Below are 56,866 nucleotides of genomic sequence, written 5' to 3'. Positions count from 1 at the left end.
GAGTGCCTCGCCTGGGGCAAGGCAAACGACCCGGCGAACTATCCCGACTTGATGTACAAGTTCGACGACAAATTTGTGCATACTGCACCCGTCGGTCAGTTCAAGAAGGGCGCCTCGCCCTTTGGCGTCGAGGACATGAGCGGCAACGTCTTCGAATGGGTGGCCGACGTCTTCGAGCGGTATCCCGAGAAGGTCGAAGGCGTCCCGCTCGACGAGCAACAAGATCCGACCGGTCCCAATTTCGAAAAGGGCAGAGAGCGCGTTATGCGAGGCGGCGCGTGGAACGCGTACGTCCTGTCGTGGCTGCGCCCGACGTTCCGCTTCAAGAATCCCCCCTGGTACCGGACGCACGGCGTCGGCTTCCGCTGCGCATGGCGACCGTGACGTGAGCGTCGTCGTGTTCGACACGCGGCGCCGGCTCCCCACGGGCATGCGCTTGGTTTGCGGGATCGCCGTCCTCGGCAGCGTTATAGCCCTTGGATGCGGTCGCAAGGACTCGGCGCCAGCGGCGACGCTCGCGACGTCGAGCTCGCCTCCGCCGGCTGTCGATGCGGGCTCGCAGGGCGACTGGGCGCCGGCCTCGACGCTTGACCCCGAGGAGCTCGGGCGCCTCGCCCTTCGCGAAGGCAGCGCGGGCCTCGTGCGAGGCGCCACAAACGATGCGCGGCGACGTATCGCCGTTCTCGCGATGGCTTACGCGGGCGACCTTGAAGGCTTGCCCCTGCTCGCCGACGCGGCGGGCGGCCGTGATGCTGCGTTGGCAAAGGAAGCCCTCGAGGTTGCCGCCGCGCTGGCCGCCGAGCCGCGGCGGCCACTTGCAGCAGAAGATGCGCTCGAAGTTCGCGAGGGATGCGACAAGCTGCGCGCCCTCGCGCAGGACGGAAAGGCCGCCCAGGCGCTGCGCCTGGGGGCGCTCCGCGTGCTTCGGCAACTCGAGGACCGCGGTTGCGCCAAGGACCTCCCCGTCGTCCCGTAGTGCATCGTTCTCGTGAATCGCTTTGCCGTCGGCGGGGCGAGGGCCACAATGAGACCGTGAGGCGCGCCGCGTTGTTATTCGGACTCATCGCGGCGTGCGGCGGCGGCCCTGCGACCAAGCCCCCGCCCGTGGTCGCGGCGCCACCGACGGCCATCGTTGTCGCGGCTCCCCCGAAAGAGCCGCCGCGCGCGATCTTCGGCGCGCCACGCATTGGCGACTGCCCACCCAGCGACGACGGCGTGGCGCGCCTTACCCTGCTCCATGTCAACGACATGCAGGCGCACTACAGCGACCGCATCGATGGCCGGAGCCGCTACGCACGTCTCGCCGGCGCGATTCGTGACGTGCGCGCCACGACCCCCGCGACGCTCGTGCTCGACGCCGGCGACGACTACGAGAAGGGCTCGCTCCTCGATCTCCGCACGGCCGGCGAGGCGACGCGCCGCGTCCTCCACGCCATGCCCATTGATGCGCGTGTCCTGGGCAACCATGACTTTGCCTACGGGCCGGCGTTGGTCCGTGACGACGTGCGAAAGAGCCCTCACCCGGTGCTCTTGGCCAACGTGCGCGACCCCGAGGACGCGAAGCTTTTTCAGCCTTACGCGGCCTTCGAGGTCGGCTGCGTGAAGGTTGGCGTCTTCGGCCTCGTGACGCGCCCCTACGGTTCCGACGACGAGCAGTTCGACGGCCCCTACGGACCCTTCATCGTCGACCCGCGCGTCGTGGCCGCCGCCAAGCGAACGGTGCGGCAACATCGTGCGGAGGTCGACGTGATGATCGCGCTCACGCACCTCGGCAAGGGCACCGACACGTTCCTCGCTCGCGAAGTCGCGGGTGTCGATCTCGTCGTCGGCGGCCACTCGGAGGACGCCGTGTCTCGTCCCATCCGGATCGCGCGGCTCGACGGGACCGAGGCTCACGTCCTACAGGCCGGCCGCTTCGCGGAGAACCTGGGTCGGGCGAGCCTCTCGTACGATCGCGCCTCGAAGCGTGTCGCCTTCGAGCGCTACGCGCTCGTCCCCGTTGATGCTGCGATGCCCGTCGACGAGGTCGTGGATGAGCTCGTAAAGGGGCTTGAGGCGCAGGCATTGCCGCCGCTCTTTGAGCCCTTCGCGCGCACGTCGCGGGAGCTAGGCACCGACGAGCTCGCGCGCCTCACCTTTGAAGCGGTGCGGCGCGAGGCCCAGGCCGACGCGCTGCTCGTGGGCAAAGATGCCTTCTGGGGCAAGCTCCCGGAAGGCCCGATCACGAGGCAGGCGCTTTACCAGCGTGTCCCCGTTCAGAAGCAACCCGTCGCGACCGCCGGCTTCACGTCCCTCTGGGTGGTGGAGCTGTCGGCCGAGGCCTATCGCCGCCTGCGAACCCGTCTTCGTCGCGCTTCGCCCTACGCCTGGCTCGAGGCGCCCGGCCCGACGCCGCCCATCGTGCGGCTGGCGCTCGACAAGCGTCTCTTGGAGCATCCCGCGCTGCTCACGCGCCCCGCGATGACCTGGGCCGAGGCGCGTCCCATTGGCGAGCTCATCGACGTCCTCGAGCGGTTTGGCGTGGCCCAGTCGGCTCGCGGCGAAGCGTTCGACGCTCCGCTTTGATGCACCGCCCGCCCCGCGGGCCGCGCCAGGACAGCGCGGCGCGCGGCCCTTGACGCTCCGGCGGCTGAATTCGTGGGCCGAGCGCGCTGGCATCGCTCTTGAATGAGCAGAGGGAATGAACCACCAAACGAGGGGCACCGAGCCCACCATGTCCGTTCGATTTTGGGGTGTGCGAGGCAGCATCGCTTCTCCCGGTCCCGACACCGCCACCGTCGGCGGCAACACGAGCTGCGTGGAGGTGACTTGCGGCGATCGCCGCATCGTCCTCGACGCGGGGACGGGCCTTCGGCGTCTCGGCGAACAGCTCATGAAGGGCGGCGGGCCGGAGGGCCTCGAGCTGGACCTCCTTCTCTCGCACTGCCACTGGGATCACATCCAGGGACTCCCGTTCTTCGTGCCCGCGTACCTCCCGAGCACCAAGCTTCGAATTCACGGCGCGACGAGCGGCGGCGTCTCCGTGGCCGCCGCCCTCGCGCACCAGATGATCGCCCCCGTCTTTCCCGTGCGCCTCGACGAACTCTCGGCTCGCATGGAGTTTCACGAGGCCCGGCCCGGTCGTCCCTTCGCCTTGGGTGACGCGGTCGTGCGCGCCGCCCGCGGCAACCACCCCGGCGGCGTGCTCGCCTACCGCATCGACTACGCCGGCTCGTCCGTCGTCTACGCCACCGACACCGAGCACTACGCGTGCGTCGACCCAGCGCTGCGCGCCCTCGCCGACGGCGCCGACGTGCTCATCTACGATGCGCAATACACGCCCGAGGAATACCGCGGCGAGCCGGGGCGCTCGAAGGTCGGTTGGGGCCACTCCACCTACGTAGCCGCTGCCGAGCTTGCCAAGGCGTCGGGCGTCGGTCGCCTCGTGCTCTTTCACCACGATCCGCAGCGAAACGACGCTGGCGTCGCGGCGGTCGAAGGGCGCGCGCGGCAGCTCTTTGCACGCACCGTCGCCGCCCGCGAGGGCCTAGCGCTGGATTTGTCGCCGGGCGCTGCGGGAGGAGAGCGTGCCGCTTGAGCGCGGGTGACGAATGTCGATGAACGCGGCTACCCTGGTGTCTGCCGCCGGCCTCGGCCCCAGCCTCATGTCCTCGCGCCTATCGCTCCTCGTCGATCTGTCCACCATGCTCTCGCGCGAGGTGGAGCTCGACACGTTGCTCGATGTGGCCTGTCAGCGCCTCGCGGAGGCGTTGCACGCGGACCGCACGACCATCTGGCTGGTCGACGCCGAACGGGGCGACCTCTTCACGCGCGTCGCGATGTTGCCCGAGGTGCCGGAGCTGCGGCTGCCGATGGGACGAGGCATCGCCGGCTTCGCCGCGGAGCGCGGCGCGGTCGTTCGCGTCGACGACGCTGCGAACGATCCGCGCTTCGACAAGGCTGCCGACCGCGCCACCGGGTACACGACGCGCTCGATGTTGGTCGCGCCCATCCGCGATCGCGGTGGCGGGCCGGTGCGCGGCGTGATCCAGGCGCTGAACCGCGACGACGGGCCGTTCTCCGAGGAAGACGAACGTTACGTCGAGGCGCTCGCCGATCAGCTGGGGCGGGCCCTCGCGCTCACGACGCTGAGGCCCGAAGAGCCGCTCGACCCGGGCGTCACGCGGCGAGGACCCTTCAACCGCATCGTTGGGCAGAGCGCGCCGCTCGCCGCCGTCTATGAGCGCGTGAACCGCGCCGCGCAGACCGATGCGACGGTCCTCTTGCGCGGCGAGACGGGGACCGGCAAGGGCATCTTCGCCCGGGCCATTCACGTCAACTCGGCGCGTCAGTCGGGCCCCTTCGTGACCGTCGACTGCACGACCCTCCCGGCGCAGCTCGTGGAGAGCGAGCTCTTCGGGCACGAGCGAGGCGCCTTCACCGGCGCCGACCGGCGCGTGCCGGGCAAAGTGGAGATGGCCGAAGGCGGAACGCTCTTCTTGGACGAGATCGGCGATCTGCCGCTCGACGTGCAAGGCAAGCTGCTCCGGTTCCTTCAGGAGCGCGCCTTCGAGCGCGTCGGCGGCCGGATGACGATGCGCGCGAACGTGCGCGTCGTTTGCGCGACGCACCGCGACCTGGAAGCCGCCGTTCAGACTCGGCACTTTCGCGAAGATCTCTACTATCGAATCCGCGTCGTCGAGATCGAGCTGCCGCCGCTGCGAACGCGCGGCGAGGGGGAGCTCCTGGCGCTGGCTCGGCACTTCGTCGACATGTACGGGAACCGCTACGGCCGCCCTGACATGCGCCTCGGCGACGACGCACGCGCGACGCTCGCGAAACACGACTGGCCGGGAAACGTTCGCGAGCTCGAGCACTGGATCGAGAGCGCCGTCGTGCTCGCCAAGAGCGGCGTCATCGGGGCCGACGACCTGCCGGTGCGCCGCACCGTGGCGGCAGAGGTCGCGAAGCCGCAAGCTCTGCCCACGCCGCTCCCAGCGGTCCCGCCGGCCGGCCTCCCGCCGGCCGCCGCCGTGGTCATTGAGGCGGAGCTCTCGCTCGACGACGCCGTGAGGCGCTACGCGGAGGCGGCCGTGGAGCGGGCCGGCGGAAACAAGGCGGAGGCGGCCCGCCGCCTGCGCATCGGCCGAAACACGCTCAGCCGCATTCTCAAGGGCGGCGGCTTGGAGTAGCGTGCCGGCGCGATGAACGCTCCCGTCACCCGCGCCGAAGTCCGCGCGCTCCACGATCTCCCGCTCCTCGAACTCCTCGACAAGGCTCGCGCGGTGCACCTGTTGCACCACGCGTCGTCGGAGGTTCAGCTCTGCACGCTGCTCAGCGTCAAGACGGGCGGTTGCCCAGAAGACTGCTCCTATTGCCCACAGTCGAGTCACTACGACACCGGCCTCGACAAGGAGCGCATGCTCGACGTCGCCGACGTCCTCGACAAGGCGAGGCGCGCGAAGGAGCTTGGGTCCTCACGCTTCTGCATGGGAGCGGCCTGGCGGGAGGTGAAAGACGGCCCGGCCTTCGATCGCGTCGTCGAGATGGTCCGCGGCGTGAAGGGCATCGGCCTCGAGGCGTGCGTGACGCTCGGAATGCTCACCGATGAGCAGGCCCTGCGGCTCAAAGAGGCTGGCCTCGACGCCTACAACCACAACATCGACACAAGCCGCGAGCACTACAAGTCGATCATCAAGACGCGCACCATCGACGATCGCTTGAAGACGCTAGGTGCCGTGCGCAACGCGGGCATCACCGTCTGCTCCGGCGGCATCATCGGCATGGGCGAGAGCATCGACGACCGCTGCGACATGCTCTTGACCTTGGCCAACCTCACCCCTCCGCCCGAAAGTGTCCCCATCAACGCGCTCGTCCGCGTGCCGGGGACGCCGCTCGCGGACATGCCGCCCATCGATCCGCTCGAGCTCGTCCGCATGATCGCCGTCGCGCGCATCTTGATGCCGAAGTCGCGCGTTCGGCTCTCGGCGGGCCGCACCGAGCTCTCGCGCGAGGCTCAGTTCTTGTGCATGCTCGCGGGAGCCAACTCGATCTTCTACGGCGAGAAGCTGCTCACGACGCCGAATCCGGCGGAAGACGAAGACTTGGCGCTGCTCCGAGACACGGGCATCGCCACCGCCGCCGTGTCTTGACCGGTCGTTGGCGCCCCTCGGCGCCAGACGTCAGCGCGCCGCGTGGGCGCCTCGCGAGAGGAGCGTCAGCGTGAAGGTCCGCACCTGTCGACCGCCGCGGTAGATGTTGGCGCGCGCGAGCCGCGAGACGCGCCGATCGGGAAACGCCTTGGCGACATCGATCGGGTACCGAGTGTCGGTCACCAGCAGCACGTGCTCGGCCTTTCGCCAGACGCCGCGCGGAAGCCACCCATCGAAATCGTCCTTCAGCGGCGAATCGCAGCCGACCCGAAAGCCGCCGCGCAAGCGCGCATGGAGCTGCGCGCACAGCGTCCAGTGCGGCGCGACGACCACCAGATCGCTGCCGGGTTGCTCCATGGCGAGCTCTCGCAAGGTGCGTTCGGCCTCGTCCCATCCGAAGAGCTCGTTGGCGATGTCGTGCCGCGCGTCACGCGGCCTCGCGAAGGCGAAGGCGTCGGGCAAGAGCACCCAGGCGTGCACGAGTAGCGTCATCGCGAGGCCGAGCCCAACGCTGCCCGGGACGAGCCACCGCGGCCCTCTCGGCTTTGTCGCGGGCTCGCCGCTTTCGCGGGCGGCGGCGATGGGCAACGCCAAGAGTGCCGGCGCAAACCAGTGCGGTTCGGCGACACCGCTCCACAACGAGAGCGCGGCGAGCACGAGGGCTGCCGTGAGCGATGTGGCGAGCAGCAGCGTGTCGACGCCGTCGCGGCCGGGCGCGCGGCGCTGAGCTAGCCGCCAAGCGGCGAGCCCCGCGAGCGCGACCGCTAGGGGCCCCACGTAGGCGAGTTGCCCGCCAAGAAACGTCGCCACGTGACGTAGCGAAAAGCCAGCGCCTGCCTGCGAGTCGATGAGGCGGTGCGTCAGCATGGGGTAGTGCGCGCGCTTCATGAGCGGCCACGGGCCAAAAAACCAAGGCGCCGAGGGCGAGACCGGCCCATGGCCAAGCGCGACGGCGATGCGGCGCGAGGGCGGGCGAGAGCAGCGCGCCCACGTAACCGATCAGCAAGAGGAGGCCCGTCACCTTCGCCGTGGCGGCGACGCCAGCGAGGATGCCGGCAGCGCTCCACAAAATCTGCGTGACCACCTCGTCGGGCTTTCGCTTCACGGCCAAGAGCGCGCACGTGAGCGAGGCGAGCCAAAGGGGAGCCAGGAGCGTGTCGGGCGAGAGGGCGAAGAGGCCGATGGCGAGCTCGGGCACCGTCGCCGCCACAAGCGCCGCGCCAGCAGCGCGACCTTTGGTGGCGCCAGCGGCACGCGCCGCCGCGAAGAAGAGCCATGGCACCACCGACGCGAGGATGATGGTGGCGCCGTGGGCTCGCTGGGGCGTTGGCGCCGAACCGCCGCCCAAGAGTGAGGCGACCGCACCGACGAGCCCCGGGTGATCGAGGTAAGCCGCCGCCGGGTGCAGCGCGTAGCTGGCGTAGAGCGCCTCCGAGTCGCCAAAGCCAACGGTGCGGGCCGCGGCGAGGCGCAGGCCAAAGAGCCCGACCGTCACGAGGACCAACGCGCGCAGCGGCAGCGAGCGCTCGTCGCTCAACGGAGAAGCTCGCGGAGCATCGCGGCGACCTCATGTGACGGACGGTGCTGCCCGGCGAAGAGCGCACGAATCTCCGCCGCCGCGGCCGCGGGCGCGGCGGGGCGATCGAGCAGCTCCGTCATCGCGCGAGCGACGTTGTGCGTCGTGACCTCTCGTTGAAGGAGCTCGGGGAACGCGGCGCGCGCCAAGAGCACGTTGGGGAGGCCGACGTAGGGCGTCTGCATGAGGAGGCGCGCGATGCCCTCCGTTACAAGCCCCGTCCGGTACACAATCACCGGGAGGGCACCGGCGAAGGCGGCTTCGAGCGACGCCGTGCCGGATGCGCACAACGAGACGTCGAAGGCCGAGAGGATTTCCCGGGCCGTCCCGTCGGGGGCGATGGGATACACCGGAACGCGCGCTCGGCGGGCGAGTTCGAGCACCTCGGCGCGCGCCGGCCCCGCGAGGCTTGGCGCTAGGAGCACCCGCGCGTCGAGGCTCGCTCGCTCCCGCCGAATCTTCTCATAGGCGGCGAGCATGGGTTTCAAGTGACGCTCGCACTCGTGGGGCCGCGAACCCGGCATCATGGCCACGGCCGGCGCACTCGGGGTTAGATCGAGGAGACGCCGCGCGGTGCTTCGATCCTGAGCGAAGGTCTCGGTCAACGGGTGACCCACGTAGGTGGCGTCGACGCCGTGGCTCCGCCATAGGCTCTCCTCGAAGGGAAGGATCACGGCGAGCTTGTCGACGGACTCGCGCAGCGCTTCGGCCCTCGAGGGCCGCCAAGCCCATATTTGCGGCGCGATGTAGAACAGAACCTTCGTGCCCCGTTTCTTGAGCTTGGCGGCCAGCCGAAGGTTGAACTCCGAGTAGTTGACGAGGAGCGCGGCCCGCGGTCTATGCACCTTCGTCGCCGCCGTAACGGCGCGGTACGCCTGCGCGACGGGCCCCGCCCGCGCGACGACGTCGCCAATGCCAAGGGCCGTCAAGCTGCGGAGATCGAACGTGAGCTCGGCACCGGCGCCCGCGAGGGCGAGGCCGCCCATCCCGAAGGCGCGCACACCCGTGAGCTCGGCGAGGACGCTCGCAGCCGCGCGGTCGCCGGACGCCTCGCCGGCCACCACCAAGAGGTCTCGCGCCTCGCCAGGGCCGGGGAATACGCGTCGCCAAAGCGACGAGGGGCGCGCTTGAACCTCAGCCTCGTGGGACTCGGAGACCTTCACGCGAACCGCGCATCTTCGGTCGCCCGCTCGCCGGTGGCGGTCACCGTGACGTCGTGTTCACCGGTGCGACGGGCGAGCGTCATCGCTTGACGTGGATGCGGCGCCAGGCGCTCCGAATGCTCTCGCGCGCCTCGTCTACGCTCTTGTCCTCCAAGACCTCGCGGGCCAGCGCCTTTTGAACCATGGGCACCTTGGCGCGCGGGGGATAGAGCATGCCCAGCGCGGCGCTTGAGACGAGCTTCTTCCTCTTGTCCGACTCCGTCACGATGGGGAAAATCCCCTGGGCGCGTGCCGTCACGATGTAAACGCCGCTGGCCTGCGCCGCCTTGTCGCCGATGATGTCCTCGCGGAGGAACGCGAGGGAAGGGCGACCGACGCGAAGTACCGGCTCGCCGTCGACGTGCTGGGCAATCTCTCCAACGACTCCGCCGCGCGTGACGACCCAAACCTCGCGGCCCGAGGTCGCGTCGCCGGCGATGCCGTCGTCGATCTGCACTCGCGTGTAGGTGATGATCGAACGACCTTCCCACACGCTGCGCTGTTCGATGGGGACGATGACAGCGACGGCCTTGGAGCGCTCCACCAGCTCGTCGAACTGAACGGCGATGGACACCGAGGCGCTGGCCTGACCGCTAACAGAAACGGCAGCGCCCAAGGCGACGGTGCCGAGCGCGGCGCGAAGCGCAAGGGCCCAAGCTCGCGCGCGGATGCCGGCGCCGGCGTTAGAGACGAAACGGTTCATCGAGGAGACCTCCGGCGTCGAGCGAGCGTCAGCGTGGCGAGCGCCACCAGGAAGAAGTTGAGCGGCGAACTCTTGGCGCCCGAGGCCGAGCACCCGCCGGGGTCACAGACCGACGAGAAGCCATTGAGCGGCGTCGGATCGCAGGGGCCCTGTCGGACGAGGTCCTTTCCTTCGACCCCTGCGGCGCGGTAGCCGGTGCCATCCGGTGAGAGCGGCGGGTAGGCGTTGCAGATGCCCGCGATGTCGTCGGCCGTGAGCGTGCGGAGCGTGTACTCGCCATTCTGGTACTGCGCCGCCATCGTGGCCTGCTGGTTGTTGGAGTGGGCCATGCCCAAGAAGTGGCCGACCTCGTGCGTCACGATGCTCGCAAAGTCGAAGCCACCCTTCGGCGGCGGTGCATCGAAACACGAAGCCTCGCCGGTCTTGTCGACGGCGTTCTGTACCGTGGGGCACACCATCGGGACGTTGGCGGTGTTGAACTCGAGGTCGGCGCCACGAATCTCGCCCGACGTCTTGTCGAAGGAGACGGTCGTGAGGGCGAGCACGTTGTCAGGGTCACGATGGTTCCAGACGCTGTCGCGGAAGACGATGACGTTCTGGTTCTTGGTCTTCTGGTCGGTCTCGACGTCACCACATTCGACCGGAGGCAATTGGCGCACGTCGATGCTCACGCGAGAAGAACCTTCGCTTCCGGAGCAGCTCGCGGCGGTCCAGACGCCGAAAGCTTGCGACAGCGTGCGACTCGCCAAGAGAAAGCTGATGTCTCGCTTGGTGGTGGGCAAAAAATGCATGCTGAAGCCGATGCATGCGTTCTTCCAATAGATGGGCTTGCCGAGGGTGCAGCAGTTCTTTCCCGTTGGCTTGCACCCCTCCGAGAGGCCTTCCGTGGCCGTTCGGCAGAAGGCCGCGCTGTCGGCTGCGGTCAGCAGGATCGTTGTTGCGGCCGCGAGGCTTGCGAAGGCGACGGCGGCGCGCCTGCTGCGGGAGGGAAAGTCGCTCATCGGGTGAATCTCGCGCGTCGTGCCCCGTTGGAGCGGTCATTGTACCCGAGGCGCGGCATCCGGCTACCGCCGATCGCCGCTATTTCGTGGCCATTGAGGCGGCCGCGGCCTGGCTGCTAGCGCCGGAGGCCCAAGACCGTCAGGTGCTCGCTCGAGCGTCGAAAGCGGACCACGTCGCCGAGGCCCACGAAGACGACGTTTTGATCACCATCGAGAAAGAGTCTTGCGTCGCGCATCTTGCAAACGATGTCGAGCTCCGCGCCCTCACGGATCAGCCCCCGAACGAGCCGCGCTCGGCGCCCGTGCCGCATGTAGGGCTCGCGCACCACGAACTGGAGCGCCCGCGATCGGAGCGGCAAGATTCGTCCGCCGGCGCTGCGTTGGGCCGCGGTGGAGCCGGCGGCGGGGCCAATCCACAAGCCGCTGGAGCGTTGCTCGTCGGCCTGCGCCTTTGCGGGGCGCCCCTTTTTCGAGCCATTCAACGACAGGATGTACCGCGACGTCGCTGCCGGCGAGGCGTGGCAGAAGAGGGCGTCGTTGAGGACGCGCCGATGGACGATCGCTCCCGCGAGCTCCACCTCCATGCGCGAAAGGCGGACCCGCAAGAGTTTGTCCTCCAGCGCCGCTCGCAGCGTTCGATGCGCCGAGCCGCGTCGGCCGGCGCAAAAGAAGCCCACCGAACTCTCGGGCGCGCTGTTGATTCCCAAGAGGGGCGTATTCGGGCCCAGGCGGTGGGACGCCGCGAGGAGCGTTCCATCGCCGCCGACGGTGACCACGAGCGTCGCCTCGCGGAAGAGCTTGTCGTCGGCCTTCGGTCCGGCGCTCTTGGGCGGGGTGGCCGGCAAGACCGTCATGCTCGTGCCGAGTTTGTCGAGCGCCTCGCCCACCTCGGTCAGCGTCGCGAGGTGGGACTCGTGCGACGACCGAAGCCTCGCCACGGCGGGGTTCTTTTGACGCATCAGGCGAAGCGTCCGGTCGTCTTTCGCGTCGAGGACGAAGGTCTGGAAGCTCGTGCGCTTCACGAGCACGAGGACGTGCGGCTTCATGCGAGGGCCTCCGCAAGGCGCCGCAGCGCGAGCTCACTCTTCGAATCGGCGAGAAGTCCGAGCTTGGCCATCCGGAGTGCGTCCTCCAAAGGGACTGGCGCAAGCACCGCTCGTCGCTCGAGGTCGGAGCCGTCGCCGCGGGGGCGGGTCGACGCCACCGCTTCCGCCGTGACCGACACGTGAAACATGTGCTGCCGCTCCGCGATCATCGCTGGCGCCGGCAACACCGGCGGGCCGAGCGCCGAGACCTGGGACACCACGAGTCCCGTCTCTTCGAAGAGCTCGCGGAGGGCCGCCTCTGCCGGTTCTTCGCCCGGCTCGATGAGGCCCGCCGGCAGCTCCAAGAAGGTCGCCGCCTCGCCGCGAAGCGCGAAAGGCGGACGCACGCACGAGACGAGCACGACCCACGGCTTCCCAGAGGCCTGGTAGTGGGCCGCGATCACCGCGGCGTCCATCGCGCGCCGCTCGACGACGTCGTACGCGAACGCCGGCCCGTCCTCGACGGATAGGTCGACGCGCCTCATGGAGAGGAAGCCCTCCGAGCGGCCCACCTCGCGGACGACTCGGACGCTCGCGTGCGGCGCGCGTGGAAAAACCAGCTCGCTCAAGACGCGTAGCGTATCGCAAGGGGGGGGCCGCACGATCACAATCCTTGTGTGGAGGAGGGACTTTCCTTCCGCCGCGCAAGCGGGGTTTGGCATCATGGCGCAAGGCGATGATGTTCCCGACGGACAACGGCCGCCCCAAGCTGCGGGGCTTCGAGGTGCTCGAGCGCCTCGGCGCGGGCGGTGTTGGCAGCGTCTACCTCGCGCGAAGTCGCGGTGGCCGCCTCGTCGCCGTGAAGATGTTGGGCGACCCGCGCGCCGAGCTCGACGCGGCGCAGAAGGCGAGCCTCGCGCACGAGGCATCGCTCGCGGCGCGGCTATCGCACCCGGCCATCGTTCAGGTCCGCGCTTTCGTCCAGGACGCGGGCTACGCCGCGCTCGTCTTCGAATACGTCGACGGGATCCCGTTGTCGCGGCTCCTCCGTCTCGCCGCGAAAGCGCGAGCTCGCTTGCCAGACCGGGCGGCCTTCGCGATCGTGGAGCGCGTTCTCGCGGCTTTGTCTCACGCCCACGCGTACACCGACGACAGCGGCGCGGCGGTGCCCATCGTTCATCGCGATGTGAGCCCGAGCAACGTGCTCTTGGACTGGGAGGGAAACGTCAAGCTGACGGACTTCGGGATGGCGAAGCTGGTGGGCACGTCGACGGGCACGCAGCTAGGCCTCGTACACGGCACCCTCGGGTGCATGGCGCCCGAGCAGGCGCGTGGCGAGTCAGTGACGGAGCGCGCCGACGTCTACGCCGCGGGGCTCCTCTCCTGGTGGCTCGCCACCGGACGAGCGCCCTTCGCGCGCTTCAGCGACGACGAAGTCGAGCTGCTTCGAGCCATGAAAAATCCCCGGCTCGCCCCGATCGACGTGGTGCGTCCCGACCTTCCGCGGGGCATCCAGGGGGCCATTCGGCGTGCGCTCGCCGTCGACCCCAAGGAGCGAACGCTCTCGGCCGCGGAATTTCGGGCCGTGGTGCAAGACAACGTGGACTGCGCGCGGGGGGAGGCGGAGCTGCGGGCCCTCCTCACGAGCTCCCGAGAGGCCCTCGAGGCGCTCGGGCCCGACGAGCGGTCCTCCGACGGCTCACATGCGGGTCGGTTGGGCCCCACGCGCCGATACGAAGATGGAGCGCAGGCGGTCGCTGACGACAGCGATGACACGGCGCAGCCCGACGCCGTCCGTGCGCTGCCGCCGCTCGGCGTCGAACTGCCCGTCGACGCGCCCTTGCGGAACGCCCTGGAGCTTCAGGGGAAACGAGCCTCGCTGCCTTCCCTCGACGAGCTCACCGTGCTCTCGCAGCTGACGTCGGCGCCGCCTCGCTTCGAGGACGTCATCGTGAGCGAGCGGCAATCGGCTCCGCCAGCGCCGCCCGTCGACGCGAAGGCGCGCCTGAGCGCCCGACCCTCGAGCGCGCCGTCACCGGCCAAGGTGCGGCTCCTCATCCTCCTGGTGGCGGCCGTCGGAGTTGTCGTTGGCGCGGGGGTGGCCTGGCTCGCCGTTCGCTGAAGGAACACGCGCTCAAGGAGACGCCCGGGGAATGCGCCGCGGCATCCGCGCATTGTTCCCGGTAGAGGTACAAGGGCCGACGTTCGATTGGTGCGACAAGGTGCGCAGCGTCGGGTGTTTCACCGTAAGTTCGCTATGCTGTGTGGACCTTCGGAACTTCCGCGCGCCTCGTGCGTCAAGCCGTAGCGCAGCGATTCAATTGAATCGCTGCATCGGACCCACCGCCCACGTGCCGCGCTTCTCGCTATGAAGACCTCGCGCTCGAGTCTTGCTCACCTCGCCGCCATCGTGCGGCCGGTGCGCCGTGCCGAGCGCCGCCTTCGCCTCGGCCGGGCGCTCCACGTGTCGGCGACGGCGCTCGCCTTCGGCCTCGGTGGCGCCATTGTCGTCACGGCGTTGCGCAAGATGGGCGTCGTGCCCGAGGCCATGACGCGCGGGGTTCTCGGTGGCCTCGGCCTCGCCTGGCTCGCTGCGACGGCGGTCGCGTACGCGCGAAGGCTCCCGCCGAGCGCTGGCGCTGTGGCGCTGGATCGCCACCACGGCTTGAGCGACCGGCTCTCGAGCGCGCTCGAGTTCGCGGGCTTGCCGGGCGAGCAGCGCAGCGCCTTCATGGATGCCGCCATCGACGACGCGCTGCGCGTGGCGCCGAGCGTCGACGCGCGGAAGGCTGTCCCGCTCCGCTTGCCGCGCCAGGTGGCGTGGGTCGCTGGTCTCGCCGCGACGCTCGGCCTCGTGCTCGCCTTTGAGGTGCGGCAGCGGGAGATCGTCGCCGGCGCAAAGACCATTGATGCCCTCGAGGTGACCGCCGACGACATGGACGCGATGCGCGAGTTCCTGAAGGAGATGGAACAGAAGCCGCTGAGCGACGACACCAAGGCCGCCATCACCGAGTTCAACCAGCTGATCGAGGACTTGGCGAACAAGCGCCTCGATCGCACCGATGCGTTTCGCAAGCTCCAGTCGCTCGAGGACAAACTCCTGAACGGGCGCGAGGCCTCAGCAAAAGACCTCGAAGAGGCGCTCGCGAAAATTGGCGACGAACTCAAGAAGTCAGAGCTCTCGAAGCCCGCCGGCGAGGCGCTCTCGAAGCAGAACCTCGCGGAGGCTTCCGAGAAGCTTCGGGAGCTGGCGAAGAAGCTGAAGGAGAAGGGGAGCGGCGTCGACAAGGCGCAGCTCGATCGGCTCCGCGAGGCGCTGAAGAAGGCGAGCGCGGGTCAGGACGAGCGGAAGGCCGCTCTCGACAAGCGTCGCGAGGATCTGAAGGCCGACCTCCTCAAGCGCAAGGAGCGTCTCGGCGACGCCGGCTCTGACGAAGAGCGGAGTCTCCTCAAGAAGAAGGAGCGCGAGCTCGAGCGACTCGATCGCGAGCGCGAGCAAGCCGAGAAGTCAGAGCGCCAACTCGATCGCCTGGATCGCGAGCTGTCGAAGGCCGCTGAAGATCTCATGCGCGACCTCGGCGCCAGCGCCGCGGATCTCGAGAACTCCGCCGAGGACATCAATCGCATGGGTCGCGAGAAGATGAGCGACGAGGAGAAGGAGCAGCTCCGTCAACGGATCCAAGAGCTCCGCGAGACGCTTCGTCAGCAAGGCAAGGGCGGCAAGCAGCAGATGGTGCGGCTCCAGAAGTTCCAGCGACACGCTCGCGGTGGTAGCCAGGGCCAAGGCCAAAAGGGCGAAGGCGAACAGAGCGGGAGCGGCGAGCAAGGGCAAGGCCAAGAGGGGCAACAGGGCCAGGGGCAAGACGGACAGGGGCAACAGGGCCAAGGCCAACAAGGCCAAGGCGGTCAGCAAAAGGGGCAGGGGCAAGGCCAGCAGGGCGAGACCTGGGTCCTCGGGCCCGGCGGTCAAAAAATGTTGATGCTCAGCAAAGGGCGCGGCGGCTCCCAGTCTGGGGGCGGCGGAGGGCAAGAGCGCGGCAGCGGCGCCGGGAGCGAGCGCGGTGGCTCGCCGCAGGGTCAAGCCACGAGCATCGGCGGTCAGACGCAAGACACCCAGGTCGCCGGTCAAGACACGGGGCAGGGCGGCAGCCGCAGCGAGGTGATCCTCGGCGCGGCGGAGCGGGGCTTCGCGTCGCGCGGCTACCAGAAGGTGTACCGCGAATACAAAAACGTCGCCGAGGAGACGCTCACGCACGACGACATTCCCGGCGGCTACCGCTTCTACGTGCGGCGCTACTTTCTCTTGATTCGGCCCCGCGACAATCCCTGGGCCCGCCTCCGCTGCACGAGACAGACGAACCCACGAAAAGGCACACCATGTCCGAGCTCGAAGGCGTTCGCGCCGAAGTTGATGCGTTCCGAAAGACCATCCAGGATCTTCGCCAGGAGATTGGCCGCACCATCGTCGGCAACCAAGAGGTCGTCGACGGCGTGCTCACCTGCATGCTCGCCGGCGGTCATGCGCTCTTGGAGGGCGTCCCGGGGCTCGGCAAGACGATGCTCGTACGCACGCTGGCGGAGGCGCTCTCGCTCGCGTTCTCCCGCGTGCAATTCACGCCCGACCTGATGCCCGCTGACATCCTCGGCACTACCGTCATCACGGAAGGTGGCGCCGGTGAGCGCGCCTTCGAGTTTCGCAAGGGGCCGATCTTCGCGAACATCGTCTTGGCCGACGAGATCAACCGCGCCACGCCCAAGACCCAGAGCGCGCTCCTCGAAGCCATGCAGGAGCATCGCGTGACCGTCGGCAAGACGACCTACACGCTCGAGGCGCCGTTCATCGTTCTCGCCACACAAAACCCCCTCGAGATGGAGGGAACCTATCCGTTGCCGGAGGCACAGCTCGATCGGTTCCTCTTCAAGCTCCACGTGCCGTTCCCGGGCCGCGACGAGCTCCATCGCATCCTCGACCTGACGACCGGCGAGGCGCGTCAGGATCGAACGGCGGTGGTCGATCGGCCCCGCATCCTCGAGATGCAGAAGCTCGTGCGGCGCGTGCCCATCGCGCGACACGTTCAAGACTTCGCGGTCCGGCTCCTTCAGGCCACCCACCCCGACGGACCCGACGCGCCGGAGACGGTGCGCCGCTTCGTCCGCTTCGGGGCGTCACCGCGCGGCGCGCAGGCGGTGCTCCTGGCGGCCAAGATCCGAGCGCTCTTTGAGGGCCGCTTCGCCGCGAGCGTCGACGACGTGCGCGCCGTAGCCCTGCCAGCCCTGCGCCATCGCGTCCTGCTCAACTTCGAAGGCGAAGCGGAAGGCATCAAGTCCGACGCGGCGCTCGCCGAGGTCCTCAAGGTTCCTCCCCGGAGACGAAGGCGGGTCTCGCCGGGGAGGCGGCCGTTGGGGCTGCTTGAAAGCCTAGGGCTGCGCGCCCGCCGCTCCCAAGGTGACGACGCCGGTGAGGAGCTCTTCGACGACGAGTTTCAGCGGAAGCTGGACTACCTCGCGCTCGTGAGCCGCCGCGCCTTTGCGGGGCGCCTTCGCGCCGAGCGGCGCACGAAGAAGACCGGCAGCGGCGTCGAGTTCGCCGACCATCGCGAGTACCAACCCGGCGACGACATTCGGTACCTCGATTGGAGCGTCTTTCAGCGCTTCGACAAGCTGCTCTTGCGGCTCTACGAAGAGGAAGAGGATCTCGCCATCTACTTCATCCTCGATGCGAGCGTGTCGATGGCCTTCAAAGAAGGCGGCGGCCTCGGTCGAAAGCTCCCCTACGGAAAGCGGATCACCGCGGCGCTCGCCTATGTGGCCTTGGCCAACCTCGATCGCGTCGAGGTGGTAACGACCAGCGACCGCGTCGTGTCGCGCATGCCGGAGACCCGCGGCAAGGCGCGCATCTTCAAAATCTTTCGCTACCTGCGCCAGCAAACGGCCACGGGAACGACGAACCTCGAGGACGCGCTCCGCGCCTTCGTCGCGCAACACAAGCGCCGCGGCATCGTGGTCCTCGTAAGCGACCTGTACGATCCGGCCGGCTTCGAGCGCGGCATCAACGTCCTTCGCTACGCGAAGTTCGAGCCCTTCGTGGTTCATGTCGTCGACCCGGCCGATGCTCATCCGAAGCTTCAGGGCGACGTGCTCGTCTACGACTGCGAGACTGGCGATGAACGCGAAGTCACCGTCACCTCGGCGGTCTTGGAACGCTACGCAAAGGCCTACGAAGGGTACCTGGCCGATGTCGAACGTTTCGCGGCGACCAAGCAGGTCCCCTACGTGCGCGCTGACGTGACCGTGCCCTTCGACGAGATGGTCCTGCGCGTCTTTCGTCGCGGAGGGTTCTTGCGGTGACCCTCGCTGGCCTGCCACTCGCGCAGCTCCTCGCCATCTTTGGCGCAGCGGCGGCGCTCGTTACCGTCTTCTACATCCTGAAGCTGCGGCGCCGCGCCGTGGCGGTGCCCTTCTCGCCGCTGTGGAACCGCATCCTTCGCGACAAGGAGGCCACGAGCCTCTTCTCCAAGCTCAAGCGCCTCCTGTCGTTGCTCCTGCAGCTCGCACTCCTGGTTCTCTTGGTGCTCGCGCTGGGCGATCCGCGCGCCGCCGCGTCGCTCGTGAAAGGTCGCAACCTCGTCGTGCTGGTCGACGCAAGCGCGTCGATGCAAGCCACGGACGTTTCGGGTACGCGTCTGGGCTCCGCCAAGGACGAGGTGCGGAAGATGATCCGTGGCCTCGGCGGCGCGGACCGCATGCTCATCGCGCAAATGGACGCGGTCACGACGGCGCTCGTCCCCATGAGCGGCGACACAGCGGAGCTGGAGCGCTCCTTGGATCGCATCAGCGCGACCGACACGCGCGTCGACTTCGCGCGGGCGCTGCGCTTCGCGACCGACGCGGTACGAGGCTTGGAGCGCTCGGAGATCGTCGTGGTCTCCGATGGCAACGTCGGCGAGGCCGCCGACGCGTCCGGCGCCGTGCGCCTCGGCGACGCCAAGCTCGTCTATGTTCCCGTCGGTCGCGGCAAGCGAAACGTCGCCATCACGCAGTTCTCGGTGCGCCGCTATCCGCTCGACAAAAGTCGGTACGAGGTGATGCTCGAGGTGACCAACACGTCAGACACCCCGGAGGACGTCGAACTCTCGCTCTTTGGCGATGGCGTCTTGGTGGACCTCAGCAAGCTTCGCCTGGCTCCCGGCGAGCGCCTGCCGCGCTTCTATCCGAACTTGTCGGGGGCGAGTCGCGCCCTCGAGGCGCGCCTCGGTCTCGTAGGCGGCGGCCACGACGACCTCCCGGCCGACGACCGCGCCTACGCGCTCTTGCCGGAGCGGCGTCGCGCCAAGGTGCTCGTCGTGAGTGACGGCAACACCTACCTCGAGGCGGCGCTCCTCCTCGATGAGTACCTCGACGTCACGCAGGTGAAGCCGAAGGACTACGCGCACGCGGCGTCATCGACCTACGACGTCGCCATCTTCGACGGAGCGACGCCGGCCGAGCTGCCCAAGGCTCACGCGCTCTACCTAGACCCGCGCGGGAGCGGCTCGCCGGTGAAGGTCGGTCCCGAGATCGATTGGCCCGCCTTCGACAAGGTCGACGGCAAGCACCCCGTGGCTCGCTTCCTCGCGCTCGAGTCGGTTGGCATTCGGCGTGCGCATCGTCTGACGCTGGGACCAGGGGATCGCGCCCTCGGTGCCGTGGCTGGGGCGCCGGTTTTGGCCTCCGGCGTCCGCGGTGGGTTCAAGTTCGTGGCCCTCGGCTTTGACGTTCGCGAGAGCGACTTGCCGCTGCGCGTCGCCTGGCCGCTCTTCCTCGTGAACACCATCAACTGGTTCACCGATGAGGACGCGAGCTACCTCTCAAGTTTCCGGACCGGCGAAGTCTGGCGCATCACCGCGCAAGGCGAAGGGGCGGCGACGCTCACGATGCCCGAGGGCGAGCACAAGCAAGTCCCCATTCACGAGGGGCGCGCCGTCTTTCTTGGGACGCGCGCCGGCTTCTACGAGCTCGAGAGCGGCGGCGGCGCCAAGACGAGCTTCGCGGCGAATCTCCTCGACGTGACGGAGAGCACCATCGCGCCGGCGCCGGAGCTGGTCGTCGACGGGCAGCGCGCGGCGGCGCTGGCTGGCTTTCAGCTCGGCGTGCGTCGCGAGATCTGGGTCTACCTGCTCATCCTCGCGGTGCTCCTGACCGCGCTCGAGTGGGCTACCTACCACCGGAGGCTCACCGTATGAACAAGGTGAAGCGCTTTGTCCTGCCGGCGGCGGCGCTGGTCCTGTTTGCGATCCTGGCGCATGTGTACCTGCGGTACGTCATCGGCGCGGGGCCAACGCTTCGCTTCGAGCGCGGCGGCGAGACCTACGAGCTCTTGGCGCCTCGCATGCTCGGGCTCTTGCTCCTGGCACCCTACTTCTTGTGGGTGCTCGGCCGGTCGCTCGCGGATTTGCCGCTCGCGCAGCGCGTCCTCTCCATCGTGCTCCGTATCGCGTTTGTGGCGCTCCTAGCCTTCGGCCTGGCGCGGCTCGCGCGCACCGGCAGCACGCAGAAGGTGAGCACCGTCTTCCTCGTCGACGTCTCGGACTCGGTGCCCGACCTCGCCCTCGACGACGCGCGTGAAGCGATCCAGAAGGCCATCCTCGAGAAGCCCAAAGACGCGACGTTTCGCGTCGTCACGTTCGCGCGGCGCCCGCGCCTCGTGGCCATCGACGAAGGCAGCACGGTGGTGCCGCCGCTGACGAGGCACGACCCCGTCACATCGCCCGGCGCCCCGCCAACCGTCGATGGCGGCGCGGCGGGAGCACCGAGCGCGCCGACGCGCGCGGGCCTCGGCGCCGCCTCGGACTTGGCGGCGGCCCTGCAGCTCGCCTACGGCCTCTATCCGGAGGGAACGCTGCGGCGCGCCGTGCTGTTCTCCGACGGCGTCCAAACCGACGGCGACATTCTCGCCGAAGCGAGCCGCGCCGCTGGTTTCGGCGTCCGCCTCTTCACGGTTCCATACCAGCGGCCGGTGCCTGGCGAAGTCGCCATTCGTGAGCTGCGCGGTCCCGACAAGATCAAGGTCGGTGAGGCCTTCGACGTGCGGGCGAGCGTCTTTTCAAGCCGCCCCCAGAAGGTGAAGGCCACGCTGCGGCAGGGCGAGGCCATCAACGGCCTCGACGGCGTTCGCACCGTCGACCTGCCCGCCGGCGTGAGCGAGGTCTCCTTCAAGAGCGTCGTGCGTGTCTCCGGCGAAGTGACCTACGCGCTCGAGCTGACGGACATTGCGGAGGATCGCTTCCGCGAGAACAACCGCTCCTCCGTCACGGTCTCGGTGCCGGGGCGACCCACAGTGCTCTACGTCGAGGGCAACCAAGCCCGCGCGAGCTACCTGCAAAGCGCCCTTTCGGCGCAGGACTTCGACGTCGACGTTCGTGGGCCCCGGGAGATCCCGCAGAGCTTGCGCGAGCTCGAGCGCTACGATTTCGTCATTCTCTCCGACGCGCCTGCCGACGCCGTCTCGATGACGCAGCAGGAGGCCATCGAGGGCTACGTCCGCGATCTCGGCGGCGGGTTTCTCTTCGCCGGCGGCGAGGCCGGTTATGGGCTCGGCGGCTGGTACCGAACGACCATCGAACGGATGTTGCCGGTCCGCATGGACTCGGAAAAAAAGCGGGACGAGCCGGGGGTGGCGATGGTCCTAGCCATCGACCGCTCGGGCTCCATGACGGGCATCAAGATCGAGATGGCCAAAGCTGCCGCGAAGGCGACGGCCGACACGCTGTCCGGCGAAGACCTCTTGGAGGTCATCGCTTTCGATTCGGCCCCGACGCGCGTCGTGCGCATGACGCCGGCGAAACACCGCGCCCGTATCCAGAACGACATCGCCCGCATTCAGCCCGGCGGCGGCACGGAGATCTTCCCCGCGCTCGACGCGGCGTACACGGAGCTACGCGTGACGCGGGCCCGGAAGAAGCACGTGATCCTCCTCACCGACGGGCAAGCGCCGTCGGCGGGCATTCGCGATCTCGTTCAGGCGATGGTGGCTGAGGGCGTCACCGTTAGCTCCGTGGGGCTCGGCGCTGAAATTGACGAGAACCTCCTTCGCATGGTCTCCGATGTCGGCGGCGGACGTTTCTACAAAGTCCTGGACCCGCAGTCGCTGCCTCGCGTCTTCACGCGAGAGACCGAGATGATCAGCCGCTCAGCGGCCGTGGAGGAGTACTTCCAGCCGCGCGTCGTCCAGAGCGCGGACTTTCTCCGAGGCATCGACGTGCGCGCCGCGCCTTACTTGCACGGCTACGTCGCCACCAAAATGAAGCCTCCGCCGGCGCAAGAGGTTCTCCAGTCGGAGCTCGGCGAGCCGATCCTTGCCAGGTGGCGCGTCGGCCTCGGATGGTCCGTCGCGTGGACCAGCGACGTGAAGAATCTTTGGGCCGTCGAGTGGCTCAAGTGGCCACAATACGGGCAGTTTTGGGGACAACTCGTGCGTGAGCACATGCGCCAGAAGCGGGGCAGGGTCCTCGACATGCGCGCCGAGATCGACCCGGCGACGGGCCACGTGCGCGCCGCCATCGACGCCGTCGGCGTTGACGATCGCTTTCAAAACGGTCTCGACGCGAAGCTCGAGCTCAAGTCGGAGCGCGGCGGCGAGGTGCGGCGGCCCCCGATGCGGCAGACGGCGCCCGGTCGCTACGAGGCGGACTTTCCCCTCGATCGCTACGGTTCGTTCTCGCTCCGGGCCACGCTGGAGAAGGTTGTGGACGACGGCAAGGGCGCGCGCTCGGTGGTTGTCGCGGAGAGCTACGGGCACGTGTCCAACCCGTACCCGCGCGAATACCTAGCGCTGGAGGCCGACAAGGCGACCTTGGCGCGAGCGGCCGAGGCCACCGGCGGCGCGCTGAGCGCCCCCGTGGCGCGCTGGTTCGATGCGGCGGGCGAGCGAATCAAATTCAGCGAGCAGCTTTGGTCGCGATTCGTCCTCTTGGCGGTCCTGGTCTTCGTCCTCGATCTCTTCGTTCGACGCGTGCGGCTCTTCGACCGAAAGAAGGTCGCACGGCCGTCGTTTGGGCGAGCGTCGGCGCGGGGCTGAGGCAACGTCGCTTGCGAGCGACCCGCCGCTCTTGACAGGAACGCACACGCGCGACCTCGACTTTCAGCGTCGCCTCATTGCGAAATACGCTCTACAGTCCCCGCGTGCCGACCTCTCTTGCGGGAACCCCTGCGCCGCTCGTGCGCTTCGAAGATCTGCTCGCGCCCTTCCGGGAGGCCGAGAAAGGCCCCGAGCTTCACGCCGTCGGCGCCGAGATGGAGAAGCCCGCCATCGACGCGCTCACGTTTGCGCCGATCCCCTACGAGGGGCCGCGCGGCGTGGCCGCCATCTTGGCTGCGCTGGAGAAGCACGGTTGGCTCGCCGAGCGCGAGACGGAAGGGGGCCCGATCATCGCGCTGACGCGGGGCCGGGCCTCGGTAACCCTCGAGCCCGGCGGACAGCTAGAGCTGAGCGGCGCGCCGTACCGAACCGTGCACGAGGTGGCCGACGAGCTCGAGGCGCATCAACGGGAGCTCGCCCCCATCGTCAAAGGTCTCGGCCTCGAGCTCCTGGGATTGGGCTTCCACCCCTTCGCGACGCGCGCCGAGCTCCCTTGGGTCCCGAAGAAACGCTACGCGATCATGCGCGACTACCTGCCGACGCGCGGCGGACGCGGCCTCGACATGATGCTGCGCACCTCGACGGTGCAGGCCAATCTCGACTTCTCGAGCGAACGCGACGCCATGCGAAAAATGCGGGTGCTCCTCGCGCTCGCTCCGCTCGTCACGGCGCTCTTCGCTAACAGCCCGTTTGTCGAAGGCCGGCGCGGCGAAGCGCTCTCAGAACGTGGCGCTGTTTGGCTCGACGTCGATCCTGATCGCACGGGCCTCTTGCCGCGACTCTTTCTGCCTGATGCCAGCTACACCGACTACGTCGAGTGGGCCCTCGACGTGCCCATGTTCCTGATCAAGCGCGGCCACGAATACCTGCGCAACACGGGGCAGACGTTCCGGCAGTTCTGGAAAGATGGCATGGGCGAGCACCACGCCACGCAGGCCGATTGGCGGCTGCACATAAACACGCTCTTCCCCGAGGTTCGCCTGAAGCACACGATCGAGCTCCGCTCGGCCGATTCGCAGAGCCTCGCGCTCGCCCCTGCGCTCGCGGCCTTGGCCGTTGGCCTCGTCTACGACCCGCGCGCGCTCGACGAACTGGAAGCGACGCTCGGCGACGTTACGCATGACGAGGTCGCGGCGTTGCGGCGAGAGGTCTATCGATTGGGGCTCCGGTCTACGTTCCGCGGCGCGCCGCTCCAGAAGCTTGCGGAGGCCGTGGTAACGATCGCCGACCGCGGCCTTGAGCGCCGCGCCTTCGCCGACGCGCAGGGCAAAGACGAGCGGCGCCACCTCGACCCTCTCCGTGCGCTTGTCCTCGCTGGCAAGACCCCGGCGGAGGCGCTGCTCGCGCGCATGGACCCGGCGAAAGACTTCCGTGCCGAGGTCGTCCGCGTCTCGGCGCTTTCGACTAGCTCGGGATCTTGAGCAGCTCGCGGACCTTCGCGATGACTTGAGGCGCTTGGATCGGCTTGGTGATGTAAGCGTTCGCACCGAGCTCGAGGGCGCGGCGCCGGTCTTCCTGTGCGCTCTCCGTCGTGATGATGATGATCGGGACATCCTTGTGCGTCGGGTCGGAGCGCACGCGGCGAACGAGCTTCAAGCCGTCCATGATGGGCATGTTGATGTCCGTGAGGATGATGTCGTAGCGACCGCTGGCGAGCTTCCTGAGCCCGTCGACGCCGTCGTCGGCCTCAGTGACGCGGAGGTTCTTCACGCGCGCGAGGGCGAAGACCAATAGCTGCCGCATCATGGGCGAGTCTTCGACGACGAGGCAGGAGTACTCTTGGCTCATGGGCGGCGGGAGCCCACGATATCACTGGTCTACGTGCCCTAGACCAATTCACGGCGCGGGTCGCGGCGTTCGCCCGACTTCAAGCCGAAATCGGTCTAGCCCTGCAGTTGCGCGAGCCACTGCCCGAGATCGCCGAGGATGACTCGGGGAGCCGCCCTCAGCGCCGCGACCGACGGCGAGCCCGTGAGAACCATCGCGGCGCGCAGCTCGGCGAGGACGCCATCGATGTAGTCGCGGGCCCCTTGGGGGCCGCCGCGCCGGAGCGCCTGAAGAACGGGCCGTGCGATACCCGCGGCGTGCGCCCCCAGCGCCAAACACTTTGCGACGTCCAAGCCCGTTGCAACGCCGCCGGTGGCGATGAGCGTGCGAAAGCCCACGGGCGCCGTCAAAAGCACGCTCGCCGCCGTGGGAATGCCCCAGTCCCAAAACGCTTCCCCCAGCCGGTACGCCGCGCCTTCGTCGGCGCTCTTCGCGCGGAGCGTCTCCACGGCCACCCATGACGTCCCGCCGGCGCCCGAGACGTCGACGTGCTCGACGCCCACGGCCCGAAGGGCGCGCGCGGCTCGCGGCGCGATCCCGCAGCCAGTCTCCTTGGCGACAATGGGAAGTCCGAGCTCCTTGGCGAGGCGCGCGAAGGTTTCGAGGCCGCGGCGAAAATCCCTGTCGCCGCCGCGCTGGACCAGCTCCATCGCCGGGTTCATGTGAACGCAAAGGGCATCGGCGCCGACGCTTTCGACCAGCGCCTTCACGTCAGCGGTGTCGGTCTCAGAGGCCTGCACGATGCCCAGGTTTCCGAGCACGAGCGTCGTCGGCGCGACGTCACGCACCCGATAGGTGGCGGCCGCCGCCTCGCCGCGAACGAGGGCCGCGCGCTGGCTGCCCAAGCCGAAGCCGAGCTGACGTTCTTCGGCGATGGCCGCGAGCTCACGGTTGATCGCGGCGGCTTCCTCCGTGCCGCCCGTCATCGCAGCGATGAGCAGCGGGGCGGCGAGGCGCTTGCCGAGAACCAAGACGCTGGTGTCGATGGCGTCCGCGTCGAGCTCCGGTAGCGCGTCGTGCACCAGCCGAACGTCCGCGAGGAGCGTAGTCGCCTCGCGGAAGCCAACGTCGCCGTTGGCGCACAGCTCGATGTGGTCTGCCTTCCTATCGTGGATGCCGCTCATACGTCGCCGAGCTCCCGCAGGTTCTATAGCGAAGTTCGCAGCGGCGAGGGATCCCGCCTGCGGAGCCGCGGGCCCTGCCAAGGGGGACGCGCCACCCCTCTTTATATGCTTCAGAGATATTTGAAAGCGATTGAAATTGATGGATAATTTGTCGCCCAATACCGTTGACATGGGGAAACCTCGACCCTAGGCTCTGCTCGCCCGCTGCGCGCGTCTCCGCTCGCTCCGCCGGCGCAGTTCCATGCAAACGTCGTCCCCCACGGAGTCCTTCGGGCGCTTTAGCGCTCGCGTCGCGTCGACCGTTGACACGGCGCTCCGTGGCTGGCTCGACCGCAGAATCGCGCGCGCCGCCTCGCTGCACGGTGATGTCGGCGCCGTCGCCGGTGCCATCGCCGACCTCACGCTTCGGGGCGGCAAGCGGCTGCGACCGATTCTCACGGCGGTCGCCTACGAGGCGTTCGCGCCCGGCGAGTCGTTCGAGCGAATTGCGCCGTCGCTCGTCGCCCTCGAGCTCCTTCAGAGTTACCTGCTCACGCACGACGACTGGATGGACGGCGATGCGCTCCGGCGCGGTGGCGCCAGCGTGCACACGGCGCTCGCCGAGCGCTTTGGAACGGCAGAGGCGGGCGCCCACGCGGGAATCCTCGCCGGCGATCTGGCCTCGGCTTACGCGACAGAGGCCTTGCTCGAGACCGACGTCCCGCCGCCGGCGCTCGTCGAAGCGCTCCGCGAGTTCGCAGAAATGCACCACCGGGTGGTTCTTGGGCAGACGTTGGACGTGCGGAGCGTTTGCCGCGAGAGCGCGGAAATCGAACGCATGCATGACCTGAAGACCGGGAGCTACACGGTGCGCGGACCGCTCCGGCTCGGCGCCGCGCTGGCGGGAGCGCCGGCCGCGGCCCGCGAGAAGCTCGACGCCTTCGCGGCGCCGCTCGGCGTGGCGTTCCAACTCTCCGACGATCTGCTCGGCGCGTTTGGTGACGAGCGGCTCACGGGGAAGCCTGCGGGGAGCGATTTTCGCGAGGGAAAGCGCACCGCCGTCGTGGCGGCGCTCGAAGCGGAAGGTGCAGCCTGGGCCAAGCGGCTCCAGGGCGCACCGGCGCTCTCCGCCGGCGACCTTGGGCGACTCATCGAAGACGCAAAGAGGTCCGGCGTTCGTGCGCGCGTCGAAGCGCGCATCGATGCCCTCGAAGGCGCGGCTACCGCCGCCGTCGACGCGCTCGCCGTCAGCCAGGTCGGCCGCCATCGACTCCGCGCCGCGGCTCAAGTCTTGATCCGGCGGGAGCACTGACATGGCGACGGAAGGCCGCGCCTCGGGCAAGGTGATTCTCCTCGGGGAACACGCCGTGGTTCACGGCGTGCCGGCCATCGCCGTTGGCCTCGAGCGTGGAGCGCGCGCAACACGGACGGCGCTCGCGTCGGGCCCGAGCTGCCTCTACCTACAAGGCGTCGACGTCCCCATCAGCGAGCACGACGACCTCGACTTGGCGCGCGCGTTTCGTGCCGTCCTCGACGCGTCGCTGGGGGCCCAAAGGTCAGCCGTCCGCGTCAACGCGAGCGCCGAGCTGCCACCCGGGGGGGGACTCGGTTGTTCGGCCGCGCTCGGCGTGGCCATCGCGCGCGCCCTCGACGAGAGCGCGAATGCGACGGTCGCGTGCGAGCGGGCCATGGCCTGGGAGCGCGTCTTTCACGGCAACCCGTCGGGCATTGATACGGCGGTGGCCGCGCACGGCGGGTTCCTCTGGTTCCGGAAGGGAGCGGGCATCGAGGAGCTCGGAGAGCGCGCCCGCGGGTTGACGTTGGATCTCTGCATTGGTCTGAGCGGCGCGGCGTCGAGCACCAAGACGATGGTCGAGATGGTCGCTCGGCTGCGCGAGCGACGGTCCGAGTTGGTGGACAAGGCGTTCGCTGGCATCGACTCGCTCGTGAAAAACGCCCGCCTCGCGATCCTCGCCGGCGATCGCGTGGCGCTCGGTCGACTCATGGACCTCAACCAAATGGTCCTGGCGGGACTCTACCTATCAACGCCCGAGCTCGAAGACCTGTGCGCGCGCGCGCGCGGGGCAGGAGCCCTCGGCGCCAAGCTCACGGGGGCCGGCGGTGGCGGGTGCGTCGTTGCGTTGGTGCAGAATCGCGCCGCCGCCGCCCGAGTCCTCGCGTCGTGGCGAGAGGGCGGCTTCGACGGCTTCTCGGTGAGGGCCGGGGGGCGCACCGCTGGCGACAGCCGAGGAGCTTGGCCTATGAGCCGCGAAGCCGTCGCCGTCGCGCACCCCAACATCGCCCTCTCGAAGTATTGGGGAAAGCGGGACGTTCCCGGAAATTTTCCCGCGGTGCCGAGCCTCTCGCTCACGTTGCGCGGCTTGTCGACGCGCACGCGCGTCGTCTTCGATGAGCGCCTCGCCGCCGATGAACTGCTCCTCAACGGGCACGCGACCGATGGCGAGCCGCTGACACGTGTGACGGGGCTCTTGGACCGGGTGCGCAGCGCCGCTGGCCTCGCGGCTCGGGCTCGCGTCGAGTCGACGAACGATTTCCCCACCGCGAGCGGGCTCGCCTCGAGCGCGTCGGGCTTCGCCGCGCTGGCGCTCGCCGGGGCGAGCGCCGCCGGGCTCGCCTGGGATTTGTCGCTCGTCAGCGATCTCGCTCGACGCAGTTCGGCGAGCGCCGCGCGAAGCCTCTACGGCGGGCTCGTGGAGCTGCCGGCGGGAACGGCGCCGCTCGCGGAGGCGACGATTCTGTCGGCGCGCCCCGTGGCGCCGCCGGAGGCGCTCGATTGGCGTGTCGTGGTCTGTGTCACCTCAGAGGGGCAAAAGGCCCACGGCTCGACCGACGCCATGCGAGCCACTGCGCTCAAGAGCCGGCTCTACGGAGCGTGGCTCGCGCTCGCGCCGGAGCTCCACACGTCGTTGCTCGCGGCGCTGCGGCGCGGCGATTTTGCCGCCGCCGGCGAGCTCGCCGAGGAGAGCGCATTGGCCATGCATGGCTGCGCGCTCGCGGCGGGCTTCGCGTATTTTCAAGACTCAACGACGCGCGCCATCGAGGCTGTCCGAGCTCTCCGACGCGATGGCATGCCGATCTTCTTTACCGTCGACGCGGGACCCCACGTAAAGGCCTTCGTGATGTCGCGTCACGCGGCGCGAGCGGCGGACGCACTTGGGGCGGTGCCCGGTGTGCTTCGAACCATCACCTGCGAGCCGGGCCACGGTGCGCGACTCGAGGGACGGAGCCCATGAAGGCGCGAGCGCCTGGCAAGCTCGTCTTGACGGGGGCCTACGCGGTCCTTGAAGGGGCGCCGGCGATCGTGGCCGCCGTGGATCGCTACGCCGTGGCCGATGGGGCGCGGTCGACGGACGCGCCGACGCACGAGGTCCGCGCGGCGATGGCGGGCCCGTGGCCCGAATGTGACGTATCGGCCCTTCAGCACGACGGGAACAAGCTCGGGCTGGGCTCGAGCGCTGCGGCGCTCGTCGCGACGCTAGGCGCCGCTCACTTGGCCCGCGAGCGCGGCGCCGATCTGCACGACGGCGCCGTGCGTGCCAGCATCTTCAGCGACGCGCGCCGTGCGCACGCGGCGGCACAAAATGGCGGCAGCGGCGTCGATGTCGCCGCGAGCACCTACGGTGGTGTCTTGCGCTACGCGCTCCTTGGGCGCGTCCCTTCGCTCGTGGCGGTAGCCTTGCCCGAGGCGCTCGTGCTCCGCGTGTTCTTCTCCGGCGTGAGCGCCCGCACGAGCGAGCTGCGGCGACGCGTCGACGCGTTTCGCGAGGCGGCCCCCTCTCTCTACGCCGCGCGCATGAGCGAGCTTTCGGCCGCCGCCGGCGAAGGCGCCGCGGCCCTCTCGGGTGGCGGCGCGACGGAAGCGGTCGCCGCCGTGCGCCGATTCGGAGAAGCCCTCGAGGTCTTCGGTGACGCCGCCGATGTGGGCATCGTGCCGCTCGCGTTTAGGCGGCTCGCGACGGCGGCCGCGGGGCAGGGCGCGTGGTTTCACCCAGCCGGCGCGGGCGGCGGCGACGTGGGGGTCTTTTGTGGAACAACGGAGCCAGACGACGCGTTTTTGCGGCTGGCTCAGGAGCTCGGTCTCTCCCCGATTCCGCTCGCAATCGGTGCCCCAGGTCTAACGGCCCACGAAGCGACCCCTCACGAAGGTGTCCCGTTTCGTGGCCAGGTGTCGTAAGGAGGTCGCCATATGGCTCGCACGTCGCGCATTCCCGGCTTCTACAAGGTGACCGTCGCCGAACGGCGCGCGCTCGTCGCCGAGGTCACGGGGACGGAAACCATCGAAATGGAGCGTGCCTTCGACGCCGGTGGCCTCGACGCTGAGACCGCCGACAAGTTCGTCGAGAACGTCCTTGGCACCTACGCGTTGCCCTTCGGCGTGGCCCTGAACGTCCGAGTGAACGGCGCCGACCATGTGGTGCCAATGGTCGTCGAAGAGCCCAGCGTGGTGGCCGCTGCGTCGAACGCCGCGAAGATGGTCCGAGAGGGCGGCGGCTTTGTCGCCGAGGTCGACGCCCCGGTCATGATCAGCCAGATCCAACTGGTCGACGTGCCCGATCCAGACCGCGCGAAGATGCGCATCCTCGCGGCGAGGAGCGAGCTGTTGGCCTTGGCCGATGGCGCCGTCGTCGGGCTCGTGGCGCGTGGCGGTGGCGCGCGCGATCTCGAGGTTCGCATGTTGGGCACCCCGGCCGACCGCATGATCGTCGTCCATGTCCTCGTCGACTGCCGCGACGCGATGGGCGCCAACCTGGTGAACTCGGTGGCCGAGGCCGTTGGCGACCGGTTGGCAGAGCTGGCCGACGCCAAGTTGGGGCTGCGCATTCTCTCCAATCTCTGCGACAAGCGTTGCGTCCGGGTGCGCTGCTCCGTGGAGGAGGACTCGCTCGCCACCGACGACATGAGTGGCGCCGACGTTGCGCTGGGCATCGAGCAGGCGTCGCGCTTCGCGGAGCTAGACCCGTACCGCGCCGCCACGCACAACAAGGGCATCATGAACGGCATCGACGCCGTGGTCATCGCCACCGGCAACGATTGGCGCGCCGTCGAAGCGGGGGCTCACGCCTTCGCAGCCCGCACGGGCAAGTACTTGCCGCTGGCCGTTTGGCGTAGGCAGGGGCGACGCCTCGTGGGCACGCTCGAGCTACCGCTCGCGCTCGGCACCGTTGGGGGCACGCTACGGGTTCATCCCGCGGCGCGCCTCGCGCTTCGCATGGTGCACGTCAGCGGCGCTGGCGAGCTCGCCTGCGTCGCAGCGTCGCTCGGCCTCGCATCCAACCTCGCCGCCCTTCGCGCCCTCGCCACCGATGGCATTCAGCGCGGCCATATGGCCCTTCACGCGCGCTCCGTCGCGCTCGCCGCCGGCGCCGAGGGCAGCCTCGTCGAACGCGTTGCGAGCATGATCGTGGAGGCGCGGGACATCACCCTCGAGGCTGCCAAGAAGGCCGTCGAGCTCTTGTCGTCGAAGGGCGACGGCGCACGGGTCGTCGAAGACTGAGACGCCAGGGCCCTAGCTATCAGCGTTCGAGGCCGGGCGCGGCATCGGCTCCGCGGCGTCGTCTTGCCGTTCGCGCAAGACAACGAGCGCCTCTTTGGCCAAGCGCACCACGAGCGGGCCGAGGATGAGGCCCCAACCTCCGAAAACGGCGAACCCGCCGAGCATCGCCAAGAGAAGCACGAAGGCCGAGAGCTGCAGGTTTCCCCGCCGCGCGAGCACGGGCCGCAGCACGTTGTCGATGGTGCCCACGATGACCGCCGCAATGACGAGCAAGATGATGGCTTCTTTGGTCCGGCCCGCTAGAAACAGCCCTGCGGTGACGGGCAGCCAAATGAGCGCCGTGCCGGCGGGCAAGAAGGCGGCGAGGAACGTGAGAAAGCCAAGCACGAGGGCGCGCGGGACACCGAGCGCGAAGTAGGTGACCGCGCAAATCATCGCCTGAACGAGCGCCGTCAGGATGACGCCGAACAGAAGGCCGCGGCCCGTCTCCTCAAAGGCGCTCGAAAGCCGCGTCATGACGCGCTCCTCGAAGGGGACGTGGCGGCGCGCCCAATCGTAGAGCTCTTGACCGTCGACCAAGAACACGTACGCCGCATAGAAAAAGACCGCGAAGGCCACGACGACGTTCGCGGCGGCGCCGGCGATGCCTGACGCGACGCGAAGCGCTTGGGCGCCGTGCTCGCGGACCAAGGTCAGGATCTGTTCGGGTGATGTCGGAAGGCTCGATGCGCCGGGGCGCTCTCCGCCCGACGCGAGCGCGACGAGCGCGTCCTTCGCACCCTGGGAGCGCACAAGGCTCTCGCCCAGCTCGAGGGCGCCGCGGAGGAGGGATACGGTCGCGAGCGAGAGCGGGAGAAAGATCCCCATGCCGAGGACGACGAGAATCGCGCCAGCGGCCCGCTCGCGGCCGCCGGTCCGTTGCGTCAGCTTCTGGAAGACGGGACGCGCGAGAATGGCGAGCCACGCGGCCAACACGAGCGGGGCCCAAAACGGTACCAGCGTGGCGAGCGCACCGGCGCAGAGCACCAGCGTGAACCAGCGCAGCGTCTTGGCTTCGTCTTTCGGGCCGAGCAAGGCCATCGGTGCGCGCGAGCATACAGGGCATCGGCGGCCTTCGAGGTGCATTCCGCGCGGCCGGCGCGCCTCGTGCCGGGCCTCGCATCGGAGGGAGTGACCGCGCGCGCGCCTTCGAGTACCTTCGGGCGCCGTGCCTCCGCACACTACGACCGAGCCGCCGCGGGTCGAATCGCCCGACGCCGATCCGCATCGCGATGCGCGCGGCGCCCTGCATGACGTCTCCAATGCGTTGACGGTCATGCTCGGCTGGGTGAGCGAGGCACGCTCACCCGATGCGTCGCCGGAATCCATTGCCTACGCGCTGCGCATCATCGAGCACAGGGCGCGTGACGCGCGCGACCTTGCGCGCCGGGCCATCGGCGCGGAGGTGCCCACCGGCGAGCAGTCGGACCAACTCGACGGAGTCCTCAAGGACACCATTGATTCGCTCGCCGTGGAGGCGACGCGGTCCGGCGTGCGCCTCTCGCTCGATGCGCGAACCGGTCTTCGCATTCGCTTTGCCGGCGACCTCTCGCAGGTCGTCCTCAACATCGTCCTAAACGCCATGGCTCACGCGCCGCGGGGCACCGACGTCGTGGTGATGGCGTCGAAAGGCGAGGAGGAGGGGCAGGTGAACGTCGACATCGAAGACCGCGGCCCGGGCGTTCCGGCGCCTCGCCGCGACTCGATTTTCGAGGGCGACTCGAAGCGCAAAGGGGGAGCCGGCGTCGGCTTGCCCCACGCGCGTGCGCTGGCACGCGCGGCCGGTGGCAACGTGGAGCTGGTCCCGTCGGTCGCTGGGGCGTGTTTCCGCGTGACCTGGGCGACGCGCGACGGCGCCGCCAACGTTCCCCGTTCGACGGCGCGGGAGCTGGTCCTCCAGGGCCTTGGCGTCCTGGTCATCGAGGACGACGCAGACGTCATCGCCCTCCTCGAGACGGCGCTTTCGGCCCGCGGCGCCGAGCTCTCGGTCGCGCGCTCAAGGGCTCAAATGGACGAGCGTCTCACGGCGAGGCGGATTGACGCGGTCCTGATGGACCTCTCTCCCATCGAAGAGGACATCGCCGGCGCGCTCGCGACGCTTCGGCGAGAGGCCCCCGACGCGACGCTCATTCTGATCACCGGTGCAGCGACCCCCTCGATCCCTGACGGGATCGCAGGCATTCGCCTCGTGCGAAAGCCCTTCGAGGTCTCCGAAATCGTCAAGGTCCTGCTCGACCGGGACGACTAACGCACGCGAAGCACTTGACGTCGGCGCCGTTGCTCTTTAGAAGCTTGGCCCTAATTCCAAGCGAAGGTGGCGGAATTGGCAGACGCACTAGCTTGAGGTGCTAGCGGGTAACACCGTAGGGGTTCAAGTCCCCTCCTTCGCACGAATCTGGCCCTTGCCCGGGCCCACCGATCCGCGAGGCTTCGCCTCGCGGGGCGGCCGTCGCGCCCGTCCGGGGCGGGGTCGGGGTCTAGCCGCTCCGCTCCTAGCCACCGGCTTTACGTCAACGTGGTACGGGCCGCGGTCGGCGCGGTACCATCCCGACGTGGCGAAGAAGAAGAGCAGCAGAGACTCGAGCCGCGCGTCGGCGCCCGAGACGGTGTCGTCGGCCGAAGCGCAGGCGGCACAGGGCGCCACGAAGGGAGCGACTTCGGCTTCCGTCGAGCCGCCGGATTCGACGAACTTAGCTCCCGCTGAGCAAGACCGGCTCATCGCCCGATTTGGGCGCAAGGTGAAAGCCGGCGAGGCGATCTTTCGCGAGGGCGAGCCCGGCAAGGAGGCCTTTCTCCTCCAGGACGGTCGGGTGCGAATCCTCAAGCGTGTTCGCCTCGTGGATCGAAGCCTGCACCTGGTTCGCCCTGGCGATCTCTTCGGCGAAGCGGCACTCCTTGAGGCCGGGCCTCGCAACGCCACCGCCGTCGCCCTGGTCGATGGCGTCGTGCTGGCCCTCGACCCCGCCACGCTTCGTTCCCTCGTCGAGCACTACCCCGCCATAGCCCTGCGCATCGTCGAGCAGCTCGTCCGCCGCCTCCGGGAGGCGGAAGAGCAGATCGAGGTCGTGCTCCTGCGTGACAGTCAATTCAAGGTGGCCACGGCGCTGCTTCGCCTTGCGCGTCGCTCGACGGGCAGCGCCGAGGTCGCCGTGTCGCCGGTGGAGCTTTCGAGCCGCGTTGGCCTCGATGTCGACACGGTGCGTCGGAACGTCCAGCGCCTGCGCGAACAAGAGTACGTGCGCATCGTCGGCGAGCGGGTCGAGATTCCCGACGTGGAGGCCCTCCGGAAGCTGGTCCAGCTCCTCGGAACGAAAGACGAGCTCGTCGGCGATCCCGGCGCGCGCTGACGTCCTGTCCGGCACGGGCGCGGCAAAAATACGGGGCCAAGCTGCAGGTCGGTGCGCCCTTGATGGAATGAATGACATTCCGAAAACGCTTCTGATGTCAGTGCATTGCTGCGTATTGCTGATGTGGAACTACACGATTGACGCGGGGTCCGATTGTCGATTATTCCAATCGCCCTGATGGTTTGGCGGCCAGCCGTTCGACTGGTTTCTTGTGTCCGCTAGCACCGTTCGCCCACGCCCCAATGCTCCTGACCTTCAAGCACGTCGCGCTCCTCTTCGCGGCAGCCGCACTGGGCTGCTCGCCGAAGGCCGGCAGCGGTGGAGCGGGAGCGCAGAGCCCGGAGCGGCAGGCGGAGGCCGAGTACGACGTGGCTCGCGACCTCTTCTTCAATCGCCGTGAGCCCCGCCAGGCGCTCGACCACGCGCTCAAGGCCGTGGAGCTCGACGACGAGAACCCGCGCGTCCTCTACTTCGTGTCGAACATCTATCTCTCGTTCTGCTCCACCGACGCCGGCTTCACGTCCCCGGACTGCCGCCTCGCAGACGCGGAATCCTTTGCGCGCCGCGCCATCAAGGCGGAAGGGAGCTTCCGCGACGCAAAGAACCTCCTGGCGGTCATCTTGACGCATCAAGGAAAATTTCCTGAGGCCATCGCTCTCCTCGAGCCATTGACGCGCGATCCGGCCTACTCGGCGAGCCACCTGGCGTGGGGCAACCTCGGCTGGGCCGAGCTCCAAGCGGGCCACGTCGACGCCGCCATCGCAGCGCTCAAGAACGCCGTCACGCAACCGAAGTTCTGCGTCGGCTTCTACCGGTTGGGGATGGCCTTCGAAAAGAAGGGCGACCTGAATCGCGCGGAGGAGAACCTCTCGAGCGCCCTCAGCGTCGACGCGGAGGAGTGCAAGACGCTCCAAGCTGCGTGGGAGGCCCGAGGCCGCGTGCGCCAGTCACTCGGGCGCGCCGCCGACGCACGTGCAGATTTCGATCGCTGCCGGGAGCTTGCTCCGGGGACGAAAGAGGGCAAGCAGTGCGCGAAAGCGCTGGCTCAATTGGGGACGGGGCAGCTCGGGGCAGGGGGCGTGAAGTCGCCCCCGGTGCCGTGAACTTCGGAGGAAACGTGACGACGGAGTCGATCGGCGAATTTCTGAAGCAACGTCGCGCCGCCAAGCGAATGAGCCTGGCCGAGGTGGCACGCGTCACGCGCATTCCCGTGCAAACCCTGATGTCCATCGAGGGAGACCGCTTCGACGAAATGCCCGGCGAGGTCTTCGTTCGCGGCTTCCTCCGCTCTTACGCCCGCGCCGTGGGCGTCGTGCCCGAAGAGATCCTCGCGCGCTATTCGGCGAGTCGCCGGGTGGCCGTCGTAACGCCGCTACCGGTCGCGGCTCCCGTTCGTGTCGAGAAGAGCCGACGCTTTGGCGTGGCCATCGCGTTTGTGCTGCTCCTCATTCTCTTTACGCTCGCGCTCTCGTTCGTCCTCAAGCCGCGAGGCCACGATCTTCCCGCGGAGCTCTCGCTCTCAACGGAAGGTCTCTCAGGCCCCACCGCTTTCTCGACGTTCGGGTGAGGCGCATCCAGGATGCGGCGCTCCTGCTTCGATCGTCGCCCTTCGGCGAAAGCGACGCGGTCGTCACCTTCCTGACGCAAGACTCAGGCAAGCTGTCGGCCGTCGCGCGCGGCGCCCGAAAGAACTCCAAGCGCTTCGGCGGCGCTCTGGAATCGCTCCACACGCTGCGCGTTGAGCTTGAGGATCGCGGCAAGGAGCTCTTGACGCTTAAGGAAGCGTCGGTCGTCGAGCTCCGCTTGGCGCTTCAGCAGAACCTGGAAGGCATCGAAGCGGTCGGCGTCGCCCTTCGGTGGGCCCGCGCCTTGTGCCCGCCCCGAACCCCCGAACGCGACGCCTTCGACGCCCTCACGGGACTCATCGCCTCGGTCGACGCGGGGGCGGCGCCGCGCACCGAGCTCGCGCGCGTCGGCCTGCGCCTGCTGGTCTCCACGGGCTTCGCCTTGGAGCTCGAGCAATGCGTCCGCTGCGGACGCAAGTGCCCGGACGGTCGGCCCGCCGCCATCGACGTCGCCCAGGGAGGGCTCGTGTGCAGCGCCTGCGGGGGCGCGCGGGTCGTGATCCCCGCGGCGCTACGCCGCAACGCCATGGCGATCTTGCGTGGCGACGACCTTCCGCTTTCGCCGGTTGACGCGGAGGACTTGGTTCGGCTCGTCGAGCTGGCGCTGGCGGCCCACGGAGGCATCGAATCATGAGCGAGTCATGAGAAGGTCCTGAGCTTCATGAAACAGCGCAAGGATTTGCTGGCCTTTGGCGAGGTCCTTTGGGACATCTTTGAAGTAGGCCCCGATGTGTTCCATCGAGAGGTCGGCGGCGCGCCGGCCAATGTCTGCGTCCACGTCGCGCGTCTGGGCGGGCGTTCGGCCGTCTTCGGCGCCGTGGGCCGGGACGCCTTTGGCGAAGCTCTAAGAGGGCGCCTCGCGCAGGAGTCCGTTGACTGCGGCGGGCTCGTTTTCCGCCGAGAGCGAACGGGCATCGCCTTCGTTTTGCGGACGAAGGACGGGCAACCACGGTTTCTCTTCTACCGGGCATCGACCGCTGACATGGCCTACGAGGTGTCGAATCTCCCCCGGGCCTTGCCCACGGCTGCGTTTGCGCTCGTCGGCTCGAGCACCCTCGTTCGTCCCAAGCTCCGAGCAGCGACCCGGACCTTTGCGAGGGAGGCTCGGAAGTCCGGCGCCAACTTGGTCGTGGACCTCAACGTTCGCGCCCATCTGTGGGAAAGCGCTACCGCGATTCGCGACGCCGTTGGGGGCCTTGTCCGCGGCAGCGCGCTCATCAAAGCGTCCAGCGACGATCTCGAGGGGCTCCGCGTGGGCTCCGAAAAGCGGGCGCTCGCGTGGGTCTCGGAGCGGGCTCCCGGAGCCACGATCCTCGTGACGCGAGGGGCCGCCGACGCGAGCGCCTTCGTCGGCACCGTCGAGGTCACGCGCGTGCGCGGTCCCACGGCACGTTGCGTCGCCGCCACGGGCGCTGGCGCCGCCTTTCTCGCGGGCGTGATTCGCGTTCTGGCGGCCCGTGGGCCAGCGAGCTACCGCGACGCGCGCGCGCTTCGCCACGCCGTCTCGCTCGGCGTCCGCCTCGGTTCCCGGGCGGTCACCCAGGTGGGGGCCATCGCGGCCGACACGCGGCCTCTCGCGGCCGCCGCCGATCGCGCGATTTTCGCTCGCTGACCGAAAGGCGCTATATGCCGATCGGGCGACCATGAGCGACAGCCGCGAAAAGGCCTTGAGGCTCCGCTCCCCGCGGGGCGCGAAGACGACCGAGATCGACTGGGGCGACGGCCACAAGGGCGTCTACCCGCACGAAGTGTTGCGCGGCTATTGCCCGTGCGCCGGCTGCCAGGGCCACTCGGGCACCATCTCGTTCGTGCCCGCCGAGGGCATCGCGCTCGAGCTCGACGACATCGAGAAGGTCGGTTCGTACGCGCTCCGCTTCACGTGGTTCGACGGTCACGCCTCGGGCATCTATTCGTACAAGTACCTTCGGTCGCTGTGCCGGTGCGCCGAGTGTGCGGCGGCCCTCAGCGCCCATGCGCCAGAGAAACAAGCCGAGAAGCAAGGGTGAGCGCGAGCGAAGAGCGCAAGCTCATCAAGCGCGCGAGCATCGTCGGCGCCGGGACGCTCGCCTCACGCATTCTTGGCTTGGGACGCGACATGGCGTTGGCGGCCATGTTCACGCGAAACGAAACCGACGCGTTCTTCGTCGCCTTCACGATACCGAACGCCCTCCGGCAGTTGCTCGGTGAGGGGGCTGTGTCGAGCGCCGTTGTGCCGGTCTTGAGCGGCAAGCTGGCCGCGGAAGGCCAAGAGCCCGCGGCGCGTTTCTTCGCGAAGCTTCGCGGCGTGTCGCTGCTCGCGCTGGCCGTCGTGACGGTGCTCGGTGTGCTGCTCGCGGGGCCTTTGGCGGGGCTCTTCGCCGGCGGCGCGCGGGAGCGGCCCGTCGACTTCGAGCGCACCGTCAATCTCACGCGGCTCGTCTTCCCGTACATCTTCTTCATGGGCACCGCGGCCTCGGGATGGCGGCGCTCCACGCGCAGCGGCGCTTCGCCGTGGCCTCTTTCGCGCCGGGGCTCTTGAACGTCGCGTTCCTCGCGGGAGCGTTCCTCCTCCCCGGGCCCCTCGAACGCGCAGGCCTCGACCGCTCCTACGCGATGGCCATCGCCGCCCTCGTCGGCGGACTTCTGCAAGTGCTTGCGCAATGGCCCGAGCTTCGTCGGACCGGTTACGGGGCTCGGCCTCGCCTCGACTTCTCCGATCCGTCGGTTCGCGAAGTCTTTCGACGCATCACGCCCATGACCTTCGGCATCGGCGTCTACTACGTCGACCTCGTCCTCTCGCGGCGGTTTTTGTCAGAGCTGGGCCCGGGGGCGCAGAGCTACTTCAGCTGGGCCATGCGGCTGTGCGACTTTCCGCTCGGGATCTTCGTCATGGCGCTCTCGACGGCCGCGCTGCCGTCGCTCTCGGCGCTGGCGGCGGAAGGGAAGCGCGAAGAGCTCGTCGCCGCCTTCGCCTACGGCGTCCGCTTGACGCTCTTTGTGGCGCTCCCCGCCAGCGTCCTCTTGGTCTTTCTGGGCGAACCCCTCGTCCGCGCGCTCTTTCAGCGCGGCGAATTCGATTCCACCGCGACCCGCGAGACGGCGCGCGCCTTGCTCTACCAGGGCGGTGCGTTGTGGACGGTGGCGCTGGTGCGCCAACTGGTCGCGGTGCTTCACGCGAGCGGCGACACGCGCGCTCCCGTCGTCGTGAGCGTCGTCGATCTCGTCGTGTTCGTCGCGCTCGCCGTCGCGCTCAAAGGCCCGATGGGGCACGCCGGCGTGAGCGCCGCGGTGGCTGGGTCGAGCGCTGTCCAGATGCTCCTGCTCTTCGTCGCCGTGCGACGTCGCCACGGCACGATGGCTCTCGGGCGCATCGTCCCGTCGGCGGCAAAGACGCTGCTCGCCGCGGGCGGCGCCGTCTTGGCCGTCCGCTTCGCGCTGCCCGCCATCGAGCGCCTCGGTCCCGCGTTCGGCGGCGCGGCCGTCCTATGCGCTTTCGGGGCGATTTTCCTCGCGCTGGCCGCTGCCCTTCGTTCCGGCGAGCTCGACGCGCTCACCTCGGGCGTGCGGCGGCGTCTTGCGAAGAAACCTACGACGGACTGACGAGCCGCACGCGGAACGTGCGAGACTCACGCCGTGGCGACCGAACTCGACGTACGCGTGACGGCCCGATTCCTAGCGGCGGGGGCCGTGGGGACCGATCTGCCGCCAACGGGCAAGCTCGAGATCGCCTTCGCTGGGCGCTCCAACGTGGGGAAATCGAGTCTCCTCAACAGTCTGATGCAGCGCCGCGGCCTGGTCCGCACGAGCAAGACGCCGGGCGCCACCCGCACCGTCAACCTCTTCGAGGCGGTGCTCTTGTCGGGGCCCTCGTTCGTCTTCGCCGATCTTCCCGGCTATGGCTTCGCCGATCGGTCGAAGACGGAGCGCGCGAGCTGGGGAAAAATGCTCGAGACGTACTTCAAGACGCGGGCGGAACTTGCCGGCCTCGTGCTCCTGATCGACGTCCGCCGCGGGCTCGAACCCGACGACCAGGCTCTCATCGATTTCGCGGCGTCACTCGACCGGCCGCTCGCCTCGATCGTCTGCGCCACGAAGCTCGACAAGGTCCCGCTCTCGAAGCGCAAGCCCCTGATGCTCGCGCTGCGCCGCAAGCTGAACCGCCCCGTGATCGGCTACAGCGCGATCAACCACGAGGGGCGGGAAGCGCTCTGGCGTGAGCTCATCGCGATCGCCAACGCGCGCGCGAGCGGTGCCGGCGCCGTCGTCGGTTAGTTGCCGCTGCGCGCCCGGCTGAGCTCGAGCGCAACCCGCGTCGGTAGGTAAGCAAGAGACCTACCAATGTGAACGAGGCACGGGAAAAGAAGTTTTCCGGAGCCTTTGGAGGCGGATAGAGTGCGCGTGCTGTCATGAGGTGGGGAGCGCCTGCGAGCCACCTTGCTTGCGGGCGAACGAGCGGCCGGATTCGTCGTTGAACACTTCGACGATCCAGCGAGAAGAAATCGAGGAGGCCAAATGGCTGCGGTTGCAGGGATGACGACCAACGCGACGACTCGGACGAAAGCGACCGACGAAGCGACGCTCCGGCAAGTGACCTTGGCGTCTTCGCTAGGGACGCTCTTCGAGTGGTACGACTTTTATCTCTACGGCAGCCTCGCGAGCTTCTTCGGCGGCCTGTTCTTTCCCGCCGGCAACGAGACCGCGCAGTTTCTCGCGAGCCTCGCGACCTTCGGCGCCGGCTTCGCCGTTCGTCCCGTCGGCGCCGTGTTCTTCGGTCGCCTCGGCGACGTCGTCGGCAGGAAGTACAGCTTCCTCCTGACCATCATGATCATGGGCGTCTCGACGGCCGCCATCGGCCTCTTGCCGACCTACTCGGACGTCGGCACGCTCGCTCCCGTGCTCCTCGTGAGCATGCGCCTCCTCCAAGGTCTTGCGCTCGGTGGCGAGTACGGCGGCGCCGTCTCGTACGTCGCGGAGTATGCGCCGCCGGATCGCAAGGGCTACTTTACGGGCTACGTCCAGACCACGGCCACGCTCGGCCTCATGCTCTCGCTGCTCGTCATCATGGGGACCCGCGTGTACCTCGGCGAGACCGAGTTCCGCATGTGGGGCTGGCGCCAGCCGTTCTTCCTCTCGTTCGTCCTTCTCGGCGTCTCGGTCTACCTCCGCCTCTCGCTCCGCGAGACGCCGATGTTCCGCGATCTGATGGCCAACGATCAGAAGTCGAAGGGCCCCGTCGGCGAGGCGCTCTTCTCGTGGCGCTACGGCAAGTGGGTGCTCTTGGCGCTCTTCGGCGCAACGGCCGGTCAGGCGGTCATCTGGTACGGCGGCCAGTTCTACGCGCTCTACTTCCTCACGGCGACGCTCAAGGTCGACTACCGCACGGCCTACACGCTGCTCATCATCGCGCTCGCCGCCGGGACGCCATTCTTCGTTGTCTTCGGCAGCCTGTCCGACCGAATCGGCCGCAAGCCCATCATCATGTTGGGGCTCCTGATCGCCGCCATCACCTACATTCCGATCTACAAGGGGCTCACGTCTGCCGCGAACCCCAAACTCGCCAAAGCCATCGACTCGTCGCCGGTCACGCTCATTGAGCCTGCCGCCTGCGAGGCGAAGTGCGAGAAAGCGCGCGAGTTCCTGGTGAAAGCCGGTGTTCCGTTCACCTCCGAACCCGGCGACGACCTCGGCATGAAGGTCGCGGGAGCCGACTCGAAGGGCTTCACGGCGGCCGAGTGGAAGAAGAACCTCAACGCGGCGGGTTATCCCGATGCCGCGAAGCCCGAAGACATCTCGAAGGTCACGGTGGTCCTCTTGCTGTTCGTCTTGGTGATCTTCGTCACCATGGTCTACGGCCCGATCGCCGCCTTCCTGTGCGAGCTGTTCCCAACGAGAATTCGGTACACGGGCCTTTCGGTCCCGTACCACTTCGGTAACGGCTGGTTCGGCGGCTTTACCCCTCTCATCGGTACATCCATCACGGCGTCGACAGGAAACATCTACGCCGGCCTCTATTGGATGATCGGCGTCGCGCTCATGTCGCTGGTCATCGGTGGCCTCCTGCTGCCGGAAACCAAAGACCGGGCCCTCGACTCGGATATCTGAGTCGATACTGTACGGATTGACAGACCTGGGCGAATTCGAGACCCTGCGCCGCGAGTGAAGCTGCAAGGGACGGGTGGGGAGGAGTGACGATGGCGTCGTCGAAGAACAATCTCAGCTTCGGTACCCAAGGGTTGGGCTTTCAGCTGCTTGGCTTGACCATCGGCACGGCCGCAATTCTCGGCATCCTCCTTACCGCGCAGGGGTACTTCGCTGCGGCCACGGCCCTCCGCGGTCAAGCGGCCGCGGCGCTTCTGGCCGGCGGTCGCGGCACCGCCGACGGCATCGATCGTTGGAACGAGTCGCGTGGACGCGACCTTCGCTCCCTCGCCTCGGCGCGCGTCTTCGGCCGCATCCTCGAAGCGGGCATCGACAAGGCGAAGAAGGAAGACGTCGACCTCGCCTCAGAGCTCATGAAGTCGGTGGCGAGTTCGTCGCCCGAGATCGAGTCCATCGGCATCATGGACCAAGGCGGCAAGTTCATCCTTGCCACGGACGCGCCGACGCTCGGCACGGTCATCCCGCAGCGCGACTATTTCAAGGCCGCGATGGAGGGGAAGGACTTCACCAGCGGCGTGACGATCTCCGTCGTCACGAAGACCGCTGCGCTCTTTCACTCGACGCCGATCAAGTCGCCGAGCGGACAGGTCCTGGGCGTCTTGCGCTCACGCGCCAGCATCGACGCCGTCACCAAGCTGGTTCAAGCCGACAAGAACCGCGTCGCGCAGGGCGCGCAGGGCATCCTCATCGACCAGGAGTCCCTCGTCGTCTCCTCGTCGCTCGACCCGCTGGCGCAGCTCAAGCCCGTCGTCGACCTGCCGCCGGACCTGAAGCAGAAGATGATCGACGGCAAGCGCTGGGGCCCGAACAAGCCCCCGGAGTCGATGAACGACGCCGCGCTTCAGAAGCTCGCGCAATCGAAGGAGCCCACGTCCGGCATGTGGTCGGCCGGCGGCACAGACTATCAGGCTGCCGCGACGCCGCTCCACACGCTCAAGTGGACCTACGTGGCCGGCCTCCCGGTCAACTCCGTCAGCGCCGGCTTGAGTTCATTCTTGAAGACGGTCGGTTTGGCGGCGACGTTCTTGATCGTCGGAGCGGCGATCCTGTTTGTCGGCGCGCTGCGCCAGCTCGTGGTTCGTCCTCTGCAGAACATCGTCGAGACGATGCAGCGCGTCGCGTCGAGCGACTACGGCGCTCGTTGCGAGGTCTTCGCGGACGATGAAATGGGCGTCGTGGCGACGCAGATCAACGAGACGCTCGACAACGTGCTCCGGCTCGTTCAGTCGGACGAAGAGCGCGTCTCGCTGCAGCGCAACGTGCAGCAGGTGCTCGAGGTCGTCTCCATGGCCTCCGACGGCGACTTCAGCAAGAAGGTGCCCGTCACGGCCGACGTCCTCGGCAACGTGGCTGACGCCTTGAACCTGATGTTCGAGAACATCGCCCAGATCATCGGCAAGATCCGCGACGGCGCGAGCCGCGTGAACGGAGCCGCTGGCGAGATCCAGTCGGGTTCGTCGGCGCTCGCCGCCGAATCGCAGAAGCAGGTTCAAGACCTCGCGCGAGCGACGAGCGCGGTTCAGCAAATGGCGGTCCGCATCAACGAGGTGGCTGACAGCGCGGCTCAAACGGCGCAAGCCGCCGACACGTCACGTGAGCGAGCGATGGCCGGACGCGAGCAGGTGCGTCAGGTCATCGACGGCATGGAAGGGATGCGGTCGTCGGTCGTCAAGACGCTGCACCAGATCAAGGGTCTCGGCGACCGTTCGCTCGAGATCTCGAAGATCGTCGACACGATCACGCAGATCGCTGGCCAGACGGACCTCTTGGCTCTGAACGCGGCCATCGAAGCAGCGCGAGCCGGCGAGCAAGGTCGCGGCTTCGCGGTCGTCGCCGAAGAAGTCCGCCGCCTCGCCGAGCGCAGCTCAGAGGCCGCGAAGGAGATCTCGGACCTCGTTGGAGCGATCCAGCAGCAGACGACGGAGTCGGTTCGCGCGATGGACGACACGGCGGCCGGCGTGGAGCGGCAAGTGAAGGCCGCCTACTCCGCCGGCGCGACGCTCGAGGCGATCGCCGAGCTTTCGCAGCGCGCCGCCGAGCTCATCGCGAGCATCAACAAGGTGGCGCAGCAGCAGGTCTCCAGCGCCGACGAGGTCGTCCAGAGCGTCGACGCGGCCACGGAAATCTCCCGCCGCGCCGCCGTCAACATCGAGCAGACCCGGTCGACCACCGAGAGCTTGGTGCGCCTCGCAGACGAGCTCAACGGAGCCGTCCAGCAATTCACTGTCTGAGACTGTCGAGCGTTTGAAAGGACCACGCGGATGGCGTCGACCAACAAGACCCTTAGCTTCGGAACGCAAGGGCTCGGCTTTCAGCTCCTCGGACTCACCATCGGCACGGCGGCGATTCTCGGAATCCTGCTGACCGCCCAAGGCTATTTCGCCGCTGCCACGGCCCTTCGCGGCCAGGCCGCCACGGCGCTCGTCGCCGGTGGTCGGGGCACCGTCGACGGCATCGACACCTGGAACGAGTCGCGCCTCCGCGAGCTTCGCTCGCTCGCCGCAGCGCGCGTCTTCGCTCGCGTTCTGGAGCCCGGCTTTGACAAGGCCAAGAAGGAAGACGTCGACATCGCCAACGAACTCATGAAGTCCTTGGCCGGATCGTCGCCGGAAATCCAAGACGTCGGCATCATGGACTCGACGGGGAAATTCGTCGCCACGACCGACGGTAAGACCGTCGGCACCGTGATCCCGCAGCGTGACTATTTCAAGGTCGCGATGGACGGGAAGGACTTCACGACCGGCGCCTCGATCTCAACCACGACCAACAATCCCGCCATCTTCCACTCGACGCCCATCAAGACTTCGAGCGGCCAGGTCATCGGGGTCTTGCGTTCACGCTCCGGTCTCGAAGAGGTCATCAAGCTCGTGCAAGGCGACAAGGACCGCGTCGGTCTTGGCGCGCAGGGCGTGCTCGTCGACCAAGACAGCCTCGTGGTCACCTCGACGCTCGACCCGAAGGCTAACCTGAAGCCGGTCGTCGAGCTCGCGGCGGACGCGAAGCAGAAGATGGCGGACAGCAAGCGCTGGGGCAACAACAAGGTGCCCGACGCGATGAACGATCCGGTGCTCCACAAGCTCGCCCAATCGAAGGAGCCCACGTCGGGCCTCTGGACGACGGCTGGCACCGACTATCAGGCTGCCGCGATTCCGCTGCGAACGCTCAAGTGGACCTACGTGGCCGGCCTCCCGGTGAACTCCGTCAGCTCCGGCCTCTCGGGCTTCTTGAAGACGGTCGGTTTGGCGGCGACGTTCTTGATCATCGGCGCCGCGATCCTCTTCATCGGCGCGCTGCGGCAGCTCGTGGTTCGTCCTCTGCAGAACATCGTGGAGACGATGCAGCGCGTCGCGTCGAGCGAATACGGAGCTCGCTGCGAGGTCTTCGCCGACGATGAAATGGGCGTCGTGGCGACGCAGATCAACGAGACGCTCGACAACGTGCTCCGGCTCGTTCAGTCGGACGAAGAGCGCGTCTCGCTGCAGCGCAACGTGCAGCAGGTGCTCGAGGCCGTGTCCTTGGCGTCCGACGGTGACTTCAGCAAGAAGGTGCCCGTGACGGCGGACGTCCTCGGCAACGTGGCTGACGCCTTGAACCTGATGTTCGAGAACATCGCTCAGATCATCGGCAAGATCCGCGACGGCGCGAGCCGCGTGAACGGAGCCGCCGGCGCCATCCAGTCCGAGTCGTCGACGCTCGCTGCGGGCTCGCGAAACCAAGTTCAAGACCTCGCGCGAGCGACGAGCGCGGTTCAGCAGATGGCCGTCCGCATCAACGAAGTGGCCGACAGCGCGTCGCAGACGGCGCAAGCTGCCGATACGTCGCGTGAGCGAGCGATGGCCGGACGCGAGCAGGTGCGTCAGGTCATCGACGGCATGGAAGGGATGCGGTCGTCGGTCGTCAAGACGCTGCACCAGATCAAGGGTCTCGGCGACCGTTCGCTAGAGATCTCGAAGATCGTCGACACGATCACGCAGATCGCCGGGCAGACGGACCTTTTGGCCCTCAACGCGGCCATCGAAGCGGCGCGAGCCGGTGAGCAAGGTCGCGGCTTCGCGGTCGTCGCCGAAGAAGTCCGCCGCCTCGCCGAGCGCAGCTCAGAGGCCGCGAAGGAGATCTCGGACCTCGTCGGAGCAATTCAGCAACAGACGACGGAGTCGGTTCGCGCGATGGACGACACGGCGGCCGGCGTGGAGCGGCAAGTGAAGGCCGCCTACTCCGCCGGCGCGACGCTCGAGGCGATCGCGGAGCTCTCTCAGCGAGCCGCCGAGCTCATCGCGAGCATCAACAAGGTGGCGCAGCAGCAGGTCTCCAGCGCCAACGAGGTCGTTCAAAACGTCGACGCGGCCGCCGGAATCTCGCAACGCACCGCGACGAACATCGAAGGTACGTCGGCCACCACGACGAGCCTTGTGCGCCTCGCAGACGAGCTCAACGGCGTCGTGCAGCAGTTCACCGTCAACTGACGGAGCGACGCCGCTAAGGGGCCCACCGCGCCGTGGGCCGTGGTCTTGGCGCGTTCGCGGCCGCGACCTTCGGTGTGCGCGCGCGACCGTGACTCGCTGCGCCCTGCCTACCGACCCGGGCGGGCGCTGCGGAAGGTCTGCCGTAAGAATCTCAGTCCCGCCCGCTCAGTCCCGCCTTGGGGGTGCGCGGGACCGCTCAGTCTCAGTGGGCGCAGGGGGATTTGAACCCACGACTTCCACCGTGTGAAGGTGGCACTCTACCGCTGAGTTATGCGCCCTGATGACGTCCGGCCCGTGAGCCGCGACGGCGATGGCAACCTAGCCGATCTATCGGCCGACGAGGATCCAAAAAACCGTCAGCCGACGCGCGAGTCCGCTTCCTGTCCGGGAGGGAGCTTGGGACCCTCCAGGTGGCGCCCTAAGGACAGCGTGCCGACGAAGATGCCGATGGTGACCGCGAGCACGACCAAATGGCCTAGCAGCGCTCCAGAGCAGCCGACGGCAGCAATGGGGGCAAGGGCAGCAAGGAACCAGGGGGTCAGCTTCATACGGTTGTCGATCTCCGGGGGGGAGCTTTCGGGAGCCTACAGCTCTCCCACATGTAAGATAAGCTACGACAGTGACCGGCTGACGGGGCAACTTTGTAACGGGAGCTGGGCCCTTTGATCAAGGGAAAGCGGTCAGGGGGCCCTTATGCACCCCGCATACCGACCACTGCGAATTGATATTTAGGCACATATTCAAGTGGTTGAGCGGCTCCCACAAAAGCGCTCGTGGCCGCCCGGCCGCGTCGACGAGTCGAGCTGGACGCACTTCGCCAAACGGTGTTTCCGTCCGACCGGTTGCGATATCGTCACGCCGTTGGACCCGGCGGCGTCATCGTTTCCGAAACCATACCGTCGCCCGCTAGGCGCGCCGTCCTCGCGGGCCCTTGGCCCGGGCCTTTGCGTCGTGCTCATCGTGTTTGGCGCCGGCTGCAACACGGTTGCGCCGGGCGAAAACTTCTCCGTTCCCGAGGAGTCGTTCAACGAAGACTTCTTCTTTTGCCACGTGGAGCCCGAGCTGCTTTTCGGTCGGAAGTGCGGCTCAGGCGATCCGGCCGCCGGCGACCGCAGCGGCGGCTGTCATTTCAATCCGGGCGCTGTGAGCGGCATGGCGCTCATCGACCACGCGCCCGTTGACTGCGGCGGCGGCGACCGACCGCTCTCCCGCGCCGCGCTCGGCGCTGGCAGCTCGGCGCGCGGCAACCTCCAGGCCGCTTCGCTCGTCATGAGCCGCGACTACCTGACGGCCCCGATTTACCTAAGGCCCACGGGGGCGAACCACCCTCGCGCGGTCTTCTCGAAGGACGATCGCGTCGTCGATCTCATCCGAACGTGGGCGCAACGCCCATGACGAGGGTCGCCGTGCCGCTCCCTCTCTCGGTCGCGCTGCGCTGCGCCGCGTTCGCCTTGGCGATCGCCGTTGTTCTGCTCGTCGCTCGCCCGGCTCGCGCAGAGGACCCAGAAGCCTTCGCTCGCGTCATCGTCGACAGCGCCGAGCTGCGTACCGGGCCTGGCGTCTCCTATCGCACGGTGTACTCGGCCCGGCGTGGCGAGGCGTTCGCCCTTGAAGGGCGGCCGGGAACGGGCTTCTGGCTCAAGGTCGTCCTGCCCGATGGACGCGTGGCCTACGTGCTTGGCGACGAGGTGCAGCCCTTTGCGGCCAGCGAGGGCGAGGCGCCGCGTCGCGCAGGGCTCTTCGCGCCGCCGCCGCTCGAAGGCGCGCACGGCGGGCTCGCGATCGTGGGCGGCGTGTTTCGCGGCCCAACGGTGGAAGGCAAGGTCGAGTCCTTCGGCTACATGGAGGCGCGCCCGTCAGTCGTTCTTCACAAGTCGCTCAGCCTCGATGGCTTCGTTGGCGATGCGCTGACGGCCGACGGACCGCAGCTCGTCTACGGTGGAGGCGCGACCGTGTACTTGGCGCCCTCGTTCATCCTTTGTCCGTTCGTGGCGCTCGGTGGAGGCCGCTTGAGCGTATTTCCCAGCGGCGATTCGTTCGTCCTTCGTCGCGAAGACCTGCTCTTGGCGCGCGCCGGCGGGGGCCTGCTCTTCGCGCTCAGGAACCGAATCCTCGTCCGACTCGAGGCGTCGAACTTCACGCTCTTTGACGCCGACAAGAATCGCAACGCGCAGACGTACGCCGGCGGGCTGGGGGTCTACTTCTGATGCCTACGATTGCCCTCACGTCGCGCGCCTTCTGGTTCGTGATGGTCGTCTTGGCGGCGCCGTTCGTCGCCGGTTGCGTGACCGTCAAGCCGCAAGAGCGGTCCATTCTCGCGGACCCGATCATGGAGTTCGAAGGCGACGCACGAGCCGCTGCGCAACTTCGGCACGCCATCGAGAACCGCGAGGGCTCGTACGGCGGCGCCGGCGTTTCCGGCGGAGGTTGCGGGTGCAACTGAGCCGCCTCTCTAGGGCCCGGCGACTCTTCGCCGCGCTCGGCGCCGCCGCCGGGGCCTTCCTGTCGGCCAGTGAGCCGGTGGCGCACGCGCAGACGGCCCGCTTCGACACGACGCACTCGCTCTACTACGAGGCCCCGCTGCGGAGCCGCATGATGGTCTACACGCCCGGCGCGGACCTCCAGGTAACGCCGGCGGAGTTCCTCGACGTGCGCGCCGGTTGGGAGGCCGACGTCGTGTCCGGCGCGAGCGTGGCAACCAAGGCCGGTGCCGCGTATCAGGCCAACAACGCGGCCGCCGACGTCGTGACGACGGCGAGCGTGAAGGATGTTCGCAATGTGGCCAAGGGCGGCTTCACCTTGCGCAATCGGGAGGTGTCACTCACCGGCGGCTACCTCTACGGCACCGAGAACGACTACCGGTCTCACGCCTTCAACGTCGCAGCGAAGACCGAGCTCTTCGAGCGCAACACGCAACTCGAGCTCTCCTACGCGCGAAACCTCGACTCGGTGTGCGATCGCGTGCAGAGCGTCAACGCGACGGCGCCGCGCGCTCGCGCCCTCGAGGACTCGAAGGGGTGCTTCACCGCCGACCCTCTCCGCAAGAAGCACGGTCTCGATATCGACGGCTTGCAAGGCACGTGGTCGCAGGCGTGGACGCCGATCTTTCTGACGCAGATCGTCTATTCGGCGCAGATCTTGAGCGGCTTCCAGAGCAACCCCTACCGGAGCGTCATCCTGGGGCAGGGGACGAAGGCGCAGGAGCATCATCCCGAAAATCGCGCACGCCACGCCGTTGCTGCGCGCGCGAACCTCTACGTGAGGCCCCTGCGCGGGGCGTTCCGCGTCGGCGCTCGCGGTTACACCGACAGCTGGGACATTCGCAGCATCACCGGCGAAGCGGAGTTCGAGAGATATTTCGGCGAGTCTTTCCGTCTCGCTGTGCGCGGCCGGTATTACAACCAAACAGGCGCGCTCTTCTGGAGCGACGACTACACGGGCGGCGACGCGCCGTTGGGGCCGAAGGGCCAGTACTTCACGGGTGACCGCGAGGTGAGCCCGTTTGCGAGCTACCTGGTGGGGCTCAGGGCGACTTATTCGGTGAGTCCGACCAAGCGAATCCTCGGGCTCCTCAGCGGGTTCAAGCTCGCGGCGTCGGCCGACGCCGTCCAGTTCGACTACCGCGAATACACGCTCGGTGGCTCACCGATCTCGGACGCGCGCGCGTACATCTTTGGGCTCTCGGCGAGCGCCCTGTTCTGACGCGCAATCGTGTCGAGCCTGCGTGACCTCGAACATGTCGTGGGCGGCGAGGTTGTCTACGAGTTGTCGCGCGTGCGTGTCATGACCTCGCAGCCGTCGTCGGTGACGAAGACGGTATGTTCGAACTGGGCCGAGAGGCTGCCGTCGGCCGTCACCACGGTCCAGTCATCGTCCAAGAGGCGCACCGCGGGGCCTCCCAGGTTGATCATCGGTTCGATGGTGATGGCCATTCCAGGGCGCAGGCGGAGGCCTTCGCCGCGGCGGCCCCAGTGGGGTACATGCGGCTCCGCGTGCATGGCCCGGCCGATGCCGTGACCGCCGTACTCGCGAACTACACTGCAGCCCTCGCGGGCCGCGAGCGCTTCAATCGCCGCCCCGATGTCTCCGAGCCTGGCGCCGGGTCGGACCTCCGCGATGCCCGCGTCGCGGCAGCGCCGTGCCACATCGCGGACGTGGTTGGCTTCCTTGCTGACGGGGCCAACGGCAACAGTCGTCGACGTGTCGCCGTGAAATCCGGCGAGCATCGTCGTGACGTCCACGTTGACGATGTCGCCTCGCTTGAGCGTGTCCTTGGCGCTGGGGATGCCGTGGCAGACGACCTCGTTCTTGCTCGTGCACACGGCGGCGGGGAAACCCTTGTAACCGAGCTGGCTCGGCAGTCCGCCGCGCCGGCGTGTGTCTTCGCGCACCCAACGATCAATGTCACCCGTCGTGACCCCAGCGACGATGCGCCGCGTGACAACCGCCAGCGTCGCCGCCGCCGCGCGGCAGGCGTCGCGCAAGAGGTCGCGCTCCCTCGGCGAGAGAAGCTCGATGCGCATGACTTGGTCATTCCGGTTTCGACGCGCATCGTCCAATACCGTTTTGATATGGCTCGCGCCGCGGGGTCGCTCTGCTTTCGTGCGACCAAGCAAAGCGCGGCGCGGCCCGTCGTCGTAACCTTGGGCCATGAGCATCGCCCAGCTCGAATATTTCGTGGCCGTCGCCGAGGAGTCGAACGTGAGTCGCGCAGCCAAGCGCCTACGTGTCTCGCAACCTCCCCTTAGCCGACAGATTCGCGCCCTCGAGGACGAGATCGGCGTGCCGCTCTTCCGGCGGACAGCGCGCGGGGTGACGCGCTTGGCTGCGGGGACCGTGTTTCTAGAACACGCAAGGGGAGTCCTCGCGGCCCTCGAGGTCGCGGTCGAGGACGTTCGCGCTCGGGGCTGACGGACGGTCCGCGGCCCGTCGATGAACGGGCGCTCGTCCGGCGGCGTGCGTGAAGGCGCCGGTCAACAGGCTGACCAGCGCCGTCGGCGAACGCCTGCAAGGTGGCAACGCTGGTGATTCGAGGAGAACCCGGCGACAATGCACTTCGTGCGGCCCGCTGGCGTGAAGTCGCTTGTCGTCCTCGGCGCCCTCGCGGCACTCGGGTGCGAGGTGCTCCTCGGCGCCAACGACTACGAGTTGTTCCCCGCTTCGCCGGCCGGCGTCGACGCGTCATCGCCCGACGCGGCGAGCACGACGGATGCGGGCTCCGACGCACCAGCGGGCCCGTTCGTCCTCGAGGTCCTGGCGGCGGGGCAGAACCAGCCGCGCGGCATCGCCGTCGACAACGACCGCGTGTATTGGGCCAACCAAGGCGACGGCACCATCGCGGCGCGCGACAAGGCGACTGGACCACGCCCCATCGATCAGCTCGCCGACGCCGCCGTGTCACCGCGCGGACTGGCGCTCGACGCGACGCAGATCTTCTGGCCGAGCGACACCAACGGCGGCTGCACCAAGGGCATCCTCAAGCGCCCGAAGTCGGGTCCCGGTACGGTGACTTTGGCGCAATGCACCGACACGCTGAATCGCATCAACGGCTTCGGAGTCGACGGAACGCTCGTGTATTGGACGACGCACCCGTCCTACCAGGCGCTCTTTGGCGTCTCGAAGGAGGGGGGCGCGGTGCTCACCCTGGCGGGCCTTCAGGGTGGGCAGCCGGACGCCCTCGCGGTCGCGCCCGACGCCGTCTACTTCACGAATCCGCCGCTCGCGAAGGTCGTCCGCTTCGACAAGGGCACCCAAACCGTCGCGCCTGTGGCCGTCGGCTACAAGGGCCTGGGACCCATCACGGCCGACGCGAATCACGTGTACTTTGCAACGTCCGTCACGTTGCATCGGGTCCTTGGAACCGCTGTTGTGACGGACCTCGATGCGGGACCCAGCGCCGAGACGTTGGCCACGGGGCAAGACGGGCCCGCTGGACTCGCGCTCTTCGGCGAACACCTCTACTTCACGACGGCGGGCGGCGGGACCGTCGCCCGCGTCGCCAAGGCCGGCGGCGCCGTGGAGGTGCTCGCGACGGACCAACTCGGCGCCCGCTCCATCGCCGTCGACGCGACCGGCGTCTACTTCACGCGGGACACCGGCGAGATCGCGAGGTTGGTCCAGTGAGGCGCCGGGCGCTTCTCGCCGTCGTGCCGTTCGCGTTGCCGCTCGTCCTCGCGACGGGCCGCGTGCACGCGCAAACAACGGCCAACGATCGCGCCGTTGCCGAGGCGCTCTTCCAGGATGCGCGCCAGCTCGTCAATGCGCAGGAGTGGTCCCGCGCTTGCGAAAAGTTCGCCGAGAGCCAGCGCCTCGACCCGAAGCTCGGAACCCTCCTCTACCTGGCCACGTGTCACGAGCGACAAGGCAAGCTCGCCAGCGCGTGGATCGAGTTCACGGAGGCGCGAGCCTTGGCGACGCGCACAAACCAGCCGGATCGCGAGAAGATCGCCAAGGATCGCGCCAGCGCCCTCGAGCCGCGCCTCTCGCGCATCGTCATCTCCGCGGAGGCGCAGGCACCGGGCATGGTCATCGAGCTCGACGGCAAGGCCCTGAGCCCTGCGGTCCTCGGGTCGCCCTTTCCCGTGGACGCGGGCGAACACACCGTCAGCGCGTCGGCGCCCGATCGCGAGCCGGTGGTGCTCAAGGTGACCGTGACGGCCGAGGGACAGGTCTCCCGTCTCGACGTGCCGCGACTCAAGGAGCGCGTGCTCGAGTCCGACGTCACCGTAGCGCCTGTGGCGCCGCCGCCGCCGCCGTCCGAACCTTCGACGCCCTCCGTGAGGACAACGGGCTACGTGCTGGGAGGTGTCGGCCTCGCGTCCTTGGCCATCGGCGGCGCCTTCGGCCTCATGGCGCTGGGTCGCAACAACGACGCCGACGCGTTTTGTTCGGGAAAATTCTGCTCCGCCGAGGGCCTCGACAAGCACGATGCGGCACAGGGCCTCGCTCACGCGTCGACCGTGGGATTTGTCGTGGGCGCTGCCTTGACCGGCGTGGGCGTCTACTTGGTGCTCACGACCAAAGAGCCGCCTCGTGCAGCGTCGCTCATGCGCGAACTGGGCACCTCCGGCTACCGCTTCTGACGTTCAGTCGCCTTCGCCGCGCAGGCCGTGCTTCTTGGCCATGTCGTGCAAGTGCTTGCGGTCCATGCGCGCCTCACGGGCCGCCGCGCTGACGTTGCCGCTGTGCCTTCCGAGGAGCCACTTCACGTAGCGACGCTCAAACTCGGCGTCGAAATGAGCGCGCGTCTCTCGGTAGCTCTCGCCGGCCTCGAATTGAAAGAAGTCCTCGGCTGAGTTGCCGGCGCTCATGACGGGGAAGCTGATGGCGTTCAGCTCCTTGCTTCCCGTGGCCTTGGCCATGTAGACGGCCCGCTCAAGCACGTTGCGCAGCTCGCGAACGTTGCCGGGCCAGTCGTGGGCCGTGAGCGCTTGAAGCGTCCCGGGGGCGAGCGCCAGCTCGTCGCCGTGCGCCGCCTTCAAGATGTGCTGAATGAGCGGCGGGATGTCTTCGCGCCGGAGCCGCAGCGGCGGCACAGTGATGGGCACGACGGCGAGGCGGAAGTAGAGGTCCTCGCGGAACTTGCCGGCGGCGACCTCTCGCTGGAGATCGCGCTTCGTGGCGGCGATGACGCGCGTGTCGGCGCGCAGCGTCTTGTTGCCGCCGACGCGGCGAAACTCCTTCGTCTCGAGGACGCGTAGCAACTTCGGTTGCACGTCGAGCGGGAGCTCCCCGATCTCATCGAGGAACAGCGTTCCCCGATCGGCGAGCTCGAAGGCTCCTTGTCGCGTCGCGACGGCGCCCGTAAACGCGCCGCGCTCGTGTCCGAAGAGCTCGCTCTCGATGAGCGAGTAGCTGACGGCGCCGCAATCGACGACCACGAACGAGCCTTGCGCTCGGTCGCTCTCTTGGTAGATGGCGCGCGCGAGCACGTCCTTGCCGGTGCCCGTCTCACCTTCGATGAGCACCGTGGCCTCGGTCTTTGCGATGCGCTCGAGGATCGCGAAGGCGCTCCGCATCGAGAGGCTCTGCCCGATGGCGGGGCCGAACGACGTGCGCTCGCTGGGCAGCACGTCGATGCGCTGGGGCGCCGGGCGCAGCGAGATCTCGACCTCGCCGACTTTGACGACGGTGCCCGGCGGGAAGGTCGCCTGTTGCACGCGGGCCCCGTTGACCTTGGTTCCGTTCGTCGAGCCGAGATCTTTCACGACGATGCCGTCGGCCGTTCGCGTGAGCTCGCAGTGTTGCCGCGAGACGGTGTCGTCGGAGAGCACGAGATCGTTCTCCGGCGCCTTGCCGACACGAACGGTGCCGACCAAGGGGCGCTCTTTGCCGCGCGACGCGCCGGAGAGCACCGTGAGGACGATGTCGCCGGCGCCCGTGGGCGAGAACGCTGACGCCCGAGTTTCGAGCGAGGTGGTTCGCGGCTCCGTCACCGCGCACCTCCGTCTGGCGTGAGCGCGAGTTCACGCACGGCCGTCGAGACATCAACGGTGGTGTCCGCGCCGGAGAGCCGAACCGGGCGACTTAGGGTCGTCCTGCCTTGGTGGGTCACGAGCTCGATCTCCAAGAGGTATTCACCGTCGGGGATGCGTAATGTGTGACGAATGGTGCGCGGCGCCTCAGCCGCCGGGTACCGGTACGATACCTCACGGAGCGGCTCACCGGTAAGGGGCGAGCGCTCGTTGTAGCGAAGGGCGAGCTCCCGCAGGGCAGCGGCCTCAGGGCCAAGCTGCACGCGGACCGTCTGGTCGCGCGGGAGTTTGGGACCAAAAAAGTGAAAGGCCGCGAGGCCCGCCAAGACCAGCACAAGGGCTGGCCAGCGGCGCCGAAGCCGAGGCAGGCTCCCGGCGGCCGGGTTCACTTCGTCGTTCGTCCTGCTCGGATTCGGGCGACGAGGCCGCGCAATACCTCGGGCGCGAGGTCGAACTTGGGCATCGCGCCTTTGCCGCCGCTGATGGTTTGCATGATCGCTTCGTCGGTGGTGCCCGCCTGCCAGTCCTCGCGCGTGAGGTCCGGGGCCTTGAACATCGGGCCTTGGGGGCCGTCGCCGCGCCCTTCTCGACCGTGGCAGTTGGCGCACTGCTTCTGCCACGTCAGCTCGACAATGGCGGGGTCGAGGCCGCCGTCTTTCGGGGCCTTTTGCTTGGGCCCCGTCGAGCCGCCCGACAGGACCTTGGAGCGATCGTCTCCGTGGTCGTGGTCCTCCGCGCTCCACTCCCGCATCGGCGTGCCCGACGGAGGCCGATCGCAGCCCCACAGCGCAGCGGCAGTCAGCAGCGGAAAGATGAGCTTTCGCAGAACCATTCGGTGCGCAGGGACCCTATCGCCCCCGCGCGGGCGTGCCAATAGGGACTACGGGGTTGCACGCCTCGGGGCCTGGCACTAGGGTTCCGAGCAGGCGTGGACCCCTCGTGGGCCGCGACCCGGAGGCCGATGTACGCAGGTGGAAATGCCGGCGGTGTGCGCAAGATCACCGCGCCTGAGCTTCGCGCTCGGAAGGTTCACGCGGGCCACCATGGTGCCGTCGAGCACGGCGCCGAGGCGGCGCAGCCCATCGCGATGGTCACGGCCTACGATTTTACGATGGCGCGTCTCCTCGACGAGGCGGGCGTCGACATGATGCTTGTCGGTGACTCGCTGGGGATGGTCGTTCAGGGGCACGCGAACACCTTGCCGGTCACTCTCGAGGAGATGGCCTACCACACGCGTGCCGTCGTTCGCGGCGCAGCGCGCGCTCACGTGGTCGCGGACATGCCCTTCACGAGCTACCAGGTTTCGCCAGCGCAAGCGGTTGAGAGCGCCGGGCGGCTCGTTAAGGAAGGCGGGGCCGAGAGCGTAAAGCTGGAGGGGGGCGTCGACTTCGCGGAGCACACGCGGCGCATCGTTCGAGCGGGGATTCCCGTGGTGGGCCACGTGGGACTCACGCCGCAAGCCGTGCACGCGCTCGGCGGATTCAAGGTTCAGGGGCGCGGCGACGATGCGGTTCGGCGTCTCCTCGACGACGCCACCGCTCTTGAAGAGGCCGGGGTCTTCGCCCTCGTTCTCGAGGCGAT

At 68.2% G+C, this 56,866-nt stretch carries 51 protein-coding genes, 2 tRNA genes and 2 pseudogenes (2 of these 55 cut by a window edge); 39 read left to right on the top strand and 16 right to left on the bottom strand.

Annotated elements, in window-relative coordinates; genetic code table 11:
- From IPG50_03465 to bioB, 6 genes are all read left to right on the top strand, one after another.
- On the top strand, positions 1 to 384 hold the end of the coding sequence (locus IPG50_03465) for an SUMF1/EgtB/PvdO family nonheme iron enzyme (protein ID MBK6691249.1). 1,713 nt of this gene lie to the left of the window's left edge; only the last 384 of its 2,097 coding nucleotides appear in the window; the start codon falls outside the window, past its left edge; it ends in the stop codon at positions 382 to 384.
- Position 385: 1 nt separating this feature from the next.
- Positions 386 to 976, top strand: a complete 591-nt coding sequence (locus IPG50_03460) for a hypothetical protein (protein MBK6691248.1) — start codon at positions 386 to 388, stop codon at positions 974 to 976.
- Positions 977 to 1,047: 71 nt separating this feature from the next.
- Positions 1,048 to 2,565: a metallophosphatase gene (locus IPG50_03455; GenBank protein MBK6691247.1), complete on the top strand. Its 1,518-nt coding sequence runs from the start codon at positions 1,048 to 1,050 to the stop codon at positions 2,563 to 2,565.
- Positions 2,566 to 2,713: 148 nt separating this feature from the next.
- The gene (locus IPG50_03450) at positions 2,714 to 3,577 is read left to right on the top strand and encodes an MBL fold metallo-hydrolase (GenBank protein ID MBK6691246.1); all 864 of its coding nucleotides are present in this window, start codon (positions 2,714 to 2,716) and stop codon (positions 3,575 to 3,577) included.
- A gap of 67 nt (positions 3,578 to 3,644) precedes the next feature.
- On the top strand, positions 3,645 to 5,171 hold the full coding sequence (locus IPG50_03445) for a sigma-54-dependent Fis family transcriptional regulator (GenBank protein ID MBK6691245.1): 1,527 nt from the start codon (positions 3,645 to 3,647) through the stop codon (positions 5,169 to 5,171).
- Positions 5,172 to 5,183: 12 nt separating this feature from the next.
- Entirely contained in the window at positions 5,184 to 6,131 is a 948-nt protein-coding gene (gene bioB / locus IPG50_03440) for a biotin synthase BioB (GenBank protein ID MBK6691244.1), read from the top strand.
- 30 nt (positions 6,132 to 6,161) lie between these two features.
- Here bioB and IPG50_03435 read toward each other — a convergent pair whose 3' ends face one another.
- The 7 genes from IPG50_03435 to IPG50_03405 form a co-directional block, all read right to left on the bottom strand.
- Positions 6,162 to 6,623, bottom strand: coding sequence for a hypothetical protein (locus IPG50_03435; GenBank protein ID MBK6691243.1), 462 nt, complete (start codon positions 6,621 to 6,623; stop codon positions 6,162 to 6,164).
- Positions 6,559 to 7,668: a glycosyltransferase family 39 protein gene (locus tag IPG50_03430; GenBank protein ID MBK6691242.1), complete on the bottom strand. Its 1,110-nt coding sequence runs from the start codon at positions 7,666 to 7,668 to the stop codon at positions 6,559 to 6,561. Before IPG50_03430 ends, IPG50_03435 begins: the two co-directional genes overlap by 65 nt.
- Positions 7,665 to 8,870, bottom strand: coding sequence for a lipid-A-disaccharide synthase (lpxB, locus tag IPG50_03425; GenBank protein ID MBK6691241.1), 1,206 nt, complete (start codon positions 8,868 to 8,870; stop codon positions 7,665 to 7,667). Before lpxB ends, IPG50_03430 begins: the two co-directional genes overlap by 4 nt.
- A gap of 79 nt (positions 8,871 to 8,949) precedes the next feature.
- Complete coding sequence (locus tag IPG50_03420) at positions 8,950 to 9,612, bottom strand: hypothetical protein (protein ID MBK6691240.1); 663 nt, start codon at positions 9,610 to 9,612, stop codon at positions 8,950 to 8,952.
- On the bottom strand, positions 9,609 to 10,613 hold the full coding sequence (locus IPG50_03415) for a matrixin family metalloprotease (GenBank protein MBK6691239.1): 1,005 nt from the start codon (positions 10,611 to 10,613) through the stop codon (positions 9,609 to 9,611). The genes IPG50_03420 and IPG50_03415 overlap by 4 nt, the downstream gene beginning before the upstream one ends.
- A gap of 116 nt (positions 10,614 to 10,729) precedes the next feature.
- Positions 10,730 to 11,659 (bottom strand): NAD(+)/NADH kinase, encoded by a 930-nt coding sequence (locus IPG50_03410; protein MBK6691238.1) that lies wholly within the window; start codon positions 11,657 to 11,659, stop codon positions 10,730 to 10,732.
- Positions 11,656 to 12,183 (bottom strand): NUDIX hydrolase, encoded by a 528-nt coding sequence (locus tag IPG50_03405; protein MBK6691237.1) that lies wholly within the window; start codon positions 12,181 to 12,183, stop codon positions 11,656 to 11,658. The genes IPG50_03410 and IPG50_03405 overlap by 4 nt, the downstream gene beginning before the upstream one ends.
- Before the next feature lie 191 nt (positions 12,184 to 12,374).
- Between IPG50_03405 and IPG50_03400 the strand changes: the two genes are divergently transcribed.
- The 6 genes and pseudogenes from IPG50_03400 to IPG50_03375 all read left to right on the top strand — a co-directional run bounded on the left by IPG50_03400 (position 12,375) and on the right by IPG50_03375 (position 24,175).
- On the top strand, positions 12,375 to 13,760 hold the full coding sequence (locus IPG50_03400) for a serine/threonine protein kinase (GenBank protein MBK6691236.1): 1,386 nt from the start codon (positions 12,375 to 12,377) through the stop codon (positions 13,758 to 13,760).
- Positions 13,761 to 16,015: 2,255 nt separating this feature from the next.
- Positions 16,016 to 16,990 (top strand): annotated as a pseudogene (locus IPG50_03395) (MoxR family ATPase).
- Positions 16,991 to 17,038: 48 nt separating this feature from the next.
- Positions 17,039 to 17,986, top strand: coding sequence for a DUF58 domain-containing protein (locus IPG50_03390; GenBank protein MBK6691235.1), 948 nt, complete (start codon positions 17,039 to 17,041; stop codon positions 17,984 to 17,986).
- Positions 17,983 to 19,860 carry a VWA domain-containing protein gene (locus IPG50_03385; protein MBK6691234.1) on the top strand — a complete coding sequence of 626 codons (1,878 nt, stop codon included), beginning with the start codon at positions 17,983 to 17,985 and terminating at the stop codon, positions 19,858 to 19,860. The genes IPG50_03390 and IPG50_03385 overlap by 4 nt, the downstream gene beginning before the upstream one ends.
- Positions 19,857 to 22,694 (top strand): VWA domain-containing protein, encoded by a 2,838-nt coding sequence (locus IPG50_03380; GenBank protein MBK6691233.1) that lies wholly within the window; start codon positions 19,857 to 19,859, stop codon positions 22,692 to 22,694. Before IPG50_03385 ends, IPG50_03380 begins: the two co-directional genes overlap by 4 nt.
- A gap of 215 nt (positions 22,695 to 22,909) precedes the next feature.
- Positions 22,910 to 24,175 carry a glutamate--cysteine ligase gene (locus tag IPG50_03375; protein MBK6691232.1) on the top strand — a complete coding sequence of 422 codons (1,266 nt, stop codon included), beginning with the start codon at positions 22,910 to 22,912 and terminating at the stop codon, positions 24,173 to 24,175.
- On the opposite strand, the gene IPG50_03370 is transcribed toward IPG50_03375, so the two are convergent.
- Positions 24,159 to 24,542 carry a response regulator gene (locus IPG50_03370; GenBank protein MBK6691231.1) on the bottom strand — a complete coding sequence of 128 codons (384 nt, stop codon included), beginning with the start codon at positions 24,540 to 24,542 and terminating at the stop codon, positions 24,159 to 24,161. The genes IPG50_03375 and IPG50_03370 overlap by 17 nt on opposite strands.
- Before the next feature lie 95 nt (positions 24,543 to 24,637).
- Positions 24,638 to 25,705, bottom strand: coding sequence for a type 2 isopentenyl-diphosphate Delta-isomerase (locus tag IPG50_03365; GenBank protein MBK6691230.1), 1,068 nt, complete (start codon positions 25,703 to 25,705; stop codon positions 24,638 to 24,640).
- Between the two features lie 241 nt (positions 25,706 to 25,946).
- Between IPG50_03365 and IPG50_03360 the strand changes: the two genes are divergently transcribed.
- The 5 genes and pseudogenes from IPG50_03360 (at position 25,947) to IPG50_03340 (ending at position 31,199) form a co-directional block, all read left to right on the top strand.
- The gene (locus tag IPG50_03360; protein MBK6691229.1) at positions 25,947 to 26,996 is read left to right on the top strand and encodes a polyprenyl synthetase family protein; all 1,050 of its coding nucleotides are present in this window, start codon (positions 25,947 to 25,949) and stop codon (positions 26,994 to 26,996) included.
- Between the two features lies 1 nt (position 26,997).
- Positions 26,998 to 27,909, top strand: a pseudogene (gene mvk / locus IPG50_03355) (mevalonate kinase).
- A gap of 36 nt (positions 27,910 to 27,945) precedes the next feature.
- A complete protein-coding gene (mvaD, locus tag IPG50_03350) occupies positions 27,946 to 28,938 on the top strand; it encodes a diphosphomevalonate decarboxylase (protein MBK6691228.1) in 993 nt (330 codons plus the stop codon).
- Positions 28,935 to 29,879: a hypothetical protein gene (locus IPG50_03345; protein MBK6691227.1), complete on the top strand. Its 945-nt coding sequence runs from the start codon at positions 28,935 to 28,937 to the stop codon at positions 29,877 to 29,879. The genes mvaD and IPG50_03345 overlap by 4 nt, the downstream gene beginning before the upstream one ends.
- 12 nt (positions 29,880 to 29,891) lie before the next feature.
- Positions 29,892 to 31,199: a hydroxymethylglutaryl-CoA reductase, degradative gene (locus IPG50_03340; protein ID MBK6691226.1), complete on the top strand. Its 1,308-nt coding sequence runs from the start codon at positions 29,892 to 29,894 to the stop codon at positions 31,197 to 31,199.
- Positions 31,200 to 31,211: 12 nt separating this feature from the next.
- On the opposite strand, the gene IPG50_03335 is transcribed toward IPG50_03340, so the two are convergent.
- Entirely contained in the window at positions 31,212 to 32,279 is a 1,068-nt protein-coding gene (locus tag IPG50_03335) for an AI-2E family transporter (protein MBK6691225.1), read from the bottom strand.
- 127 nt (positions 32,280 to 32,406) lie between these two features.
- On the opposite strand from IPG50_03335, the gene IPG50_03330 reads away from it, so the two are divergent.
- The 14 genes from IPG50_03330 (at position 32,407) to IPG50_03265 (ending at position 46,811) form a co-directional block, all read left to right on the top strand.
- Positions 32,407 to 33,486: a hybrid sensor histidine kinase/response regulator gene (locus IPG50_03330; protein MBK6691224.1), complete on the top strand. Its 1,080-nt coding sequence runs from the start codon at positions 32,407 to 32,409 to the stop codon at positions 33,484 to 33,486.
- Between the two features lie 60 nt (positions 33,487 to 33,546).
- A tRNA-Leu gene (locus tag IPG50_03325) sits at positions 33,547 to 33,628 on the top strand.
- A gap of 162 nt (positions 33,629 to 33,790) precedes the next feature.
- The gene (locus IPG50_03320) at positions 33,791 to 34,585 is read left to right on the top strand and encodes a Crp/Fnr family transcriptional regulator (GenBank protein MBK6691223.1); all 795 of its coding nucleotides are present in this window, start codon (positions 33,791 to 33,793) and stop codon (positions 34,583 to 34,585) included.
- 242 nt (positions 34,586 to 34,827) lie between these two features.
- Entirely contained in the window at positions 34,828 to 35,688 is an 861-nt protein-coding gene (locus tag IPG50_03315) for a tetratricopeptide repeat protein (GenBank protein ID MBK6691222.1), read from the top strand.
- A 68-nt stretch (positions 35,689 to 35,756) separates the two neighbouring features.
- Positions 35,757 to 36,152 (top strand): helix-turn-helix domain-containing protein, encoded by a 396-nt coding sequence (locus tag IPG50_03310; protein ID MBK6691221.1) that lies wholly within the window; start codon positions 35,757 to 35,759, stop codon positions 36,150 to 36,152.
- Positions 36,149 to 36,844: a DNA repair protein RecO gene (recO, locus tag IPG50_03305; protein ID MBK6691220.1), complete on the top strand. Its 696-nt coding sequence runs from the start codon at positions 36,149 to 36,151 to the stop codon at positions 36,842 to 36,844. Before IPG50_03310 ends, recO begins: the two co-directional genes overlap by 4 nt.
- Positions 36,845 to 36,871: 27 nt before the next feature.
- Positions 36,872 to 37,822 carry a carbohydrate kinase gene (locus tag IPG50_03300; protein MBK6691219.1) on the top strand — a complete coding sequence of 317 codons (951 nt, stop codon included), beginning with the start codon at positions 36,872 to 36,874 and terminating at the stop codon, positions 37,820 to 37,822.
- Between the two features lie 31 nt (positions 37,823 to 37,853).
- The gene (locus IPG50_03295) at positions 37,854 to 38,216 is read left to right on the top strand and encodes a DUF971 domain-containing protein (protein MBK6691218.1); all 363 of its coding nucleotides are present in this window, start codon (positions 37,854 to 37,856) and stop codon (positions 38,214 to 38,216) included.
- Complete coding sequence (locus IPG50_03290) at positions 38,213 to 38,728, top strand: hypothetical protein (GenBank protein ID MBK6691217.1); 516 nt, start codon at positions 38,213 to 38,215, stop codon at positions 38,726 to 38,728. Before IPG50_03295 ends, IPG50_03290 begins: the two co-directional genes overlap by 4 nt.
- Positions 38,668 to 39,789, top strand: a complete 1,122-nt coding sequence (locus IPG50_03285; GenBank protein ID MBK6691216.1) for an oligosaccharide flippase family protein — start codon at positions 38,668 to 38,670, stop codon at positions 39,787 to 39,789. Before IPG50_03290 ends, IPG50_03285 begins: the two co-directional genes overlap by 61 nt.
- Before the next feature lie 33 nt (positions 39,790 to 39,822).
- Positions 39,823 to 40,461, top strand: a complete 639-nt coding sequence (gene ysxC / locus IPG50_03280) for a ribosome biogenesis GTP-binding protein YsxC (protein ID MBK6691215.1) — start codon at positions 39,823 to 39,825, stop codon at positions 40,459 to 40,461.
- Between the two features lie 240 nt (positions 40,462 to 40,701).
- A complete protein-coding gene (locus tag IPG50_03275) occupies positions 40,702 to 42,291 on the top strand; it encodes an MHS family MFS transporter (GenBank protein MBK6691214.1) in 1,590 nt (529 codons plus the stop codon).
- A gap of 89 nt (positions 42,292 to 42,380) precedes the next feature.
- A complete protein-coding gene (locus IPG50_03270; GenBank protein ID MBK6691213.1) occupies positions 42,381 to 44,579 on the top strand; it encodes a HAMP domain-containing protein in 2,199 nt (732 codons plus the stop codon).
- 30 nt (positions 44,580 to 44,609) lie between these two features.
- Positions 44,610 to 46,811 (top strand): methyl-accepting chemotaxis protein, encoded by a 2,202-nt coding sequence (locus tag IPG50_03265; protein MBK6691212.1) that lies wholly within the window; start codon positions 44,610 to 44,612, stop codon positions 46,809 to 46,811.
- Positions 46,812 to 47,017: 206 nt separating this feature from the next.
- Here IPG50_03265 and IPG50_03260 read toward each other — a convergent pair.
- Positions 47,018 to 47,089 (bottom strand) — tRNA-Val (locus IPG50_03260).
- A gap of 78 nt (positions 47,090 to 47,167) precedes the next feature.
- Positions 47,168 to 47,359: a hypothetical protein gene (locus IPG50_03255; GenBank protein MBK6691211.1), complete on the bottom strand. Its 192-nt coding sequence runs from the start codon at positions 47,357 to 47,359 to the stop codon at positions 47,168 to 47,170.
- Positions 47,360 to 47,762: 403 nt separating this feature from the next.
- On the opposite strand from IPG50_03255, the gene IPG50_03250 reads away from it, so the two are divergent.
- From IPG50_03250 to IPG50_03235, 4 genes are read left to right on the top strand one after another with little or no spacing between them, the layout of a single operon-like run.
- Positions 47,763 to 48,206, top strand: a complete 444-nt coding sequence (locus IPG50_03250) for a hypothetical protein (GenBank protein MBK6691210.1) — start codon at positions 47,763 to 47,765, stop codon at positions 48,204 to 48,206.
- 11 nt (positions 48,207 to 48,217) lie between these two features.
- Entirely contained in the window at positions 48,218 to 49,018 is an 801-nt protein-coding gene (locus IPG50_03245; protein ID MBK6691209.1) for a hypothetical protein, read from the top strand.
- A gap of 41 nt (positions 49,019 to 49,059) precedes the next feature.
- The gene (locus IPG50_03240; protein MBK6691208.1) at positions 49,060 to 49,254 is read left to right on the top strand and encodes a DUF4266 domain-containing protein; all 195 of its coding nucleotides are present in this window, start codon (positions 49,060 to 49,062) and stop codon (positions 49,252 to 49,254) included.
- On the top strand, positions 49,245 to 50,513 hold the full coding sequence (locus tag IPG50_03235) for a DUF3570 domain-containing protein (GenBank protein ID MBK6691207.1): 1,269 nt from the start codon (positions 49,245 to 49,247) through the stop codon (positions 50,511 to 50,513). Before IPG50_03240 ends, IPG50_03235 begins: the two co-directional genes overlap by 10 nt.
- Before the next feature lie 56 nt (positions 50,514 to 50,569).
- Here IPG50_03235 and map read toward each other — a convergent pair whose 3' ends face one another.
- Positions 50,570 to 51,334: a type I methionyl aminopeptidase gene (gene map, locus IPG50_03230; protein ID MBK6691206.1), complete on the bottom strand. Its 765-nt coding sequence runs from the start codon at positions 51,332 to 51,334 to the stop codon at positions 50,570 to 50,572.
- A gap of 127 nt (positions 51,335 to 51,461) precedes the next feature.
- Here map and IPG50_03225 point away from each other — a divergent pair, with 127 nt between their 5' ends.
- From IPG50_03225 to IPG50_03215, 3 genes are all read left to right on the top strand, one after another.
- Positions 51,462 to 51,722, top strand: coding sequence for a LysR family transcriptional regulator (locus IPG50_03225; protein MBK6691205.1), 261 nt, complete (start codon positions 51,462 to 51,464; stop codon positions 51,720 to 51,722).
- A gap of 147 nt (positions 51,723 to 51,869) precedes the next feature.
- Positions 51,870 to 52,934 carry a hypothetical protein gene (locus IPG50_03220; GenBank protein MBK6691204.1) on the top strand — a complete coding sequence of 355 codons (1,065 nt, stop codon included), beginning with the start codon at positions 51,870 to 51,872 and terminating at the stop codon, positions 52,932 to 52,934.
- The gene (locus IPG50_03215; GenBank protein MBK6691203.1) at positions 52,931 to 53,893 is read left to right on the top strand and encodes a hypothetical protein; all 963 of its coding nucleotides are present in this window, start codon (positions 52,931 to 52,933) and stop codon (positions 53,891 to 53,893) included. The genes IPG50_03220 and IPG50_03215 overlap by 4 nt, the downstream gene beginning before the upstream one ends.
- Positions 53,894 to 53,896: 3 nt before the next feature.
- On the opposite strand, the gene IPG50_03210 is transcribed toward IPG50_03215, so the two are convergent.
- Genes IPG50_03210 through IPG50_03200 form a run of 3 tightly spaced genes read right to left on the bottom strand, consistent with a single transcriptional unit; the run spans position 53,897 to position 56,117 of the window.
- Positions 53,897 to 55,246, bottom strand: a complete 1,350-nt coding sequence (locus tag IPG50_03210; protein MBK6691202.1) for a sigma 54-interacting transcriptional regulator — start codon at positions 55,244 to 55,246, stop codon at positions 53,897 to 53,899.
- Complete coding sequence (locus tag IPG50_03205; protein MBK6691201.1) at positions 55,243 to 55,674, bottom strand: hypothetical protein; 432 nt, start codon at positions 55,672 to 55,674, stop codon at positions 55,243 to 55,245. The genes IPG50_03210 and IPG50_03205 overlap by 4 nt, the downstream gene beginning before the upstream one ends.
- The gene (locus IPG50_03200; GenBank protein MBK6691200.1) at positions 55,671 to 56,117 is read right to left on the bottom strand and encodes a cytochrome c; all 447 of its coding nucleotides are present in this window, start codon (positions 56,115 to 56,117) and stop codon (positions 55,671 to 55,673) included. The genes IPG50_03205 and IPG50_03200 overlap by 4 nt, the downstream gene beginning before the upstream one ends.
- Positions 56,118 to 56,246: 129 nt before the next feature.
- Here IPG50_03200 and panB point away from each other — a divergent pair, with 129 nt between their 5' ends.
- A protein-coding gene (panB, locus tag IPG50_03195; protein MBK6691199.1) for a 3-methyl-2-oxobutanoate hydroxymethyltransferase crosses the window boundary here: on the top strand, positions 56,247 to 56,866 show its 5' portion. It continues 367 nt past the right edge of the window; the window shows 620 of its 987 coding nt (coding positions 1-620); its start codon is at positions 56,247 to 56,249; the stop codon falls past the right edge of the window.

The sequence above is a fragment of the Myxococcales bacterium genome, from assembly GCA_016703425.1.
Taxonomy (GTDB): domain Bacteria; phylum Myxococcota_A; class Polyangia; order Polyangiales; family Polyangiaceae; genus JADJCA01.
Note: the sequence above shows the minus strand (reverse complement) of the source record. Positions and strands in the feature narration are given on the sequence as shown.

Coding starts and splice junctions, on each gene's coding strand:
- IPG50_03450 (MBK6691246.1), top strand. CDS start 2,714: ATGTCCGTTCGATTTTGGGGTGTGCGAGGCAGCATCGCTTCTCCCGGT.
- IPG50_03445 (MBK6691245.1), top strand. CDS start 3,645: ATGTCCTCGCGCCTATCGCTCCTCGTCGATCTGTCCACCATGCTCTCG.
- bioB (MBK6691244.1), top strand. CDS start 5,184: ATGAACGCTCCCGTCACCCGCGCCGAAGTCCGCGCGCTCCACGATCTC.
- IPG50_03435 (MBK6691243.1), bottom strand. CDS start 6,623: ATGACGCTACTCGTGCACGCCTGGGTGCTCTTGCCCGACGCCTTCGCC.
- IPG50_03420 (MBK6691240.1), bottom strand. CDS start 9,612: ATGAACCGTTTCGTCTCTAACGCCGGCGCCGGCATCCGCGCGCGAGCT.
- IPG50_03415 (MBK6691239.1), bottom strand. CDS start 10,613: ATGAGCGACTTTCCCTCCCGCAGCAGGCGCGCCGCCGTCGCCTTCGCA.
- IPG50_03410 (MBK6691238.1), bottom strand. CDS start 11,659: ATGAAGCCGCACGTCCTCGTGCTCGTGAAGCGCACGAGCTTCCAGACC.
- IPG50_03405 (MBK6691237.1), bottom strand. CDS start 12,183: ATGAGGCGCGTCGACCTATCCGTCGAGGACGGGCCGGCGTTCGCGTAC.
- IPG50_03400 (MBK6691236.1), top strand. CDS start 12,375: ATGATGTTCCCGACGGACAACGGCCGCCCCAAGCTGCGGGGCTTCGAG.
- IPG50_03380 (MBK6691233.1), top strand. CDS start 19,857: ATGAACAAGGTGAAGCGCTTTGTCCTGCCGGCGGCGGCGCTGGTCCTG.
- IPG50_03375 (MBK6691232.1), top strand. CDS start 22,910: ATGGAGAAGCCCGCCATCGACGCGCTCACGTTTGCGCCGATCCCCTAC.
- IPG50_03370 (MBK6691231.1), bottom strand. CDS start 24,542: ATGAGCCAAGAGTACTCCTGCCTCGTCGTCGAAGACTCGCCCATGATG.
- IPG50_03365 (MBK6691230.1), bottom strand. CDS start 25,705: ATGAGCGGCATCCACGATAGGAAGGCAGACCACATCGAGCTGTGCGCC.
- IPG50_03360 (MBK6691229.1), top strand. CDS start 25,947: ATGCAAACGTCGTCCCCCACGGAGTCCTTCGGGCGCTTTAGCGCTCGC.
- mvaD (MBK6691228.1), top strand. CDS start 27,946: ATGAGCCGCGAAGCCGTCGCCGTCGCGCACCCCAACATCGCCCTCTCG.
- IPG50_03345 (MBK6691227.1), top strand. CDS start 28,935: ATGAAGGCGCGAGCGCCTGGCAAGCTCGTCTTGACGGGGGCCTACGCG.
- IPG50_03340 (MBK6691226.1), top strand. CDS start 29,892: ATGGCTCGCACGTCGCGCATTCCCGGCTTCTACAAGGTGACCGTCGCC.
- IPG50_03335 (MBK6691225.1), bottom strand. CDS start 32,279: ATGGCCTTGCTCGGCCCGAAAGACGAAGCCAAGACGCTGCGCTGGTTC.
- IPG50_03315 (MBK6691222.1), top strand. CDS start 34,828: ATGCTCCTGACCTTCAAGCACGTCGCGCTCCTCTTCGCGGCAGCCGCA.
- IPG50_03310 (MBK6691221.1), top strand. CDS start 35,757: ATGAGCCTGGCCGAGGTGGCACGCGTCACGCGCATTCCCGTGCAAACC.
- IPG50_03300 (MBK6691219.1), top strand. CDS start 36,872: ATGAAACAGCGCAAGGATTTGCTGGCCTTTGGCGAGGTCCTTTGGGAC.
- IPG50_03295 (MBK6691218.1), top strand. CDS start 37,854: ATGAGCGACAGCCGCGAAAAGGCCTTGAGGCTCCGCTCCCCGCGGGGC.
- IPG50_03285 (MBK6691216.1), top strand. CDS start 38,668: ATGGCGGCGCTCCACGCGCAGCGGCGCTTCGCCGTGGCCTCTTTCGCG.
- IPG50_03275 (MBK6691214.1), top strand. CDS start 40,702: ATGGCTGCGGTTGCAGGGATGACGACCAACGCGACGACTCGGACGAAA.
- IPG50_03270 (MBK6691213.1), top strand. CDS start 42,381: ATGGCGTCGTCGAAGAACAATCTCAGCTTCGGTACCCAAGGGTTGGGC.
- IPG50_03265 (MBK6691212.1), top strand. CDS start 44,610: ATGGCGTCGACCAACAAGACCCTTAGCTTCGGAACGCAAGGGCTCGGC.
- IPG50_03255 (MBK6691211.1), bottom strand. CDS start 47,359: ATGAAGCTGACCCCCTGGTTCCTTGCTGCCCTTGCCCCCATTGCTGCC.
- IPG50_03240 (MBK6691208.1), top strand. CDS start 49,060: ATGGTCGTCTTGGCGGCGCCGTTCGTCGCCGGTTGCGTGACCGTCAAG.
- map (MBK6691206.1), bottom strand. CDS start 51,334: ATGCGCATCGAGCTTCTCTCGCCGAGGGAGCGCGACCTCTTGCGCGAC.
- IPG50_03225 (MBK6691205.1), top strand. CDS start 51,462: ATGAGCATCGCCCAGCTCGAATATTTCGTGGCCGTCGCCGAGGAGTCG.
- IPG50_03200 (MBK6691200.1), bottom strand. CDS start 56,117: ATGGTTCTGCGAAAGCTCATCTTTCCGCTGCTGACTGCCGCTGCGCTG.